This window comes from Pseudomonas coleopterorum, assembly GCF_900105555.1.
Classification (GTDB): domain Bacteria; phylum Pseudomonadota; class Gammaproteobacteria; order Pseudomonadales; family Pseudomonadaceae; genus Aquipseudomonas; species Aquipseudomonas coleopterorum.
In genome coordinates, this window is the sequence record NZ_FNTZ01000001.1 from 3434045 (window position 1) to 3491333 (window position 57289).

Genomic DNA, 57289 nt, shown 5'->3' on the forward strand with positions numbered 1-57289 from the left:
GCGCGACATCGGCGGCCTGATCGTCATCGACTTCATCGACATGACTCCGGCCAAGAACCAGCGCGCCGTGGAAGACAAGGTCCGTGAATCGCTGGAAGCCGACCGCGCTCGTGTCCAGGTGGGTCGTATCTCCCGTTTCGGCCTGCTGGAAATGTCCCGTCAGCGCCTGCGCCCTTCGCTGGGCGAAAGCAGCGGCATCGTCTGCCCTCGTTGCAGCGGCACCGGGATCATCCGTGACGTCGAATCGCTGTCGCTGGCCATCCTGCGCCTGATCGAAGAAGAAGCCCTGAAGGACCGCACTGCCGAAGTCCGCGCCCAGGTGCCGATTCCAGTCGCTGCCTTCCTGCTCAACGAAAAACGCAACTCGATCACCAAGATTGAACTGCGTACCCGCGCCCGTATCGTGATCCTGCCGAACGATCACCTGGAAACGCCGCACTTCGAAGTGCAGCGCCTGCGCGACGACAGCCCGGAAGCGCAGAACAGCCAATCCAGCTACGAAATCGCCGCCGCCGAAGTGGAAGAAGTACAACCAGTGGCCGCCACCCGCACCCTGGTTCGCCAGGAAGCGGCGGTGAAAACCGCGCCGACCCGCACTGCCGCTCCGGTTGCCGCCGAAGAAGCAGCGCCCGTGGCCGCAGCTGCGCCCGCACCGGCTCCACAGATCGCCGAGCCAAGCCTGTTCAAGGGTCTGGTCAAGTCCCTGGTCAGCCTGTTCGCCACCAAGGAAACGCCTGCCGCTCCGGTGGTCGTCGAGAAGCCTGCCACCACCACCCCCGAGCGCCCAGCACGCGAAGAGCGTCGCAACGGTCGTCAGCAGAGCCGCAACCGCAGCAGCAATCGCCGCGACGAAGAACGCAAGCCGCGCGAAGACCGCGCACCGCGTGAAGACCGCGCCGCCCGCGAAGATGCACCCGCCGCACGCGAAGAACGCCCTGCCCGCGCGCCGCGCGAGGAACGCCAGCCGCGCGCTCCGCGTGAAGACCGCCGCCCACGCAACGGTGGCGACGACGCACCACGGGTACGTGAACTGCGTGAGCCTCTGGACGCACCGACCGCTCGCGAAGAACGCCCCGCCCGCGAGGAGCGTGCTCCACGTGAAGAGCGCGTGACCCGCGAAGAGCGCGCTCCTCGTGAGGAACGTGCACCGCGTGAAGAGCGCCCAGCCCGTGAAGAACGCGCACCACGCGAGGAACGTCCGGCCCGTGAAGAACGTCAGCCTCGCGTTGCCCGCGAAGAACGCGCAGCGCATCCGGAACAGGCATCCGAAACCGACGCCGACACTGCCGAAGACGTGCTGAACAACGGAGAGCTGCTGCAGGACGACAACCAGGAAGGCAACGACGGCGATCGTCCGCGTCGCCGCTCCCGTGGTCAGCGTCGCCGCAGCAACCGTCGCGAACGTCAACGCGATGCCAACGGTGACGTGATCGAAGGCTCGGAAGAGCCCAACGAGTCGACTACCCAAGGCGAGTCCAACGGTGCAGCCTTGGCCGCCAGCGTTGCCGTCACAGCCGCAGTCGCGGAAAACGCCATCAGCGCTTCTGCCGAAGCCCAGGCCCACGAACAGGCCGAACAGGCCAATCGCAGCGTGCAACCTGCCGCTGCCCAGGAAGTCGACGCTGAAGGCGAAAGCCTGGCTGCGCCGGAAATCGTCGCCACTGCGCCGACTGCCGAAGCCGCCGTCGAGACGCCGGTTGCTACCCCTGTCCAGGCGGACAGCCCTGCCGAAGTCGAACGCCCTGCAACGGTCTCGGCACCGGACACCTGGGCGGCGCCTGCCAACGAAAGCGCTGCACCTGTGGTCGAGCAACAGCCCGTCGTCGAAGCAGCCAAGCCTGCCAAGACTCACGAGCCAGTGCAGCAGGACGTCGCCGAGCCGGTGGAAGTAACGCCTCCGTTCGACACCACCCCTGCGCCGATCAGCCAGCCCGGCGCCGACGTCGAAGTGGACGCACCGGTGGTCGTCGATCCAGCACAGGTCAACGAGCCTGCGTTCCAGCCGCGCGCCGTGCCAGCCGTCGAAGAAGTGCCTTCGTTGCCTGCCGAGCCTGCCGAGCCTGCCCTGCACCAGATCAGCGAACCTGCTGCTGTGGAGCCGTCGCCTGTCGAGCCAGTCGCGGTCGAACCTGCCGCCGTCGAGCCTGTGACGGTAGAACCGGTCATCGCGCCGGTTGCCGAACCTGCTCCTGCGAGCGAGCCTGTGGTGGTTGCACAACCCGAGCCGCCCAAGGAAGCCGAACCGGCACCGGGGCGGCCGAGCAACGGCCGTGCGCCCAACGATCCTCGCGAAGTGCGTCGTCGCAAGCGCGAAGCCGAGGAAGCAGCGAAGCTCGCCGCGCTCAAGCCTGAAACCGAAGTATCGAGCGCTGCTGACAGCGCGCAAGGTACTCAGGACGAGCCCAAGCCGCTGGTGTAATCACTGCGTGTGAATCAGCCCCCGCCGCCCACGCGCCGGGGGCTTTTTCTTGCCTGCCGCTCAGATATTCGGGCTGATTTGAAGCTTAATGCATCTAATGCGTTGACAGCCTCACAGGTATCTGTAGAATGCGCCTCCACAGACGCGGGATGGAGCAGTCTGGTAGCTCGTCGGGCTCATAACCCGAAGGTCGTCGGTTCAAATCCGGCTCCCGCAACCAAACATCGGAAGGGCCACTCTATAAACGGGTGGCCTTTTTCGTATGCGCTCGAAAAAGCCAATAGCCACCTAACGAAGGCTGCACGCGAGCAATGTGAAAATTGCTTTACAGTTGGCCAGGCGCCGGTCACCCATGGCGCACAGGCGTTAGAATGGCGCGAATTATTTTTTCCACAGGGATTGGTACTTTGACGGGATCCCGGCATCCTGTTGCGCACAATCCAAGAGGTGATTGATGCGCTCTGACTTGCCCGACTCAACCGCTATGGAACTCCCACCTGCCGCTGCCGCCGGCCCGATCAAGCCCGAGCGCGCGCGCTGGCTGGATCTGCTGAGCCGCTACCGGCAGCCGGTGGGGCTGGCCGTTACCCTGTTGCTGTTTGCCATCGCCCTGCTCGCCTGTCGGCACCTGCTCAGCGAACTGGACATCTACGCGCTGCACGACTCGGTACTGGCCACGCCGCCTGCCGCACTGGGCGGAGCCTTGCTGGCCATGGTCTGCGGCTTCATCATTCTGCTGGGCTATGAATGGTCCGCCAGCCGCTATGCGAATGTGACCCTCCCGGCACGTACCTTGGCCCTGGGGGGCTTTACCTCGTTCGCCATCGGCAACGCCATCGGCTTGTCGATGCTGTCCGGCGGTTCGGTTCGTTACCGGTTGTACTCGCGACTGGGCGTAGGCGCGGGCGAAGTCGCGCGCATGACCTTGTTCGCCAGCCTTTCGCTGGGCTGTGCATTGCCGCCGCTTGCCGCCGTGGCCACCCTGAGCAGCCTGCCTGCCGCCTCGCTGGCCCTGGGGCTTTCGCAAGGGCTGCTGGGAACCATCGCCGCGATCGTGCTGCTACTGACTGCCCTGCTGGTGCTGGGCGTCTATCGACGTCGTCTTGCCGAGCAGCCGCTGGCCGATAACCTGCTGGTCCGCGCCGGACATCGCACCCTGCGCTTACCGAGTGCGCGCCTGACCCTGCTGCAACTGGTCATCACCGCACTGGACGTGGTGGCAGCCGCCACCGTGCTCTATCTGTTGCTGCCCGAGGCTCCGCCGTTCGGTGCCTTCGTGCTGATCTACCTGCTGGCCCTCGCTGCCGGGGTGCTCAGCCACGTACCTGGGGGCGTCGGGGTCTTCGAGGCGATTCTGCTCGCAGCGTTCGCCGACACCCTGGGCGCCGCGCCCCTGGCAGCGGCGCTGCTGCTGTATCGCCTGATCTATGTCGTGCTGCCGATGCTGGTGGCGTGCGTGCTGCTGCTGGCCAACGAAGCGCGCCGTTTGTTCTTCGCCCAGCAGGCCATTCGCGTGGCCTCCGGGCTCGCCGCTCCGATCCTGGCGGTGCTGGTGTTCCTGTCCGGGGTCGTGCTGCTGTTCTCCGGTGCGACCCCAGAGATCGATACGCGCCTGCAGGACCTGGGCTTTCTGATCCCCCACCGCCTGATCGATGCTTCGCACCTGGGTGCCAGTCTGGTGGGCGTGCTGTGCCTGCTGCTGGCACAGGGGTTGCGCCGTCGCCTGTCGGCCGCGTGGGTATTGACCATGGTGCTGCTGCTGGTGGGTGCCGTGCTGTCGCTGCTCAAGGGCTTCGACTGGGAAGAGGCCTCGCTGCTGTGCATGACTGCACTGCTGCTCGCCGTCTTCAAGCGCTCCTTCTACCGGCCCAGCCGCCTGCTGGAGCTGCCGCTCTCCCCGCTGTACCTGATCGCCAGCGTGTGCGTGGTGGGTGCGTCGATCTGGTTGCTGTTCTTCGCCTACCAGGACGTGCCCTACAGCACCAAGCTGTGGTGGCAGTTTGCGTTGGATGCCGATGCACCTCGCGGCCTGCGTTCGGCCCTGGGCAGCGCAGTGTTGTTGATCGTGGTTGCGCTGACCTGGCTGCTGCGCACCGCGCGCCCGGTGATCCATCTGCCCACACCCGAGGAAATGCAGCGCGCCGCGACCATTCTCAAGGCGTCGCACCAGCCCGATGGTGGCCTGGCCCTGACCGGCGACAAGGCACTGCTGTTCCACCCCAAGGATGAAGCCTTTCTGATGTATGCCCGCCGCGGGCGCAGCCTGGTGGCGCTGTACGACCCCATAGGCCCGACCCAGCCGCGCGCCGAAATGATCTGGCAGTTCCGCGACCTGTGCGACTTTCACCACGCGCGCCCGGTGTTCTATCAGGTCCGGGCCGAGAACCTGCCGTTCTACATGGACATCGGCCTGACCGCGATCAAGCTGGGCGAAGAGGCCCGGGTCGACTTGTACGCTTTCGATCTGGAAGCCAAGGGCAAGGAGATGAAGGACCTGCGCTACACCTGGAACCGCGGCACCCGCGACGGTCTGTCACTGGAGATCTACGAACCCGGACAGGCGCCGCTGGAAGAGCTCAAGGTCATTTCCGATGCGTGGCTCACGGGCAAGAACGTACGGGAAAAGGGTTTTTCCCTGGGCCGCTTCAGTCCTGAATACCTGAACCATTTCCGCATCGCGATCGTCCATTTCGAAGGTAAGCCCGTGGCGTTCGCCAACCTGCTGGAAACCGACAGCAGGGAACTGGCCAGCCTGGACCTGATGCGTGCGCATCCCCAGGCGCCCAAGCTGACCATGGAGTTCATGATGGTAGGCTTGATCCAGCACTACAAGAAACACGGCTACGGGCGCTTCAGTCTGGGCATGGTGCCGCTGTCCGGTCTGCAACCGCGACGCGGTGCCCCCCTGACCCAGCGCCTGGGCTCGATGGTGTTCAATCGTGGCGAGCAGTTGTACAACTTCCAAGGCCTGCGCCGGTTCAAGGACAAGTTCCAGCCTACCTGGGAGCCTCGCTACATGGCCGTGCCGGCGGGCCTTGATCCGCTGGTGGCACTGGCCGATACCGCCGCCCTCATTGCAGGTGGCCTGACAGGATTGGTGAAACGCTGATGATTCGACGTTACTGGCGCAAGTTGTTCGCCTTGATCGTGGTACTGCTGCTGGCAGCTGCCGGCTACTACTGGTGGGCCACTCGCCCTGTCCCAGCTGCCCAGCTCAGCGTACAACGCCTGAGCAACGGCAGCGAAGCTCGCGATGTCGTCCCCGGCACGCGGACCAAGTCCCGGGTGGCCATCGCACTGCCCGCCGCCGAAGCCCTGACTGACAAGCAGTTGCTGGACTTGAGCCGGGACGCCTCCGCGCACATCGTCCAGGTGATCCTGCCGGAAACCGACTGCAGCGCGCAGCAAGCCGCCTTGAATGCCGCCATCGAGCGACTCGACGCCAAACCGGATCTGGTGGCGGGGATCGGTCCGGGCGCCTCGCTGGCCTGGCGCTGGCTGGCCACGCAGGACAACGATAAGGCCCAGGCCGTGTCGGTGGATCTGAGCGTGGAGAAACCCGACGGCTGTCTGCCGGAGTTGCCGAAGAAGGCCGAGCATGGTCAATGGATGGTCGCCTGGAACGACAACCCCGACGACGCCAGCGCCGCGTTCGTGCGCGACCAACCCAATGCCCAGACCGTCATCAGCGATTACGACGTGAAGCTGCCGCAGGTGTTGAAGAATCAGGTCACCGATATTCTGGTCGGCGATGAAGGCACCCACCTGGCCATTCCGGTGGTCGAGGTGCCCGCAACGCAGAGCAACGACACCGTCAGCCTGTTCCTTTCCGGCGATGGCGGCTGGCGCGACCTCGACAAGGCGGTGGCCGGAGACATGGCGACCATGGGTTACCCGACGGTGGGCATCGACACCCTGCGCTATTACTGGGAGCACAAGACACCCGAGCAAAGCGCCGACGACCTGGTCGAACTGATGCATTACTACCGACAGAAATGGGGTGCGAAGCGCTTCGTGCTGACCGGCTATTCGTTCGGTGCCGACGTGCTGCCAGCGATTTACAATCGCTTGCCCGCCGAAGAGCAGAACAGCGTCAGCGCGATCATCCTGCTGGCCTTCGCGCGCAGTGGCAGCTTCGAGATCGAAGTCGAGGGATGGCTGGGCAATGCGGGCAAGGAGGCACCTACCGGCCCGGAAATGGCCAAGCTGCCGGCCGCCAAGGTGGTCTGCGTTTACGGCGAGGAAGAGGCCGATGAAAGCGGCTGCACCGAAGCCACCGCAGTGGGTGAGAAAATGAAGCTGCCAGGCGGGCATCACTTCGACGAGAACTACCCTGCGCTGGCCAAGCGCCTAGTGCAGCAGATCGACAAGCGTACCGGCTCGAACTGATCCGGCTCTAAAAACAAAGCCCCGGACCTGAACAGGTACCGGGGCTTTTTTGTGGGTGTCAGGTGGGGCTTCTTCGCGGGCACTGCCCGCTCCTGCAGGGGAGTCGAGTCAGCAATGGGCATGCCCTGCTGCTGCCTCCCCTACATCTCCACCTGCGTACCCAGCTCGATCACCCGATTCACTGGCAGCTTGAAGAAGCGCAGGTTGCCGTTGGCGTTCTTCAACATGAAGGCGAACAACTGCTCGCGCCAACGCGCCATGCCGGCCAGCTTGGAGGGGATCACTGTTTCGCGACTGAGGAAATAGGTGGTACGCATCGGGCTGAAGTCCAGGTCCGGCAGATCACACAGGGCCAGGGCGCCCGGTACGTCCGGTTCATCCATGAAGCCGTAGTGCAGAATCACCCTGAAGAACCCCTCACCATAGCTTTGCACTTCGAATCGACGGCCCACTGGCACCCGCGGCGTGTCCTCGTTGACTACCGTCAACAGCACCACTTGTTCATGCAGCACCTGGTTGTGCAGCAGGTTATGCAACAGCGCATGGGGTACGGCATCGGAGCGCGCGGTCAGGAACACCGCCGTGCCCTGGACGCGATGCGGTGGCTGCACGCTGATGCTGCCGATGAAGATAGGCAGCGGCAGTCCGCCCTCGTCGATCCGCTCGACCAGCAGTTGCTTGCCGCGCTTCCAGGTGGTCATGAGGATGAACAGCACGGTCCCCGCCAGCACCGGAAAGGCACCGCCCTGGATGATCTTCGGCACGTTGGCGGCGAAGAACAGGCCATCCACCAGCAGGCAGCCGATCAACACTGGCACGGCCAGCACTGGCGGCCATTTCCACAGCAGCAGCATCACCGCCGAGACCAGAATGGTCGTCATCAGCATGGTGCCCGTGACCGCCACACCGTAGGCCGAAGCCAGGGCGCCGGAGGATTCGAAGCCGATCACCAACAGCACCACGCCGACCATCAACGCCCAGTTCACGGCGCCGATGTAGATCTGCCCCTGCTCGCTGCTCGACGTGTGCTGAATGTGCATGCGCGGAATATAGCCCAGCTGAATGGCCTGCTGGGTCAGGGAAAAGGCGCCGGAAATCACTGCCTGCGAAGCGATCACGGTGGCCAGGGTGGACAATGCCACCAAGGGCACCAGGGCCCAGCCCGGCGCCAGCAGGAAGAACGGGTTGCGCGCCGCTTCGGGATTCTCCAGTAGCAGGCCACCCTGACCGAAGTAGTTCAGCACCAGAGCGGGCAATACCAGGATGAACCAGGCGCGAGCGATCGGCTTGCGGCCGAAATGGCCCATGTCGGCGTACAGCGCTTCGGCACCGGTCAATGCCAGCACCACGGCGCCCAAAATCGCCACGCCCATGCCGGGATGAACGATGAAGAAGCGCACTGCCCACACCGGATTCAACGCCTTGAGCACCTCGGGGTGCTGGTACACGCCGTAGGCGCCGAGCAGCCCCAGCACCAGAAACCACATCACCATCACCGGACCGAACAGCTTGCCGATGCGCTGGGTGCCGTGTTTCTGGATCAGGAACAAGGCCACCAGCACCACCAGCGCCATGGGCACAACCCAGCGCTCCAGGCCATCGAAGGCCAACTCCATGCCCTCGATCGCCGAAAGCACCGAGACGGCCGGAGTGATCATGCTGTCGCCGTAGAACAGCGCCGCACCGGCCAATCCGCACACCACCATCAACGCGCGCAGCCTGGGCAGTGCTGAAGTGGCACGGGTCGCCAGTGCTGTCAGGGCCATGATGCCGCCCTCGCCCTGGTTGTCGGCGCGCAGCACGAACAGCATGTATTTGATCGAGACCACCCAGATCAGCGACCAGAAGATCAACGAGAGGATGCCCAGCACGCCATCGTGGGAAATGGGTACGCCGTAGCCCCCGGAAAAGACCTCCTTGAGGGTGTACAGCGGACTGGTGCCGATGTCGCCATATACGACGCCGACCGCTGCCACCAGCATGCCGATCGGGCGGGCTGTCGAATGCCCACCATTGCCGTCACTACTTGCCTGAACCATCGACTACTCCTGCGACCTTGATTTGTAACGCCATGTGGCGCGACGCGGCGAAGCATAGCGCAGCACTCGTCGTAATTCCTCGCATAATGCTGGTCAAGAGACCTCGCCATCGCTAGAATTGCGCACTTTTTGATCAGAGGCGTACCCAGCGCCCGCCTGTGCGGCCCACGAGGCCCTATCGATACCGAGGTTAGCCATGTCCACCACTCCTTCGTCGGCCGCTCCAAAGGTCGGCTTCGTCTCGCTGGGTTGCCCCAAGGCCCTGGTCGACTCCGAGCGCATCCTGACTCAGTTGCGCATGGAAGGTTACCAAGTGGTACCGACCTATGAAGACGCCGACGTCGTGGTGGTCAACACCTGTGGCTTCATCGACACCGCCAAGGCCGAGTCGCTGGAAGTGATCGGCGAGGCGCTCAAGGAAAACGGCAAGGTCATCGTCACCGGCTGCATGGGCGTCGAAGAGAATGCCATTCGCAAGGTGCATCCCAGCGTGCTATCGGTCACCGGCCCTCAGCAATACGAGCAGGTGGTCAACGCCGTGCACGAAGTGGTGCCACCGCGTCAGGACCACAACCCGCTGATCGACCTGGTACCCCCGCAGGGCATCAAGCTCACGCCGCGTCACTATGCCTACCTGAAGATTTCCGAAGGCTGCAACCACAGCTGCAGCTTCTGCATCATTCCCTCGATGCGCGGCAAGCTGGTCAGCCGCCCGGTGGGCGATGTCCTGAGCGAGGCCGAGCGCCTGGTCAAGGCCGGGGTCAAGGAAGTGCTGGTCATCTCCCAAGACACCAGCGCCTACGGCGTGGACGTCAAGTACAAGACCGATTTCTGGAACGGTCGCCCGGTCAAGACGCGCATGCTCGAACTGTGCGAAGCCCTGAGCAGCCTGGGCGTCTGGGTCCGCCTGCATTACGTGTACCCCTACCCCAACGTCGACGACATCATTCCGCTGATGGCCGCCGGCAAGATCCTGCCGTACCTGGACATCCCGTTCCAGCACGCCAGCCCGAAAGTGCTCAAGGCGATGAAGCGCCCGGCCTTCGAAGACAAGACCCTGGCGCGCATCAAGAAGTGGCGCGAGCAGTGCCCGGATCTGATCATCCGTTCGACCTTCATCGTCGGCTTCCCCGGCGAAACCGAAGAGGATTTCCAGTACCTGCTGGACTGGCTGAGCGAGGCCCAGCTGGACCGCGTCGGCTGCTTCCAGTACTCGCCGGTCGAAGGCGCGCCGGCCAACCTGCTGGACGCCGACATCGTTGCGGACGACGTGAAGCAGGACCGCTGGGATCGTTTCATGGCGCACCAGCAGGCGATCAGTGCGGCACGCCTGCAGATGCGCATCGGCAAGCGCGTGGAAGTGCTGATCGATGAGGTCGAGGAACAGGGCGCCGTGGGTCGCTGCTTCTTCGATGCGCCGGAAATCGACGGTAACGTGTTCATCGACGATGCCACTCACCTCAAGCCGGGCGACAAGGTCTGGTGCACCATCGTCGACGCCGACGAATACGATTTGTGGGCCGAACTGGCCTGATTCGCGTCCCCGTAAAGCAGCAGACGAGGCAGCGGCGAACCACCCGGTTCGCCATCGCGCCCACTCCCGTTGCCGGTCGCTGGGTAATCTGCGCGGGCTTAACCGCCGCCAGACAGTTACACTAGCGCCCTTTCCCAGCTACGGCCGCAGTCATGTCTGAACCCATTCGTCTCTCCAAACGCCTCATCGAACTGGTCGGGTGTTCCCGCCGCGAGGCTGAACTCTTCATCGAAGGCGGCTGGGTGTCCGTTGACGGCGTGGTGGTCGACGAACCGCAGTTCAAGGTGGACGCGCAGAAGGTCGAGCTCGACCCGCAGGCCAAGGCCGAAGCGCCGGAACCGGTCACCCTGTTGCTGCACCAGGCGCCGGGACAGAGCGCCGAAGAGGCGCTGGCCACCCTTGACGCCCAGACCTTGTCCAGCGAGCACGCCTTCGGCAAACGCCCGCTCAAGGGCCACTTCCTGCGCCTGAGCTGCGCGGCCGAGTTGCCGGCCAACGCCAGTGGCCTGCAGATTTTCACCCAGGACTGGAAGACCCTGCGCAAGCTGACCGCCGACGCGGCCAAGATCGAACAGGAATACGTCGTGGAAGTGACGGGCGAAATGAGCCCCCACGGCCTCAATCGCCTCAACCACGGCGCACTGTACAAAGGCAAGGCACTGCCGGCGGTCAAGGCCAGCTGGCAGAACGAGACACGCCTGCGCTTCGCCCTGAAGAACCCTGCACCGGGCGTATTGCAGCAACTGTGCGCCAGTGTCGGCCTGACCATCGTCTCGATCCGTCGCATCCGTGTCGGTGGGGTGTCGATGGGCAAGCTGCCGCTGGGCCAGTGGCGCTACTTGACGAGCAAGGAAAAGTTCTGAACCCTCTCTTTTTCCGGCGCTGCCTGGGCAGTGTCGTTCAACCAGGACCTACACCATGATTCACAACGATGTACTGCGCAGCGTGCGCTACATGCTCGACATCAGCGATGGCAAGGTGGCTGACATCACTGCCCTGGGCGGACTGGAGATCAGCAAGGCCGACGTCATCGCCTACACCAAAAAAGACGAGGAAGAAGGCTTCGTGCATTGCCCGGACGCGGTCCTGGCGCACTTTCTCGACGGCCTGGTGATCTATCGCCGTGGTCGTGACGAGAGCCGCCCGGCCCAGCCGGTCGAGCTGCCAGTGACCAACAACATCGTGTTGAAGAAACTGCGCGTGGCCTTCGAGCTCAAGGAAGACGACATGCACGCCGTGCTCAAGTCGGTGGACTTTCCGGTGTCCAAGCCCGAGCTGAGCGCCCTGTTTCGCAAGTTCGGCCATAACAACTACCGTCCCTGTGGCGACCAGTTGCTGCGCAACTTCCTCAAGGGCCTGACCCTGCGGGTCCGCGGTTAAGCCCTATGGCCTATAGCGTCGAACCCATCGGTTTTGTCCGCTCCTGTTTCAAGGAAAAATTCGCCATCCCGCGCCAGCCCCAACTGGCGCCGGCCGCGCGCGGCGTGCTTGAGCTATTGCCACCGTTCGATCAGGGCGAGGCTGTGCAGGGTCTGGAACAGGTCAGCCATGTGTGGCTGCTGTTCATGTTCCATGAGGCCTTGGAAGACAAGCCGCGCTTGAAGGTTCGTCCACCACGGCTGGGGGGCAACCAGTCGATCGGCGTCTTCGCCACCCGCGCTACCCATCGACCCAACGGCATTGGCCAGTCAGTGGTGCGCTTGGACAAGATCGAAGGCTCGCGCTTGCACCTGTCCGGTATCGATTTGCTGGACGGCACGCCCGTGCTGGACGTCAAACCCTACGTGCCTTATGCGGACAACGTGCCTGGCGCCGTCAACGCGATTGCCAGCGCCGCGCCCGAGCCTATTGCCGTGCAGTGGCAGGAGGCCGGTCTGGTGCAAGCCCGAACGCACGGCGCTCGCTTGCAGCAGCCCTTGGTCGAACTGATCGAGCAGTGCCTGGCCCAGGACCCGCGTCCGGCCTACCAGAAACCCGCGCCGGAGCGCGAATACGGTGCGCGATTCTGGGATGTGGACGTGCGCTGGCACTACCCGCAACCCGACCTGATTCGCGTGCTGGAAGTGGTGTTGCCCTAGACCTTTTCACAGGCCACAAAAAAACCGCCCGAGGGCGGTTTTTTTCAGGATGCTGCTCAGCCGCTTACTTCTCGACGAAGGCGCGCTCGATCAGGTAGTCACCCGGCTCACGCATGCGTGGCGAAACGGTCAGGCCGAAGCTGTTGAGCACTTCGCTGGTCTCGTCGAGCATGCTCGGGCTGCCGCACAGCATGGCACGGTCGTCCTGCGGGTTGATCGGCGGCAGGCCGATGTCACTGAACAGCTTGCCGCTGCGCATCAGGTCGGTCAGGCGGCCTTCGTTCTCGAACGGCTCACGCGTCACGGTGGGGTAGTAAATCAGCTTGTCGCGCAGGGCTTCACCGAAGAACTCGTTCTGCGGCAGGTGCTCGGTGATGAACTCGCGGTAGGCGACCTCGTTCACGTAACGCACGCCGTGGCAGAGAATGACCTTCTCGAAGCGCTCGTAGGTTTCCGGGTCCTGGATGACGCTCATGAATGGCGCCAGGCCAGTGCCCGTGCTCAGCAGATAGAGGTGCTTGCCTGGCTTCAGGTCGTCGAGGACCAGCGTGCCGGTGGGCTTCTTGCTGATGATGATCTCGTCGCCTTCCTTGAGGTGCTGCAGCTGCGAGGTCAGCGGGCCGTCAGGCACCTTGATGCTGAAGAACTCCAGATGCTCTTCCCAGTTCGGGCTGGCGATCGAGTAGGCGCGCATAAGCGGGCGGCCGTTGGGCTGCTGCAGGCCGATCATCACGAACTGCCCGTTCTCGAAGCGCAGGCCCGGATCGCGGGTGCACTTGAAGCTAAACAGGGTGTCATTCCAGTGATGAACACTGAGTACACGTTCGTGGTTCATGTTGCTCATGTACGGGGCTCCTAGAAAAAGCGTACGCCTGACAGGGGCGCGAGTGCGCAGTAGTTTACGGGGATCAACAATATCTGTTAAATGGATTATTGAGATATGGGTAATCGGTTATATAGATATGCGATTCACACTCCGCCAGTTGCAAGTCTTCGTCACCGTGGCCCAGCAAGAAAGCGTGTCGCGCGCTGCCAACCTGCTGTCGCTGTCGCAGTCGGCGACCAGCACCTCCATCACCGAGCTTGAGCGGCAATCGAGCTGTCAGCTGTTCGACCGCGCCGGCAAGCGCCTGAGTCTCAACGCCCTGGGCCATCAATTGCTGCCCCAGGCCGTGGCCCTGCTCGACCAGGCCAAGGAAATCGAAGACCTGCTCAACGGCAAGTCCGGATTCGGCTCGCTGGCGGTGGGCGCGACCTTGACCATCGGCAACTACCTGGCCACTTTGCTGATCGGCCGCTTCATGCAGGTGCACCCGGAAAGCCAGGTCAAGCTGCACGTACAGAACACCGCCAACATCGTCCAGCAGGTCGCCCATTACGAAATCGACCTGGGCTTGATCGAAGGCGACTGCAGTCATCCCGACATCGAGGTGCAGCCGTGGGTCGAAGACGAGCTGGTGGTGTTCTGCGCACCGCGTCACCCATTGGCTCGCGTATCCAGCGCCAGCCTGGCGCTGCTGACCCAGGAGGCGTGGATTCTGCGCGAACAAGGCTCGGGCACGCGCCTGACCTTTGACCAAGCCATGCGCCACCATCGCCTGGCACTCAACATCCGCCTCGAACTGGAACACACCGAAGCGATCAAGCGTGCCGTGGAGTCCGGGCTGGGCATCGGCTGCATCTCGCGACTGGCCTTGCGCGACGCCTTTCGGCGCGGCAGCCTGGTGCCGGTGCACACGCCCGAACTGGATCTGGCGCGACAGTTCTACTTCATCTGGCACAAACGCAAATACCAGACGTCGGCGATGCGCGAGTTTCTCGAACTGTGCCGCGCCTTCACCGCCGGCGCCCAGCGCAGCGACGAAATCGTGCTGCCCGACATCGCCTGACCTCAGGCGCCGGTCACAGCAGAATCACTGCCCACACCAGCACGATCATGGTCAGCGCGACGAACTGGGCGGCGCTACCCATGTCCTTGGCATTCTTCGACAACGGATGACGCTCCAGCGAGATGCGGTCGATGGCCGCCTCGATCGCCGAATTGAGCAGCTCCACGATCAACGCCAGCAAGCACACGGCAATGAGCACCGCCCGCTCCACACGGCTGACCTGCAGCAAAAAGCTTACCGGCACCAGCACGACGTTGAGCAGCACCAGTTGGCGGAACGCGGCTTCGCCGGTGAAGGCGGCGCGCAGGCCGTCAAAGGAGTAGCCGGTGGCGTTGAGAATACGTTTGAGGCCGGTCTGGCCCTTGAAAGGTGACATGCGCGACGATCCGGAAAGGGAAAACGGCCGACACTGAAACGTTCGGCATTGAAAGAGGTGACGGTACAGCTCAGTTCGCGGAGGTGGACTCCAGTTGTTGCAACAGCAAGGCGGCCTGGGTGCGAGTCCGCACGCCCAGCTTGCGGAAGATCGCCGTCACATGGGCCTTGATCGTGGCTTCCGACACGCCCAGCTCGTAGGCGATCTGCTTGTTCAGCAACCCTTCGCAGACCATGGTGAGCACCCGGAACTGTTGCGGCGTCAAGCTGGCCAGTCCTTCGCTGGCAGCCTTGGCTTCAGCCGAGACGCTGACCGCCTCGAACGCCTGCGGCGGCCACCACACCTCCCCATCCAGCACATCACGCACGGCGGTCTGGATGGTTTCCAGCGGACTCGACTTGGGGATGAAGCCACTGGCACCAAATTCACGCGAGCGCACCATGACCCAGGCATCTTCCTGGGCCGAGACCATCACCACCGGGATCTGCGGGTATTGGCCACGCAGCAAGACCAGTCCCGAGAAGCCATAGGCACCTGGCATGTTGAGATCCAACAGCACCAGGTCCCAGTCGGCCTTTTCATCGAGACGCCCCTCGAGCTCGGCAATGCTCGCCACCTCGACCAGACGCACGTCCGCGCCCAGTCCCATGGTCAAGGCCTGGTGCAGCGCACTGCGGAACAGAGGATGGTCGTCGGCGATCAGGATTTCGTAAGTGGCCATTGATCACAGGATTCCAGGAAATGAAGCCGCTCGGACAGTACCGCCCGATTCGGCGCCAAGAATGCCGACCCCGCTCATGGTGGTCAAGCGACTCCACGGCCAGAGTCGACTCGGATTCGACACAGTGTCCGGAATTATAGGTAGTCGGCCAGGAACCGATGCCCCGCATCCGTCTCGTCGACGGGCTCCTGAAATTTCGCCGCCAGGTAGTGTGCACTGAACACATCCAGATAGGCATCCAGCACTCGCGCTGCCGCCTCGTCCCCGGCCAGCTCCAGACACAGCGCGGCCACCTCGGCCGTGCAGAAGTGATCATCACGCTTGGAACGGCGCAAGGTGTAGCGCGACAGTTGCTCAGGCGCCAGACTCAGCACTGGCAGCGAGGCCAGATAGGGGCTCTTGCGGAACATCTTTCGCGCTTCGGTCCAGGTGGCGTCCAGCAGGATGAACAGCGGACGCCGGCCGGGCTGGGGAGTCACGCTGTTCGTCACCCGCTGCGGCTCAACGAATTCTCCGGGAAAGACCAGGTAGGGTTGCCACTGTGGATCGGCCAGCAGCGCCAGCAACTGTGGGTCGACACCCACCCGTGACCACATGAAGGCATGGGTGTCGGCGATCACGTCCGCGATCAGCCAACCGGTATTGCTGGGTTTCATGGGTTCGACGTCATGCATCAGCAGACACATGGCCGACTGCGCAGCGACGCCGGGGCGCCAGGCGCACAGACAGTACTGGGGAATGACCCGGCAACGCGGGCAGCGTGGCGCACGCGAACCCCTTGCGGTAAATGGCTGGGTACTGCGCGCCAGACGCTCGCTGCGCAGACGGAAAACGGCATGGCTCATTGCAGATCACGCTGGGAACTGGGGCGCGGATTCTAGCAGAGCTGACCCTGGCAGCGATGCCGATGGTGAGCAGACGTGTCGCACCGTATAATCCGCCTACCCTCAGAGGTGGGTGAACGCCTGTACCATCGACAGGTCTTACGCCCACTTGTCTTGCCCGGCTTTTTGCCCAGGAGTGTTTCATGCTGCGCTTTATCGCCCCATCCTTCGCCTTGCTGCTTGCCCTGCCGCTGGCCGCCCACGCTGCCTCGTTGAAGGAGATGGAGCTGTCGAAAAACCTGCAGAAAGTCGCTCAGCAAAGCAGTGTGGGTACGCCGCGCGCAATCAACGAGGACATCCTCGATCAAGGTTTCACCGTCGAAGGCAACCAGTTGATCAACCATCTGAGCGTTCGCGAAAGCCAGGCCGAAGAGATGCGCCGCGATCCCAAAACCGTGTACCTGCAGCTGGGTGCCAGCGTGTGTCGCAACAAGGGATTCCGCAACCTGATGGCACAGGGCGCCGTTATGCGCTACGACTTCACCGAATACAAGACCAATCGCACCATCGGCACTCAGTCCTACACCGCCAAGGATTGCGGCAAGTAATAGTCTGAGAAAAATGACTGTGCTCCTCGACGAGCACCGCTGACTCAACGGCGAAATGGATCAGTCCAGATCCTTGCCGTTGAGTAGACGGGAAATCAGCTCCATCGGGTAGCCCCGATATGCCAGAAAGCGTGTCTGCTGGGCCCGCTCCTTGGCTTCAATGGGAAGCCTTGCGGCGAACTTGCGCTCCCAGACATCACGCAGCTGTACCCCCCAATCGAATCCGCTTTGACGAAGTGCCTGTTCGACATCAGCCCGCTGCAGACCGCGCTGGGTCAGGTCTTCGCGTATCCGCGCAGGCCCGTAGCCCGAGTTGGCTCGGTAGCGAATGAAGCTTTCCAGATAACGCGCTTCGGACAACAAGCCTTCGTCAGTGAGACGATCAAGCTCGGTGTCGATCATTTCGGGGGAGGCGCCGCGCTGACGCAATTTGCGCGTCAGCTCGACTCGACCGTGCTCGCGACGTGCGAGCAGGTCCATGGCAGACCGTCGCACGGCGACGGGTGTATCCAGTACGACAGGTGGCATGGGCTAATCAGAAATCAGCTTCTGCTTCAGCGGTGTCGGCAGCGGGTGCAGTCGCCGCCGATGCCTTGTCTGCTGCCGCCTTGTCGGTACCGCCGGTCAGCAGCTTGTCGCGGATCTGCTTCTCGAGAGTGGCCTTGATTTCCGGGTTGTCTTGCAGGAACTTGGCCGAGTTGGCCTTGCCCTGACCGATCTTGCTGCCCTGGTAGCTGTACCAGGCACCCGACTTCTCCAGCAGCCCGTTGGCCACACCCAGATCGACGATTTCGCCGTTCAGGTAGATGCCCTTGCCGTACAGGATCTGGAACTCGGCCTGACGGAATGGCGGTGCCACCTTGTTCTTGACGACCTTGACGCGGGTTTCGCTGCCCACCACTTCGTCGCCTTCCTTGACTGCGCCGGTACGGCGGATGTCCAGGCGAACCGAGGCGTAGAACTTCAGCGCGTTACCACCGGTGGTGGTTTCCGGGCTGCCGAACATTACGCCGATCTTCATGCGGATCTGGTTGATGAAGATGACCAGGCAGTTGGCGTTCTTGATGTTACCGGTGATCTTGCGCAGCGCCTGGGACATCAGGCGTGCCTGCAGACCGACGTGCATGTCGCCCATCTCGCCTTCGATCTCGGCCTTGGGCACCAGTGCGGCCACGGAGTCGACGATGATCACGTCGACCGCGTTGGAGCGCACCAGCATGTCGGTGATTTCCAGCGCCTGCTCGCCGGTGTCCGGCTGGGAGACCAGCAGGTCGTCGACGTTGACGCCCAGCTTGCCGGCGTATTCGGGATCCAGCGCGTGCTCGGCGTCGACGAAGGCGCAGGTTGCACCGGCTTTCTGAGCCTGGGCGATGACCGAAAGCGTCAGCGTGGTCTTACCCGACGATTCCGGGCCGTAGATCTCGACGATCCGGCCTTTTGGCAGACCGCCGATACCCAGCGCGATATCCAGACCGAGCGAACCGGTAGAGATGGCCGGAATCGCTTGGCGATCGTGGTCACCCATGCGCATGACGGCGCCCTTACCGAATTGACGTTCGATCTGACCCAGGGCCGCAGCCAAGGCACGCTTCTTGTTGTCGTCCATTGAAGTCCTCACGTAATCAATAAGGCCTGACGGCCAGAACACCTGTATAAGTAGCCAGTATTATTCCACATACCACGTCCCTCGCCTACCCCGGAAACGGTTTTTCTCCAGCGGCAAGGTGTAACAAACCCTGAAGCGCAGCGACCACGGTTTGCCGGCGCACAGCGTCGCGGTCGCCGGCAAACTGCTCGCGCCGGCTGAACAGCCGAGTGCCGTCGGCCCAGGCCAACCACACCGTGCCCACCGGCTTGTCAGCGGAGCCACCGCCAGGGCCGGCGACGCCACTGACTGCCACGGCGAAGCGTGCTCTGCTGTGCTGCTGGGCACCGCGCACCATGGCTTCGACTACCTCGCGGCTGACGGCACCGACCTGTTCGAACAGCTCGGTCGGAACCTGTAACTGGGCGGTTTTCTGCGCATTGGAATAGGTGATGTAACCCGCTTCGAACCATGCCGAGCTGCCGGCGATTCGCGTGATGGCTTCGGCAATGCCACCGCCTGTGCAGGACTCCGCCGTAGTGACTTGGGCGCCGAGGCCAAGCAGGCGCTCGCCGAGGTCGGCAGAGAGTGAGGTCGAGGCGTCCATAGCAGCTCCTTGATAAGGCGGCCAACGAGGCTACGCCCTCGCGCCATGCAGGTCAAAAGTCGCCGTGGCCTGCCTGGATACGACCGATCCGACGGACATTCGTGCGACCGCGTCTGCGCTGCCAACGTCCTACATCGCAAAAAAAATCCCTGTACTATTGGCGACCTGCCTTACGTCCCCCAAGACACCCGCGAGCTAAGTCCTTGAATGTCCGATTTTTCTAACCACACCCCGATGATGCAACAGTACTGGAAGCTGAAGAACCAGCATCCTGAACAGCTGATGTTCTACCGCATGGGCGATTTCTACGAAATCTTCTACGAAGACGCGAAGAAAGCGGCCAAATTGCTCGACATCACCCTGACTGCCCGTGGGCAGTCGGCGGGTCAGTCGATCCCCATGTGCGGCATTCCCTACCATGCGGCCGAGGGTTACCTGGCCAAGCTGGTCAAGCTGGGCGAATCGGTGGTGATCTGCGAGCAGATCGGCGACCCGGCGACGAGCAAGGGGCCGGTCGAGCGGCAAGTGGTACGCATCATCACCCCGGGTACGGTCAGCGACGAAGCGCTGCTCGACGAGCGTCGCGACAACCTCATCGCGGCCGTACTGGGCGACGAACGTCTGTTCGGTCTGGCGGTATTGGACATCACCAGCGGCAGCTTCATGGTCATGGAGCTGGCGGGCTGGGAAAACCTGCTGGCGGAGCTTGAGCGGATCAATCCGGTCGAGTTGCTGATTCCCGATGACTGGCCCCAGGGGCTGCCGGCCGAGAAGCGCAAAGGCTCGCGCCGTCGCGCGCCTTGGGACTTCGAGCGCGATACCGCGCACAAGAGCCTGTGTCAGCAGTTCGCCACCCAAGACCTCAAGGGCTTTGGTTGCGAGAAGTTGACCCTGGCCATCGGCGCCGCCGGTTGCCTGCTCGGCTATGCCAAGGAAACCCAGCGCACCGCCCTGCCCCATCTGCGCAGCCTGCGTCACGAACGCCTGGATGACACGGTGGTGCTGGACGGTGCCAGCCGTCGCAACCTGGAGTTGGACACCAACCTGGCCGGCGGGCGCGACAATACCCTGCAATCGGTCATCGACCGCTGCCAGACCGCGATGGGCAGCCGCCTCCTGACGCGCTGGCTCAATCGCCCACTGCGTGACCTCAAGGTGCTGCAGGCACGCCAGGGCTCGATCAGCTGCCTGCTGGAAGGCTACCGCTTCGAAAGTCTGCAGCCCCAGCTCAAGGAAATCGGCGACATCGAGCGAATCCTCGCGCGGATCGGGTTGCGCAATGCCCGGCCGCGGGACCTGGCGCGGTTGCGTGACGCCCTGGCCGCGCTGCCCGAGTTGCAGGTGGCGATGGCCGAACTCGAGGCACCGCATCTGGCGCAGCTGGCGGCCATCGCCGGGACCTATCCAGAGCTGGCCGATCTGTTGGCCAAGGCCATCGTCGACAATCCACCTGCGGTGATCCGCGACGGCGGTGTGCTGAAGACCGGTTACGACAGCGAGCTGGACGAACTGCTGTCGCTGAGCGAGAACGCCGGGCAGTTCCTGATCGATCTCGAAGCGCGCGAAAAGGCGCGTACCGGCCTGTCCCACTTGAAGGTGGGCTACAACCGTGTGCACGGGTACTTCATCGAACTGCCCAGCAAGCAAGCCGAGCAGGCACCGGCGGACTACATCCGACGGCAGACGCTCAAGGGCGCAGAGCGCTTCATCACTCCCGAGCTCAAGGCCTTCGAAGACAAGGCGCTGTCGGCCAAGAGTCGCGCCCTGGCGCGCGAGAAGTCGTTGTACGAAGCGTTGCTGGAAAACCTCATCGGCCATTTGCCGCCTCTGCAGGACACCGCAGCAGCGCTGGCCGAGCTGGATGTGCTGAGCAACCTGGCCGAGCGAGCCCTGAACCTGGACCTTAACCGTCCGCGCTTCGTGGAAGAGCCGTGCCTGCGCATCGGCCAGGGTCGCCATCCGGTTGTCGAGCAGGTGCTGACCACGCCGTTCGTGGCCAACGACCTGAGCCTGGACGACAGCACTCGCATGTTGGTGATCACCGGTCCGAACATGGGCGGTAAGTCCACCTACATGCGGCAGACCGCCTTGATCGTGTTGCTGGCGCACATCGGCAGCTTCGTGCCGGCGGCCAGTTGCGAGCTGTCGCTGGTCGACCGCATCTTCACCCGAATCGGTTCGAGTGACGATCTGGCCGGTGGTCGGTCGACCTTCATGGTCGAGATGAGCGAGACCGCGAACATCCTGCACAACGCCACCGAGCGCAGCCTGGTGCTGATGGACGAAGTCGGTCGCGGCACCAGCACCTTCGACGGCCTGTCGCTGGCCTGGGCTGCCGCCGAATGCCTAGCCGGACTGCGCGCCTACACGCTGTTCGCCACTCATTACTTCGAGCTGACGGTGCTGCCGGAGAGCCAGCCACTGGTGGCGAACGTGCACCTGAGCGCTACCGAACACAACGAACGCATCGTTTTTCTGCACCATGTGCTCGCCGGTCCCGCCAGCCAGAGTTATGGTCTGGCAGTGGCACAGTTGGCCGGCGTGCCAGGCGCGGTGATCCAGCGGGCCAAGGAGCACCTGAGTCGTCTGGAAACCACCAGCCTGCCCCATGAGGCGCCGACGGCCGCGCCTGGCAAGACCGCTGCGCCGCATCAGGCCGACCTGTTCGCCAGCTTGCCACACCCGGTACTGGAGCAGCTTGCCAAGACCGATATCGATGGACTGACCCCGCGCCAAGCGCTGGAATTGCTCTATGCACTGAAGAACCGGGTCTAACGCTTATTCCTACAAGCTGCTAGAATCCCGCGCGGTTTGGGAATGCCAACGGCTATTAGCCTGGTCTGCGGCTGCCTGTCCCAAACCAAGCGGCCCTGTGAAGGGCTTCGCTGCCGCCGCCTGAGGAGAGAAATAGAAATGACCTTCGTCGTCACCGACAACTGCATCAAGTGCAAGTACACCGACTGCGTGGAAGTCTGTCCGGTGGACTGCTTCTACGAAGGCCCGAATTTCCTGGTGATTCACCCGGATGAGTGCATCGACTGCGCACTGTGCGAGCCAGAATGCCCGGCCCAAGCCATCTTCTCGGAAGATGAGGTGCCCGAAGACATGCAGGAGTTCATCCAGCTGAACGTGGAGTTGGCCGAAGTCTGGCCCAACATTACCGAGAAGAAGGATGCACTGCCTGAAGCCGAAGAATTCGACGGCGTCAAAGGCAAGATCAAGGATCTGGAGCGCTAAGTCGCCCCTGCTGCCCCGCGCCAGCCCCGTTCGGCCGCGATCACTGAGGTGACGCCCGTTCGAGCGGCTGGTGGTTTGCTTCCCACCCAAAAAAAAAAGACAAAAAAAAGGGGCGGTAATGAGCCGCCCACCTTTCCCTGTCCCTTTTATCCCTGTCATCGTCCTGATGAATCGCGTCACTGCGATATCCGTTCTGGGCACTCGATCCTGAGCACCTGTGTCGTCCCTGAACACGCCTTGATATTAACGTATCCAAGAGTTAAGACAACTGCGGTTAATTCTCGCGGGAAGCTGACTTTGTTGTCAGATTATTGAATAAGTTGCGGTGGAACAGACAGTTGCAACCTGCGGGATTTCAAATTACGGAACTTTGACTCGCTTTATAGCCAAAGGCTTACATAACGTCGCCGGAAATACTGACAACCACCTGCAACATTACAGCGGCCAATAAAAAACGCCCCTGCGAAAGGGGCGTATTCATTGGCTATTTCGGCGAGCCTATTGAAACAGCGACTCGCTGGACAGCCCGTTCTTCTCGAGTATCTCGCGCAATCGTTTGAGGCCTTCCACCTGGATCTGGCGTACGCGTTCGCGAGTCAGGCCGATCTCCAGGCCGACATCCTCCAGCGTGCTGCTCTCGTGCCCGCGCAGGCCGAAACGGCGCACCACCACTTCACGCTGCTTGTCGGTCAGCTCGGACAGCCACTGGTCAATGCTCTGCGACAGATCGTCGTCCTGCAGCAGCTCGCATGGGTCGGTGGGACGGTCGTCGGTCAGGGTGTCGAGCAGGGTCTTGTCCGAATCCGGCCCTAATGATACGTCCACCGAAGACACACGTTCGTTGAGTCCAAGCATGCGCTTGACCTCGCCCACGGGCTTTTCCAGCAGATTGGCGATTTCCTCGGGGGACGGTTCGTGGTCGAGCTTCTGCGTGAGCTCCCGCGCGGCGCGCAGGTACACGTTGAGTTCCTTGACCACGTGAATCGGCAGGCGGATGGTGCGGGTCTGATTCATGATCGCCCGTTCGATGGTCTGCCGGATCCACCAGGTGGCATAGGTCGAGAAGCGGAAGCCGCGCTCGGGGTCGAATTTCTCGACGGCGCGAATCAGTCCCAGATTGCCCTCCTCGATGAGGTCGAGCAACGACAGGCCGCGATTGACGTAGCGACGGGCTATCTTCACGACAAGGCGCAAGTTGCTTTCGATCATGCGCTTGCGACCGGCTGGGCAGCCGCTCTGGGAAAGCCGTGCGAAGTGCACCTCTTCTTCGGGTGAAAGCAGAGGCGAAAAACCGATTTCATTCAAATACAACTGGGTCGCGTCGAGCGCCCGTGTGTAATCGATGTACTTGTGCTGTTTGAGCGATGTGGAACTGCGGGCCTTGGTGCGAACCGCGGGTGCAGCAGGTTCTTCGTCCGACATCACATCCAATACGATGCCGGGTTCCATAAGGAGCACCTCATCGTCGATGTCAAACCCCGGCGCTTCTTTGCTGAGAGCCATTGTTATAGTCCTTTGCTGAGTTCGACCTCAAGCTCCAGCGGCGCCAATCTCCATGGCAGCGCTTGAGCCCGTCCCCACTACGTGAAGGAACAGGCTGGCAGTGCAAATCAACGACGTGGCAGGAACTGCAGCGGATCTACGGGCTTGCCCTGGCGGCGAATCTCAAAATGCAGCTTCACCCGGTCCGTCCCCGTTGAACCCATTTCGGCAATTGTCTGACCGACCTTGACCTGCTGACCCTCCCGAACCAACAACCTGCGGTTATGACCGTAGGCACTGACGTAGGTATCGTTGTGTTTGATGATGACCAACTCGCCGTAGCCCCTCAATCCACTCCCGGCGTAAACCACAGCACCATCAGACGCAGCAAAAACAGGCTGTCCCAAATCACCGGCGATATCAATTCCTTTATTCAAACTACCGTTTGAAGCGAATTTGCCGATCAGAACACCATTGGCCGGCCATGCCCAACCACCCTGTGTGCGCTCGCCAGCGGGTACCGGCGTGGGCGAAGGCACAGGGATAGCAGCGCTGCTGGCGGTCGTGGTCGGCGCCGTGGTCAACGGTCGGCGGGTGACGGTGGTACGACTGGAAGACGACGCCGAGGCGCCACTCTGCGTGGTGACCACGGTGGTTGCTGGCGCACCCGAGCTACCGTCGAAGCGAATCACCTGACCGGGGTGAATGGTATAGGGCACGGGAATGTTGTTGCGTGCGGCCAGGGCCTTGTAATCCCAACCATAGCGGAAGGCGATGGAAAACAGTGTGTCGCCGCGCTTGACCGCGTATTGGCCGGTGGTCACGGGCTGGCGCTGTGCCGCCTTGGCTGCATTGTTGCGATCGACCACGCTGACTTGGCTAGAGGTGCTGGAACAGCCGGACAGAAAGGCTGCGACCGCAACCCCGAGCATCAGGAGCTTGAAGCTCGAACTACCTGCACGCTGCCCAATGATTGTGAGGCTCACCCGCCGCTCCTTTGTTGTGGTGACAAAAAAATATCCAACTTCACTGCTCGCCTTCGACGCGCCTGGATGCAGGCTCTGGCCGTACCTGCGCCACGACCCGCTGTCAGACAGGCGGCGGGCAGCAGAATTCACTCCGCACGGCCACACCGATCACGCGAGCGGACCGTTGAGCAACGGGACGAAACGTACCGCCTCCAGGACATGCCGGGAGAAGCCGTGCTCTTCGCGTACGATCAGCATCAATTGCTGGACGTCGCCCGAGCCGACCGGAATCACCAGCCGACCACCGGGCGCGAGTTGATCGAGCAAGGCTTGCGGAACATCGGTCGCCACGGCGGTCACGATGATGCCGTTGTACGGCGCCAGCGCCGGCCAGCCTTCCCAGCCATCGCCCCAGCGGAACACCACATTGCGTTGATCGAGGGCCTGCAGGCGCTCCTTGGCGCGATCCTGCAGGACCTTGATCCGCTCCACGGAGAATACCCGCTCTACCAGCTGGGCCAATACGGCTGTCTGATAGCCAGAACCCGTGCCGATCTCCATGACCTTGTCCAAAGGACCCGCAGCGAGCAACAGCTCACTCATGCGCGCGACCATATAGGGCTGGGAAATGGTCTGGTTGTGGCCGATGGGCAGCGCCGTGTCTTCATAGGCGCGGTGGGCAAGGGCTTCGTCGACGAACAGGTGGCGAGGCGTGCGGCGCAGCACTTCGAGCACCTGGGTATTGGCCAGGCCTTCGTCGCACAACCGCTGGATCAGGCGCTCGCGGGTGCGTTGCGAGGTCATGCCGATGCCGTGGTGCTGATTGTCTCTATTGCGCATCAACCGAGCCCCTCGAGCCAGCCTTGAACCTGTTCGAAGGCCTGGTTGAAGGTACGGTCCAGTTGCAGCGGGGTGACCGACACGTAGCCCTGCATGACTGCGTGGAAATCGGTACCGGGACCGCCGTCCTCGGCATCACCGGCCACCGCAATCCAGTAGCCAGGCTTGCCGCGCGGGTCGACCATGCGGATCGGTGCGGCGGCTCGGGCCCGATGGCCCAGACGGGTCAGGACCATGCCACGAATACGCTCGATCGGCAGGTTGGGAATGTTCACGTTGAGCACGGTGCGCGGCGGCAGGTTCAACTGGTCACGGGCCTCGATGAGCTTGCGCGCATAGTACGCTGCGGTCGGCAGGTGCTCGGGCTGACGCGACAGCAACGAGAAGGCAAACGAGGTGTGCCCCAGGAATCGCCCTTCAAGGGCGGCGGCCACGGTGCCCGAATACAGCACGTCGTCGCCCAGGTTGGCGCCCAGATTGATCCCTGAAACCACCAGATCCGGCTCGAAGGGCAACAGGCCGTTGAGGCCCAGGTGCACGCAGTCGGTGGGCGTGCCGTTGACGCTGATGAAGCCGTTCGGCAAGGTCTGCGGGTGCAGCGGCCGATCCAGCGTGAGCGAACTGCTGGCGCCGCTGCGGTCCTGGTCGGGGGCGATCACCGTGCACTGGGCGTAGCCCTGCAACACGTCGTGAAGCGCGGCGAGGCCGGGGGCGGTGACCCCATCATCGTTGGAAATCAGAATACGCATGGACTTTCCGTCTGCCCTGTCGGCACCAGATCGACGAGTTCGCGCACCACGACAGTGGCGAAGCAACCGGCCGGCAGGACGAAGTGCAACTGCAGGATGTCAGGCTCGGGATAATGCCACGTCAGCTCGCCAATGGGCAGCCGCAGAATGCGTCGCTCCTGTTCCAGACCGGCCCGGGCGAGCCAGGCGCAGAGAGATGGATGCTGACCGGCCACGGTGTTTTCCAGGTCGGCGCAATGGCCGCTGGCGGCCGAAGCGCCCTCGCCCCACAGCGCTGCGGTGGGGTGCAGGTCGAGGATGTCCAGTCGCGGATCGCTGCATTCGGCTTCACCGGCCACAAAGAAACTGCGGCTGTCGGTGAAGGCCAGCAGATCACCGACCTGGGCACGGTTCCAGGTACCGTCGGCGACGCGCGCGGCGAGTATCTGGTTGAACAGAAAACTGCGCGCCGTGGAGAGCAGGCGCGAACGCACGTTGCGTTGCTCGGGCAGCGCCTGGCGCTCGGCATACTGCCGAGCGTCGTGCAGGTTGCCGCCCTGGAACCCGAAGCGCTGGGTGCCGAAATAATTCGGTACGCCGGCCTGCCGGATTTCTTCAAGGCGCGCGTCAAGCGCGGTCCGATCCGCCTTAAGCGCAGTCAGGCGCACGGTGAAGCCGTTGGCCGAGTGGGCGCCGCGCTGCAATTTGCGCGAGTGCCGGGCGTGCTTGAGGATGACCAGGGTGTCGTTCTGCGCAGCACTCAGGTCCGGATCGGCCTTGCCAGGCAGATGCAGGCTGAACCACTGCCGGGTCAGCGCCTGGCGGTCCTTCAGGCCTGCGTAGCTGACGGTGCGCAGCGGTACGCCAGCGGCCTTGGCCAGGCGGCGGGCCGCTTCTTCGGTATTGAGGTTGCGTTTTTCGACCCACAGCCAGAGGTGCTCGCCCTGACCGGACAAGGGGATGTCCAGCACTTCATCGACCTGGAAGTCTTCAGCGCTGGCCTTGAGTACGGCGCTGCCCAGGCTGTCGCCTGAAGCTCGCGGGCCGAGCAGTTCGAGTTCGGTCATGCGCGCAGCAACAAGGCGACCGCATGCACGGCGATACCTTCCTCGCGCCCGGCGAAGCCCAGCTTCTCGGTAGTGGTCGCCTTGACGTTGACCTGGTCCAGCTCCACGCCCAGATCGGCGGCGATCCGTTCGCGCATGGTTTCGATGTGCGGCGCCATCTTGGGTGCCTGGGCCACGATGGTTGCGTCGACGTTCCCGACTTTCCAGCCTTTCTGGGCCACTACCGACACCACATGACGCAGCAGCACACGGCTGTCCGCGCCCTTGAACTGCGGATCGGTGTCCGGAAAGTGCTTGCCGATGTCGCCCAGCGCAGCGGCGCCGAGCAAAGCATCGCTCAAGGCGTGCAGCACGACATCGCCGTCGGAATGAGCCAGCAGGCCGAACTTGTGAGGGATTCGCACGCCGCCCAGGGTAATGAAGTCACCCTCGGCGAATCGGTGCACGTCGTAGCCGTGGCCAATACGCATAGAAAAAAACGCCCTGATTGAGTCAGGGCGTGATTCTACCTGCTTTGGCACAGGTTGGGCGGATCAAAACATCTGTCGATGAGGGTGATGGCCCTTTCGCGGGCAGAGGGCTCGCCGCCCGCCCCGCTCCCACAAGAGATGCCCTGGTCCTCAGGGCGGCGCGACCTTTGTGGGAGCGGGGCGGGCGGCGAGCCCTCTGCCCGCGAAAGGGCCCGTCCAGTCACCCCAAGGCCCTGGCGTGATGCCGCAAATGGTCATCGATGAAGCTGGCGATAAAGTAATAGCTGTGGTCATAGCCCGGCTGCATGCGCAGCGTCAGTGCATAGCCTGCAGCCTTGGCCGCCTGGCTCAAGGCCTGCGGCTTGAGCTGGTTCTCTAGGAAGTCGTCGCGATCGCCCTGATCCACCAGCAGCGGCAGATGTTCCGCCGCATCGGCGATCAGCACGCTGGCGTCCCATTCGCGCCAGCGCGAGCGCTCTTCCCCCAGATAATGGGAAAACGCTTTCTGCCCCCACGGACAATCCATCGGATTGCTGATCGGCGAGAACGCCGAGATCGACCGGTAGCGCCCAGGGTTGCGCAGCGCGCAGACCAGGGCACCGTGGCCGCCCATCGAGTGGCCACTGATGGAGCGTTTGTCCGAGGCCGGGAAGTGAGCTTCCACAAGGTCAGGCAACTCATGCACCACATAGTCGTGCATGCGGTAGTGCTGCGCCCACGGCTGCTCGGTGGCGTTCAGATAGAACCCGGCACCCAGACCGAAATCCCAGGCCTTCTCCGGATCATCCGGCACCTCGGCACCGCGAGGGCTGGTGTCGGGCGCCACGATGATCAGGCCCAGCTCCGCGGCCAGCTTGAGGCCACCGGCCTTCTGCATGAAGTTCTCGTCGGTGCAGGTCAGCCCCGACAGCCAGTACAGCACGGGCAACTTGCCGCCCTCCTCGGCCTGCGGCGGCAGGTACACGGCGAAGGTCATGTCGCAATTCAACGTTTTGGAACGATGCTTGTAACGCTTGTGCCAGCCGCCGAAGCTCTTCTGGCACGACAGGTTTTCCAGGCTCATGGCAGACCTCAGAAGTGGATGACCGAGCGGATGCTCTTGCCTTCGTGCATCAGGTCGAACGCCTTGTTGATGTCTTCCAGACCCATGGTGTGGGTGATGAAGGTGTCCAACGGGATTTCGCCGGTCTCGGCCATTTCGACATAGCTGGGCAACTCGGTCCGGCCGCGCACGCCGCCGAACGCCGAACCGCGCCAGACCCGACCGGTGACCAGCTGGAATGGCCGCGTGGCGATTTCCTGGCCGGCGCCTGCCACACCGATGATCACCGATTCGCCCCAGCCCTTGTGGCAGCATTCCAGGGCTGCACGCATCAGTTGCACGTTGCCGATGCACTCGAAGGAGAAATCCACGCCGCCGTCGGTGAGGTCGACGATGACTTCCTGGATCGGACGGTCATATTCCTTGGGATTGATGCAGTCGGTGGCACCCAACTGACGGGCGATCTCGAATTTGCTCGGGTTGATGTCGATGGCGATGATCCGACCGGCCTTGGCCTTGACCGCACCGATGATGGCCGACAGGCCGATGCCACCCAGACCAAACACGGCCACAGTGTCGCCTGGCTTGACCTTGGCCGTGTTCAGCACCGCGCCGATACCGGTGGTGACGCCGCAGCCCAGCAGGCAAACTTTTTCCAGGGGCGCCTGCTTGTCGATCTTGGCCACCGAGATCTCCGGCAGCACGGTGTACTCGGAGAACGTCGAGGTGCCCATGTAGTGGAACAGTTCCTTGCCGTTGTACGAGAAGCGCGTGGTGCCATCAGGCATCAGGCCCTTGCCCTGGGTGGCACGGATGGCCTGGCAGAGGTTGGTCTTGCCCGACTTGCAGAACTTGCACTGACGGCACTCGGGTGTGTACAGCGGAATGACGTGATCGCCTACCGCAACCGAGGTGACGCCCTCGCCCACGGCTTCGACGATGGCGCCACCTTCATGGCCCAGTACCGACGGGAAGATACCTTCCGGATCCGCGCCCGACAGGGTGTACGCGTCGGTGTGGCAGACGCCGGACGCGACCACGCGCAGCAGGACTTCACCGGCCTTGGGCATGGCCACGTCGATCTCGACGATTTCCAACGGCTTGTTGGCTTCGAATGCAACGGCGGCGCGGGACTTGATCATCAATGCTGCTCCTGAAATGAACGGGACTGACCACAGTGTAATTCATCGACCAATACGGAATAATCACCCCTTCGGCAAAACATTGATGCTGTACAGGGATAATCGGATGAGTGACAACCGTTGGGAGGGGATCGACGAATTCGTCGCAGTGGCCGAGTGCGCTCATTTCAGCGCCGCGGCCCAGCGCCTGGGCGTGTCCTCGTCCCATGTCAGCCGCCAGATCGCGCGGTTGGAAGAACGCCTGCAGACGCGCCTGCTCTACCGCAGCACGCGGCGCGTAGCGCTGACCGAGGCGGGCCAGACGTTCCTGCAACATTGCCAACGCCTGCAGGATGGCCGCGACGAAGCCTGGCGTGCCATGAGCGATCTGACCGGGGAACCCAAGGGGCTGCTGCGCCTGACCTGTGCCGTGGCCTACGGCGAGCGCTTCATCGTGCCGTTGGTCACGCGCTTCATGGGGCTGTACCCGCAACTGCGCGTGGACATCGAACTGAGCAACCGCACCCTGGACCTGCTGCACGAGGGCCTGGATCTGGCCATCCGGCTGGGACGCCTGCAAGACTCACGGCTGGTGGCGACACGACTGGCCCCACGGCGGATGTTCCTCTGCGCCTCACCCTTGTACCTGGCGCGATACGGCCGTCCGCACAGCGTGTCGGAACTGGCGCGGCACAATTGCCTGGTGGGCAGCTCGGACATCTGGCCGTTGCAGGTCGATGGCAAGGAGCAGGCGCAGCGGGTACAAGGCAATTGGCGCTGCAACAGCGGTCAGGCGGTACTCGAGGCAGCGTTGCAGGGTGTAGGGCTGTGCCAGTTGCCCGACTACTATGTGCTCGAACATCTGCGCAGCGGTGCGCTGGTGTCGCTGCTGGACGCCCACCAGCCGCCCAATACGGCGGTATGGGGGCTTTATCCGCAACAGCGTCACCTGTCGCCGAAGGTCAGAAAGCTGGTGGACTATCTGCGGACGGGGTTGAGTGAGAGGCCGGAATATCTGTAGGAGCGATCATCGGCCGCGAACCAGGCCAGCGCGCGCCTTCAGCCGCGCAGGGCCCAACGCTGACGCAACCATTCGAGATCTTCCGGTCGGGTGACCTTGAGGTTGTCCGCCCGCCCCTCGACCAGTTTCGGCGCAAACCCGGCCCATTCGATGGCCGAGGCTTCGTCGGTAACGGCCACGCCGGCCACCAGGCTGTCGGCCAAGGCTCGATGCAGCGCGCCCAGGCGGAACATCTGCGGCGTGAACGCCTGCCAGATCGTGCTGCGATCCACGGTGTGCTGAACGCGCCCGGTCGCATCGGCACGCTTGAGCGTGTCTCGCGCCGGTACGGCCAGCAACCCGCCCACGCTGTCGTCGGCGAGTTCGGCGAGCAGCTTGTCCAGATCGGCGCGGGACAGGTTGGGACGCGCCGCATCGTGCACCAGCACCCAATCGCCTTCGTCCGCGCCCTGGGCATGCAAATGCAGCAAGGCGTTGAGCACCGAATCGGCCCGCTCCCGGCCGCCGGCCACGCGCTGGATCAGTTCGTTGCGGGCGCTGGGCAGTTCGGGCCAGAACGGATCATCTGCAGCAAGGCTGACGATCACGCCCTTGAGCTGCGGATGCCCGAGAAAACAATCGATGCTGTGTTCCAGAATGGTACGACCGCCCAGGCTCAGGTATTGCTTGGGACGATCCGCCGCCATGCGCGCACCCACGCCTGCAGCGGGAATCACTGCCCAGAAGGCTGGCAGCGAGGTCTTCATTGGGCCAACTGGTAGAGGGTTTCACCCTCCTTGACCATGCCCAGTTCATGGCGAGCGCGTTCTTCCACGGTCTCCATGCCCTTTTTCAATTCGAGTACTTCAGCGTCCATCACGCGATTGCGCTCCAGCAGCCGCTCGTTCTCGGCGTGCTGTTCGGCGATCTGCTGTTTCAGCTCGGCTACCTGCTTGAGACTTCCGTTTCCGACCCACAGGCGATACTGCAAACCACCCAGGAGCAGAAGCAAGACGAGAAACAACCAATAAGGACTGCGCATCACATTACCCAGTGGTAAAAAACTTCAACTCTGCGACCAGATAGCACGAAGCCTGGCATCCGCCAGGCTCCGCATGTCGTCTTTCTACCATCTATTGCTTAGCCGCGAAACTCGTCGCGACCACGGTAGATCGCCTTGGCGCCCAATTGCTCTTCGATACGCAGCAATTGGTTGTACTTGGAAACGCGGTCGGAGCGGCACAGCGAGCCGGTCTTGATCTGACCGGCAGCGGTACCCACGGCCAGGTCGGCGATGGTCGAATCCTCGGTTTCGCCGGAGCGGTGCGAGATCACCGCGGTGTAACCTGCGGCCTTGGCCATCTGGATGGCTTCCAGGGTTTCGGTCAGGGTGCCGATCTGGTTGAACTTGATCAGAATCGAGTTGGCGATCTTCTTGTCGATGCCTTCCTTGAGAATCTTGGTGTTGGTCACGAACAGGTCGTCACCTACCAGCTGAACCTTCTCGCCGATCTTGTCGGTGAGGATCTTCCAGCCTGCCCAGTCCGACTCGTCCAGGCCGTCTTCGATGGAGATGATCGGGTAGCGCTCGGTCAGGCCCTTGAGGTATTCGGCGAAACCTTCGGCGTCGAACTTGTGGCCTTCACCGGCCAGATCGTAGGTGCCGTTTTCGAAGAATTCGCTGGCAGCGCAGTCCAGAGCCAGGGTCACGTCGGTGCCCAGTTTGTAGCCGGCCTTCTCGACGGCTTCGGCAATGGCGCTCAGGGCGTCTTCGTTGGAGGCCAGGTCAGGGGCGAAGCCACCTTCGTCACCTACCGCAGTGCTCAGGCCGCGAGCCTTCAGTACCGCCTTGAGGTGGTGGAAGATTTCGGTGCCCATGCGCAGGGCGTCGGAAAAGGTCTTGGCGCCAACCGGCTGGACCATGAATTCCTGGATGTCGACGTTGTTGTCGGCGTGCTCGCCACCGTTGATGATGTTCATCATCGGCACGGGCATGGAGTAGACGCCCGGCGTACCGTTGAGGTTGGCGATGTGCGCGTAGAGGGGCAGGTCCTGGTCCTGTGCAGCGGCCTTGGCGGCAGCCAGGGACACGGCGAGGATGGCGTTGGCGCCCAGCGATGCCTTGTTCTCAGTTCCGTCCAGGGCAATCATGGCGTGGTCCAGCGCCTTCTGGTCGACCGGATCCTTGCCCAGCAGCGCATCGCGAATCGGGCCATTGATGTTGGCCACGGCTTTCAGAACACCCTTGCCCAGGTAGCGGCTCTTGTCGCCATCGCGCAGCTCCAGCGCTTCACGCGAGCCGGTGGACGCGCCCGACGGTGCACAGGCAGTGCCGATGATGCCGTTTTCCAGAAGCACGTCGGCTTCCACGGTAGGGTTGCCACGGGAGTCGAGAACTTCACGACCTTTGATGTCGACGATTTTTGCCATTGTTATGAACACTCCAAAGTAGACGAGAACGACGCAGCGGGGGTCTTGGTGGCCCATTCGCGGGCAGAGACCTGCTCCCACAGGGAGCCCTGTGGGAGCAGGTCTCTGCCCGCGAAGGGTTCACCACAACAAATCGGGCACTACTTTACCGCAATCAGGCCGTTTCGATCGCCGGGAAACCTTTGACCAGTTCGTCGAGCGCCTTGAGCTGGGCGAGGAACGGTTCCAGCTTGTCCAGACGCAGTGCGCACGGACCGTCGCACTTGGCGTTGTCCGGGTCCGGATGGGCTTCCAGGAACAGACCTGCCAGGCCCTGGCTCAGGCCTGCCTTGGCCAGGTCGGTGACCTGGGCACGGCGACCACCGGCCGAGTCGCTGCGACCGCCCGGCATCTGCAGGGCATGGGTGACGTCGAAGAACACCGGGTATTGGAACGACTTCATGATGCCGAAGCCGAGCATGTCCACCACCAGGTTGTTGTAGCCGAAGCTCGAACCACGCTCGCAGAGGATCAACTGGTCGTTACCGGCTTCCTCGCACTTGGTCAGGATGTGCTTCATTTCCTGCGGGGCCAGGAACTGGGCCTTCTTGATGTTGATGACCGCACCGGTCTTGGCCATGGCGACCACCAGGTCGGTCTGGCGCGACAGGAAGGCCGGCAGCTGAATGATGTCGCAGACTTCGGCGACCACGGCAGCCTGCGCAGGCTCGTGGACGTCGGTGATCAGTGGCACATTGAAGGTCTGCTTGATCTCTTCGAAGATGCGCATGCCCTCTTCCAGGCCGGGGCCGCGGTAGGAGGTCACGGAAGAGCGGTTGGCCTTGTCGAAGCTGGCCTTGAACACGTAGGGGATGCCGAGCTTATCAGTCACCCGCACGTATTCTTCGCAGACCTTGAGGGCCATGTCCCGCGATTCCAGCACGTTCATGCCACCGAACAGCACGAATGGCTTATCGTTGGCGATCTCGATGTCGCCAACGCGGATGATCTTCTGCGCCATGAGGGTCAGGCCTTCTTCTGATGTTGAGCCAATGCAGCCTTGACGAAGCCGCTGAACAGCGGATGACCGTCACGCGGCGTCGAGGTGAACTCGGGATGGAACTGGCAGGCCACGAACCATGGGTGATCCTTGGACTCGACCACTTCGACCAGCGCACCATCACCCGAACGACCGGAAACCACCAGGCCGGCGTCGACCAGTTGCGGCAGCAGGTTGTTGTTCACTTCGTAGCGATGACGATGACGCTCGACGATCACATCGCGGGCGTAGCAATCGTGCACCTTGGAACCACTGATCAGTTGGCAGTCCTGCGCACCCAGGCGCATGGTGCCGCCCAGATCGGAAGCTTCGGTACGGGTTTCCACGGCACCGGTGGCGTCTTCCCACTCGGTGATCAGACCGACCACCGGGTGGCCGCTGGCACGATCGAATTCGGTGGAGTTGGCGTCTTTCCAGCCCATCACGTTACGGGCGAATTCGATGACTGCTACCTGCATGCCCAGGCAGATGCCCAGGTACGGCACCTTGTTCTCGCGGGCGTACTGCACGGCGGTGATCTTGCCTTCCACACCGCGCAGACCGAAGCCGCCGGGAACCAGGATGGCGTCCACGCCTTCGAGCAGGGCAGTGCCCTGGTTCTCGATGTCTTCGGAGTCGATGTAGCGCAGGTTGACCTTGGTGCGATTGCTGATACCAGCATGGCTCATCGCTTCGATCAGCGATTTGTAGGCATCGAGCAGTTCCATGTACTTGCCGACCATGGCGATGGTCACTTCGTGTTCCGGGTTCAGCTTGGCATCGACCACCGCGTCCCACTCGGACAGGTCAGCGCTGCCGCACTGCAGACCGAAGCGCTCGACGACGAAATCGTCCAGGCCCTGGGAGTGCAGTATGCCCGGGATCTTGTAGATGGTGTCGGCGTCTTCCAGGGCGATGACCGCGCGCTCTTCGACGTTGGTGAACTGCGCGATCTTGCGACGCGACGAGGTGTCGATCGGGTGATCGGAGCGGCACACCAGCACATCAGGCTGCAGGCCGATGGAGCGCAGTTCCTTGACCGAATGCTGGGTCGGCTTGGTCTTGGTCTCGCCAGCGGTGGCAATGTACGGGACCAGCGTCAGGTGCATCAGCATCGCGCGCTTGGCGCCGACTTCGAAGCGCAGCTGGCGGATCGCCTCCAGGAACGGTTGCGATTCGATGTCGCCCACGGTGCCGCCGATCTCGACCATGGCCACGTCGGCATCGCCGGCGCCTTTGATGATGCGGCGCTTGATCTCGTCGGTGATGTGCGGGATGACCTGGATGGTCGCGCCCAGGTAGTCACCACGACGCTCCTTGCGCAACACGTGCTCGTAGACGCGGCCGGTGGTGAAGTTGTTGTTCTGGGTCATGGTCGTGCGGATGAACCGCTCGTAGTGCCCCAGGTCCAGGTCGGTCTCGGCGCCGTCATGGGTGACGAACACTTCACCGTGCTGGAACGGGCTCATGGTGCCCGGGTCGACGTTGATGTACGGGTCAAGCTTGAGCATGGTGACTTTGAGCCCCCGCGCCTCCAGGATGGCCGCCAATGAAGCCGAGGCAATGCCTTTCCCCAATGAAGAAACAACACCGCCCGTGACGAAGATGTAGCGCGTCATGAAAAACCCTAGAAGTCTGCGTTAAAGCGGCAGAAGCCGCCGGGGAAAGCGAAGGAAGGCCGAAGCCCCCGACGACCAAAAACGGTTTGGCAATCGGCAACGTCCGTGAATCCGGTGGGCTCACAGAAGCTGTATCAAGAAGGGAGCGTAGTCTACCGGATTCCCCCTTTCATCTCAAACTCTGCTCGCCGGTCGGCGGCGACCACACCAGTAGGCCATCGACGCTGGACAATGGCAGGTTGGCCACGGCCACCAGTTGGTCGTCGACGAACAGCAGAGGCAGACGATCGCGCACGAACCCCGGCAGGCGGCTTTCGTTGAGCAGGCGTTTGAGGTCTCGCTGCCCGCGAGCGGGCAAGCGCAGGCCTTCGCCGCCCTGGCGGTAGCGAATCTGCGCCTGACCGGGCGGCGGACTGCCCTGCCATCGCACCTCACCGTTACCCGGCAGTTGCAAGGCCTGCTCAAGACGCGGCCATGTTTGAACCGCAGGCTGAGCCTGCGACCATTGGCCACTGACCCACCAGATCCGTCCGTGGGCCCTGTGCAGCTCGCCGTCGGTCAGTCGCCAGACGGGCGTGGCTGCGGCATCGGCGTCGCGCAAGGATGTCCACCCGACCCAGTGCTGGGTGTCGGGCAGGCGCGTCAGGCGTGCCAGCCAGAACTGCAGGGCATTGCGCTGACGGCTGTCGGACAGCGCTTGCAGCGGCGCCAGGGCCAGGCTCGGTACGGCCAGCCAGGAATGCTCGACCGATGCGCGCGCAGGCTCCAGGTCCGCTTCGGCCAGCTCCTCCAGCAACTGCGCCGCTTCGCCCAGATGGGCCGCCGCCCTGGCAATGCTGCCGGCCGCCTGGGGCCAGCGCGCCGTGATCACGGGCAGCACGTCGCGGCGCAGGTAATTGCGCGAAAAACGGGTATCGGTGTTGGAGGGGTCGTCGATCCAGTCCAGGCCCTCGGCACGAGCGTACGCGACCAGTTCGCTGCGAGGCTCATCGAGCAGCGGCCTGGCCAAGATCCCCTGCCCTTGCGGTCGCTGCTGTGGCATCGCCGCAAGTCCCCGCACGCCCGCGCCGCGCAGCAGACGAAACAGCAGGGTTTCGGCCTGATCATCCTGGTGCTGGGCGGCGAACAGGACATCGCCACTCCCGAGTATCCCATCGAAGGCTCGATAGCGTGCCTGACGCGCGGCTTGTTCCAGGCTGGGGCCGTTCTCGACCTGCACCCGGATAATGCGCAACGGCACACCGAGCTGGTCGCACAGGGATTGGCAGTGTGCAGGCCAGGTATCGGCGACCGATTGCAGACCGTGATGGATATGAAGAGCAGTCAGCGGCGGACGCTTTGGCAGACCGGCCAACAGGTGCAGCAGGACGGTGGAGTCGAGGCCACCGGAGAAGGCGACGTACCAGGCAGGGGCTGAGAGGTAGGGTTGCAACCGGGCCTGTAATCGTTGCATCAAGACTGAGGATTCACGCATAAGGTGCGGCCCTCACTGGGCAAGGCGAGGTATGAGCGGTGCTCCCTTCGCGGGCAGAGGGCTCAGCCGCCCGCCCCGCTCCCACACGGATCGGGGCTGGGCCTTGAATCGGCTGTGCGCCCTTCGCGGGCAGAGCCCGCTCCCACAGTGGACGGAGTGAACCCATACCTGTGGGAGCGGGGCGGGCGGCTGAGCCCTCGGCCCGCGAAGGGCGCGCCGCGGTCTCGAACCTTACAATCCGTAGCTCATCAATCGGTCATACCGACGGCTGAGCAGCGTCTCGGTGTCGAAACCCTTGAGCATGTCCAGCTGGCTGGTCAGCTCGGCGCGGATCAGGGCCGAGGCGGCGACCGGATCGCGATGGGCGCCACCCAGTGGCTCATCGATCACCTTGTCGACAATGCCCAAGTGGTTCAAGCGCTCGGCCGTGATGCCCATGGCTTCGGCGGCATCCGGCGCCTTTTCGGCGGTTTTCCACAGAATCGACGCGCAACCTTCCGGCGAAATCACCGCATAGGTCGAATACTGCAACATGTTCAGTTGATCGCAGACACCGATGGCCAATGCACCACCCGAACCGCCTTCACCGATGACCGTGGCGATGATCGGCGTTTTCAGGCGTGCCATCACGCGCAGGTTCCAGGCGATCGCTTCGCTCTGGTTGCGCTCTTCGGCATCGATGCCCGGGTACGCGCCCGGCGTGTCGATGAAGGTGAGGATCGGCATCTTGAAGCGCTCGGCCATTTCCATCAGGCGGCACGCCTTGCGGTAGCCTTCCGGACGCGGCATGCCGAAGTTGCGACGGACCTTCTCGCGCACTTCGCGGCCTTTCTGGTGGCCGATGATCATCACCGGCTGCTCGTCGAGACGAGCGACACCGCCGACGATGGCGGCGTCGTCGGAGAAGTGACGGTCGCCGTGCAGCTCATCGAATTCGGTAAAGATGTGCTGAATGTAGTCCAGGGTGTACGGGCGGCGCGGGTGACGCGCCAGCCGGGCAATCTGCCAGCTGGTCAGGTTGCCGAAGATGCTTTCGGTCAGCGTGCTGCTCTTGTCTTGCAGGCGAGAGATCTCGTCGCCGATGTTCAACGAATTGTCGTTGCCTACCAGGCGCAGCTCTTCGATCTTGGCTTGCAGGTCAGCGATCGGCTGTTCGAAATCAAGAAAATTCGGGTTCATAGGCATCCGTCTTGGGTCGACGGCCAAGCGGCCGGCCGGTTGATCCGTTTGGCGCCATACCTTAAAGGAAACGGCGCGTTCAGGTCGAGTTTATTAATTGTGGTCGAGCCCGGCCCGCAGGGGCCAACTCAACGGTCAAGTTCAACGATATTGCAGAAAGACGTTCTCGCGACCGAACTGGTCACGCAACGCTTGAATCAAGCTGTCGGCCGGGTCGATCCGCCAGCCTTCGCCGAACTGCAGCGTCGCCTTGGCGTCGTTGCTCGTGTATTCCATGGTGATCGGGCAGGCGCCGCGGTGCTGACGGCACAATTCGCCCAGCCAGCCGAGCCGATCGCCACCCAGCCCGTCGGCGTGCACCTTCAGGCGCAAGCTTTCGGCCAGGTTGGTGCGCGCATCTTCCATGCTCATCACGCGCTTGACGCGCAGCCGCAGGCCACCGGAGAAATCATCGTTGCTGACCTCCCCTTCCACCACCACCATGGCGTCGGTCTGCAGCAGCGATTGCGCGGACATGAAGGCATCGGCGAACAGTGAGGCCTCGATGCGCGCCGAGCGGTCGTCGAGGGTGATGAAGCCCATCTTGTCGCCCTTCTTGTTCTTCATTACCCGCAACGCGATGACCATGCCAGCCACGGTCTGGGTTTCGCGCGAAGGCTTGAGGTCGATGATGCGCTGCCGAGCGAAGCGGCGGATCTCGCCTTCGTATTCGTCGATCGGGTGCCCGGTGAGGTATAGCCCCAGAGTTTCCTTCTCGCCGCGCAGCCGCTCCTTGAGGGTCAGCTCCTTGGCCTTGCGATGGTCGGCATAGACATCGGCGTCCGCTTCGACGAACACACCGCCAAACAGATCGTCGTGGCCGCTGTCGTGGGTGCGAGCGGTCTGCTCCGCCGCCTTGATCGCGCCCTCCATGGCCGCCAGCAGTACCGCGCGATTGCGGTCGATGTTGGCTTGATAGGCTTTGGGCTCATCGTGGAAATACGGACCCAGGCGGTCGATCGCACCGCTGCGGATCAGACCGTCGAGTGTGCGTTTGTTGATGCGCTTGAGATCGACGCGCTCGCAGAAGTCGAACAGGTCCTTGAACGGGCCGGCCTGACGGGCTTCGATGATTGCCTCAACCGGCCCTTCGCCCACGCCTTTGATCGCGCCCAGCCCATAGACGATGCGGCCATCGTCGTTGACCGTGAACTTGAACTCGGAATTGTTCACGTCCGGCGCGTCCAGGCGCAGCTTCATGGTGCGCACTTCCTCGATCAAGGTCACAACCTTGTCGGTGTTGTGCATGTCCGCCGAGAGCACCGCAGCCATGAACGGCGCCGGGTAGTGAGCCTTGAGCCAGGCGGTCTGGTAGGACACCAGGCCATAGGCGGCGGAGTGGGACTTGTTGAAACCGTAACCGGCGAATTTTTCTACCAGGTCGAAGATGTTGCCCGCCAGGTCCGGGTCGATGTTGTTGGTGGCGCACCCTTCGATGAAGCCGCCACGCTGCTTGGCCATCTCTTCGGGTTTTTTCTTGCCCATGGCGCGACGCAACATGTCGGCGCCGCCGAGGGTGTAGCCTGCCATCACCTGGGCGATCTGCATCACCTGTTCCTGATACAGGATGATACCGTAGGTGGGCGCCAGCACCGGTTTCAGACCTTCGTACTGGTAGTCCGAATGCGGGTAGGCCAGCTCGGCGCGACCGTGCTTGCGGTTGATGAAGTCGTCCACCATGCCCGATTGCAGCGGGCCTGGCCGGAACAACGCCACCAGTGCAATGAGGTCTTCCAGGCAGTCGGGCTTGAGCTTCTTGATCAGCTCCTTCATGCCGCGAGATTCGAGCTGGAAGACGGCAGTGGTCTCGGCCTTCTGCAGCAACTGGTAGGTCGGCTTGTCGTCGAGCGGAATGAAGGCGATGTCCAGCGGCGCCTCGTTGACCTTGGCCCGGTCGCGGTTGATGGTCTTCAGCGCCCAGTCGATGATGGTCAGGGTACGCAGGCCGAGAAAGTCGAACTTGACCAGGCCTGCCGCTTCCACGTCATCCTTGTCGAACTGGGTCACCAGGCCGTCACCGGCCTCGTCGCAGTAGATCGGCGCGAAGTCGGTCAGCTTGGTCGGCGCGATCACCACACCCCCGGCGTGCTTGCCGACGTTACGCACCACGCCTTCGAGCTTGCGCGCCATTTCCCAGATTTCTGCCGCCTCTTCATCGACCTTGATGAAGTCGCGCAGGATTTCTTCCTGCTCGTAGGCCTTTTCCAGGGTCATGCCGACTTCGAAGGGAATCATCTTGGACAGGCGATCAGCCAGGCCGTAGGACTTGCCCTGTACCCGCGCCACGTCGCGCACCACCGCCTTGGCCGCCATGGAGCCGAAAGTGATGATCTGGCTGACCGCGTTGCGGCCGTACTTGTCGGCCACGTAGTCGATGACCCGGTCGCGACCGTCCATGCAGAAGTCGACGTCGAAGTCGGGCATGGACACCCGCTCGGGGTTGAGGAAGCGTTCGAACAGCAGGTCGTATTCCAGTGGATCGAGGTCGGTGATCTTCTGTACGTAAGCCACCAGGGACCCTGCGCCCGACCCCCGGCCTGGGCCCACCGGCACGCCGTTGTTCTTGGCCCACTGGATGAAGTCCATCACGATCAGGAAGTAACCGGGAAAGCCCATCTGGATGATGATGTCGAGCTCGAAATTCAGCCGGTCGACATACACCTGCCGACGCGCTTCGTAGTTCTCGGTGGTGTCCTTGGGCAGCAGCACAGCCAGGCGCTCTTCCAGGCCGTCGAACGAGACCTTGCGGAAATATTCATCGATGGTCATGCCATCGGGAATCGGGTAATCGGGCAGGAAGTGCTTGCCCAGCTTGACGTCGATGTTGCACCGCTTGGCGATCTCGACGGTGTTTTCCAGCGCCTCGGGCAGGTCGCTGAACAGCTCGGCCATCTCCTCGGCGCTTTTGAGGTACTGCTGGTCGCTGTAGTTCTTGTTGCGGCGCGGGTCATCCAGCGCCCGGCCTTCACCAATGCACACGCGCGTCTCGTGGGCCTCGAAGTCTTCCTGCTTGATGAAGCGCACATCGTTAGTGGCGACCAGGGGCGCGCCCAGGCGGTCGGCCAGAGCGACGGCGGCGTGCAGGTACTCTTCGTCGTTGGTGCGGTTGGTCCGCTGCACCTCGACATAGAAGCGCTCGGGGAACACCGCCATCCACTCGCGCAGCAGGTTGTCGGCATCGCCCGGGTAGCCGCCCAACAGGGCCATGCCGATCTCGCCCTCCTTGGCCGCCGACAGGCAGATCACGCCTTCGCTGGCTTCGGCCACCCATTGCCGCTCGACGATCACCTGGCCATTGCGCTGGCCGTCGATGAAGCCGCGGGAAATCAGCTCGGTGATGTTGCGATAGCCGACCGCGTTCATCGCCAGCAGGCTGATGCGGCTCAGGGGCCCGTCGGGGTCGCGATTGGCCAGCCACAGGTCGGCGCCGCAGATCGGCTTGATGCCGGCGCCCATGGCCGCCTTGTAGAACTTCACCAGCGAACACATGTTGTTCTGGTCGGTCACCGCCACCGCAGGCATGTTCATGCCGGCCAGCGCCTTGACCAGCGGCTTGATCCGCACCAGGCCGTCGACCAGCGAGTATTCGGTGTGCAGGCGAAGATGAACGAAGGAAACCGACATGTTGATCCTATGGTGACGGGTAGAACGACAAGGCCCGGATTGTACCGGGCCCTGATCAAAACATCAGCCTGCTAGACCCAGGCGGGGGTTTGATCGATGCTTTCGCGAGCCTGCCACGCCGCGCGGACCGGTGCGAACGATCGCCGATGAATGGGCGTCGGCCCCAGCCGCGCCAAGGCTTCCAGATGCACCGGCGTGGGGTAGCCCTTGTGACCACCCATGCCGTAACCCGGGTAGATCAATTCGAAAGCGGACATTTCCCGGTCGCGACTGACCTTGGCCAGGATCGAAGCAGCGGCGATGGCGGGGACCTTCGCGTCGCCCTGGATCACCGGGGCGCTTGGTACATCCAGCTGCGGGCAGCGATTGCCATCGATCAGCGCCAGTCTTGGCGTGATGCTCAGGCCTTGGACCGCCCGCTGCATGGCGAGCATGGTCGCGTGCAGAATGTTCAGGCGGTCGATCTCTTCGACCTCGGCACGGGCGATACACCAGGCCAGCGCTTTCTCGCAGATTTCGTCGTAGAGCAATTCGCGACGTGCTTCGGTGAGTTTCTTCGAATCGTTGAGGCCCAAGATTGGCCGACGCGGATCGAGGATCACCGCCGCCGTCACCACCGCGCCACACAACGGGCCACGGCCGACTTCGTCGACGCCGGCGACCAGCTCTTCGACCAGATCGAAATCCAGGCCCATTTGCAGTTGCCTGCTTGTCTGTAGGGGCTTAGCCATCGTTCCTGCCTATCAGTTGCAGCACGGCGTCGGCCGCCTGGTTGGACGCGTCGCGGCGCAGCGTGCGGTGAATCGCGTCGAAACCGCTGGTCTGCTCCTCGCCACCGGCCAGCAGCGGCAGCAAGCGCTCGACCAGCGCTTGGGGCGTAGCGTCATCCTGCAGCAGCTCGGGCACCAGCATGCGCTGGGCCAGGAGGTTGGGCAACGACACGTAGGGGCTCTTGACCATGCGTTTAAGAATCCAGTACGTCAGGGGCGCCAGTCGATACGCAACCACCATCGGGCGCTTGTACAGCAGGGCTTCCAAAGTGGCCGTACCGGAAGCGATCAACACCGCGTCACAGGCAGCCAGCGCCGTGTGCGAGTCGCCGTCGAGCAAGGTCACCGGCAGCGTGCGCCCCGCAAGCATCTGCTCCAGTTGCGCCCGCCGCTGGGGGTTGGCACAGGGAATCACGAAGCGTGCATCCGGTTTCGACTGCAGCAGTAACTGGGCACTGTCGAGGAACAGCTCGCCCAGACGGCCGACCTCCCCACCGCGACTGCCGGGCATCAAGGCCACCAGCGGGAACTCGCCGACCAGGCCCAGCTGGGTGCGGGCCTCACTGCGGTCCGCCTGCAGCGCAATGGTATCGGCCAACGGGTGCCCGACGAAACGCACCGGCACGCCCTGCTCCTCGTAGAAGCGAGCCTCGAAGGGCAGCAACGTGAGCATCAGGTCGCAGCCCTGGCGAATCTTCAATACGCGCTTCTGCCGCCAGGCCCAGACCGAGGGGCTCACGTAATGCACGGTCTTGATCCCGGCCTGGCGCAGCTTGAGTTCGATGTTCAGGGTGAAGTCGGGTGCGTCGATGCCGATGAACACGTCCGGCTTGCAGGCAATCAGCTCGGCAATCAGCTGCTTGCGCCGTGCCAGCAGTTCGCGCAGACGACCCAGCACTTCGACCAGGCCCATCACTGCCAGGCGCTCCATGGGGAAGCGACTGACCAGCCCTTCGGCTTCCATCAGCGGGCCGCCGACGCCGATGAACTGGACATGCGGATGGCGCGCCTTGAGCGCACGCATCAGCCCGGAACCCAGGATATCGCCACTGGCTTCGCCTGCCACCAGTGCCACGGTCAGCGGTGCGGGGTGAGACATCAGCGGGTGATGCCGCGAGTCGAGGACTGGATCGACTTGAGGAACACGTCGACTTCAGGGTGCAGCCGCGCAGGTTCTTCCAGATCGAGTAAGGCCTGCTCGACGGTCAGACCACGGCGGTAGACCGTCTTGTAGGCTCGGCGCAGCGCGTGGATCGCTTCGTCGCTGAAACCGCGGCGGCGCATGCCTTCGAAATTCATGCTGCGGGCTTCGGCCGGGTTGCCAAACACCGTGACATAGGCCGGCACATCCTTGCCGATGGCGGTACCCATGCCCGAAAAGCTGTGGGCGCCAATGTGGCAGTACTGGTGAACCAAGGTGAAGCCGGAGAGGATCGCCCAGTCGTGAACATGCACATGGCCGGCCAAAGCGGTGTTGTTGACCAGAATGCAGTGGTTGCCGATCACGCTGTCGTGCCCGATATGGGCGTAGGCCATGATCAGGTTATGGTCGCCCAAGGTGGTTTCGGCGCGGTCCTGCACGGTGCCACGGTGGATGGTCACACCTTCGCGGATCACGTTGTGGTCACCGATGACCAGGCGGGTTTCCTCGCCTTTGTACTTGAGGTCCGGCGTGTCTTCCCCGATCGAGGAAAACTGGTAGATGCGATTGTGCCTGCCGATGCGGGTCGGCCCCTTGAGAATGACGTGAGGACCGATCACGGTACCTTCACCAATTTCCACGCCCGCACCAACGATCGACCAAGGGCCGACTTCGACACCATCTGCCAATATGGCGGACGGATCGATGATGGCGCGAGGGTCAATCAAACTCATAGCTTGCGTTCCGCACAGATGATCTCGGCCGAGCAGACCGGCTTGCCATCGACCGAAGCCTTGCAGTCGAACTTCCAGATCTGGCGCTTGCAGCTGATGAACTTGGCTTCCAGGATCAGCTGATCACCCGGCAGCACCGGCTGGCGGAAACGCAGCTTGTCCGAACCCACGAAGTAGTAGAGCGTACCGTCGGCCGGTTTCACGTCGAGCATCTTGAAACCAAGGATGCCGGCAGCCTGGGCCATGGCCTCGATGATCAGCACGCCCGGCATGATCGGGTGCGCGGGAAAGTGACCATTGAAGAACGGCTCGTTGATGCTGACATTCTTGTAGGCGCGAATGCTCTGGCTTTCGACGTCCAGCTCCACGACCCGATCCACCAACAGGAAGGGATAGCGGTGCGGCAGGTATTCGCGAATCTCGTTGATGTCCATCATTTCGGGGGGAAGCCTGTAGTAAAGATAGGGAGCGCGCGGCTGACGCGCGACACTCCTATTGCAAATCAAGGGGCAGTCTAGCGGCTGGGCACACTTGATATGGAAAAGGTATCAGCCATCAGATGACGCTTTACCGCCTTGGGTCACTGCCTCGACATGCTTTTCCACCTGCTTGAGGCGCCGAGCCATGTCATCCAGATGCCGCAATCGCGCAGCGCTCTTGCGCCACTCGGCTGCCGGCTGCATCGCCGTACCCGAGGAATAGGCACCCGGCTCGGTGATCGAATGGGTCACCATGGTCATGCCAGTGATGAACACGCCATCGCAGATCTCGATGTGCCCGACCAGGCCTACACCGCCTGCGAGCATGCAATTCTTGCCGATCTTGCTGCTTCCCGAAATGCCGACGCAGGCCGCCATGGCGGTGTTGTCGCCAATCTGCACGTTGTGGGCAATCTGGATCTGGTTATCGAGCTTCACGCCATTGCCGATCACGGTATCGGCCAGTGCACCACGGTCGATGGCGGTGTTTACACCGATCTCGCAGTCGTCGCCGATGCTGACGCCGCCGATCTGGGCGATCTTCTGCCAGACGCCTTTCTCGTTGGCAAAGCCGAAGCCCTCGCCACCCAGCACGGCACCGGATTGGATGACTACTCGCTTACCGATGCGCACGTCGTGATAGAGCGTGACCCGGGGCGCCAACCAGCCGCCCTCGCCGATCTCGCAGCGTGCACCGATGAAACAATGCGCACCGATGGTGACACCGGCTGCGATCCGAGCGCCGCTTTCGACCACGGCAAAGGCTCCGACACTGGCGGCCGCATCGACCTGGGCATCGGGAGCGATGACCGCAGTAGGATGCACACCAGTGCTGGCGCGGGGCTTGGGATCGAACAGGTGGGAGATGCGCGCATAGGCCAGATATGGGTCGGGAACGATCAGCGCGTCGCCCTTGAACCCTTCTGCATCAGCGGCCTTGAGCAGTACGGCCCCGGCATGGCTGTCGGGCAGAAACTTGCGGTACTGCGGATTGGCCAGAAAGCTCAGCTGAGCTGGGCCGGCCTCCTGCAAGGTGGCCAGCCCAGTGATGATCTTCTCCGGGTCGCCACTGACCGTGGCGCCCAGGAACTCGGCCAGCTGACCGAGCTTCATGGTCGCTGTCATATCAGCGCGACTGATTCATGCGCTCGATGACCTGGCGAGTGATGTCGAACTGAGGTTTGACATCAATCACCGCACCGCGCTCCAGCACCAGGTCGAAGGCACCTTTCTTGATGACTTCTTCGACGGCGCCGTCAAGCTTGGGCTTGAGCTGCTTGAGCATTTCGCGGTCGGCAACGGCCTTGGCTTCGTTCAGTTCCTTGGACTGGAACTGGAAGTCGCGGGCCTTCTGCTTGAATTCGAGTTCCAGGCGTTCACGCTCGGGCTGAGCCATCTTGTCGCCACCGGCGACCAGTCGGTCCTGAATGCTCTTGGCGCTGCTTTCCAGAGTCTTGAGCTTGCTCAACTGCGGACCGAATTTCTTCTCGGCATCGACGGCATACTTCTTGGCCGCGTCAGACTCGAGCAGTGCCATCTGATAGTTCAGAACGGCAATTTTCATGTCGGCGAAAGCCGGAGTAGCACCCAGCGAGGCGGCGAGGGTCGCGGCCAGAACAACCATTTGAGTCAACTTGCGCACAATAAACTCCTACAAAATCCGTTGTTGTTGCCAAGGAGCAGACCTTAGAAGGTCTGACCCAGAGAGAATTGGAAGACTTGGGTTTCGGCGTTGTCAGGTTTCTTGACCGGCATTGCCAGGCTGAAGCTCAACGGTCCCAGGGCGGTGATCCAGGTCACACCCAGACCGGCGGAGACGGCCATGTTGGCGATGTCGATGTCGTTGCAGCGGACTTTTTCACCGGCTTCCGTCGTTGTGTCAGTGCAATTGGTATCGAACACGTTACCCACGTCAACGAATAGAGAGGTGCGCAACGAACGTTGATCTTTGACGAATGGCAGTGGGAACAGGACCTCCGCACCGCCTGTAATCTGTACGTTACCACCGAACGCCAGCGGATCCTGATCTGGATCCCTCAAGGTGCCATTACGAATTCCTTTGCTTGGCGTACTGCGCGGGCCAAGCGTACTGTCCTTGAAGCCACGTACCGAGTTGAAACCACCTGCGTAGTAGTTCTCGTAGAACGGCAGACCGTCGGTGGAACCGTAACCATCGCCATAGCCCAGCTCGGTGTGGAAGCGCATGGTGTAGTTTTCGGTGACCGGCACGAACGCCTGGTTGCGATAGTCGATCTTGAAGAACGACAGGTCGCTACCCGGAATGGTGATTTCACCAGTCAGGCTTTGCGAAGCACCGCGGGTCGGCAGTACACCCTTGTTCAGCGTTGACGAAGACCAGCCGGCCGAAGCCTTGAAGTTGGTGAAGTTCTCACCTTCCTTCTCGATGAAGTCGAAAATCTCTTCAACGGTGTATTTACCGGTCTTGATCTTGTCGTTCTGCACGCTCAGGCCGAAGGTCAGGCGCGAGGTTTCACTGATCGGGTAGCCGAAGTTCATGCCGGCGCCCAGGCTGTCCACCGCGTAGCTGGCTACGTCGACGTCGAGGTCATCGTAGTCGGTTGAGCGATAGAAGGCGTTGTAGCCCAGACTGACGCCGTCCGGCGTGTAGTAGGGGTCAGTGTAGCTGAAGTTGTAGCGGCTCTGGTACTCGCTGCGGGTCAAGCCGATCGACACGCGATTACCCGTACCCAGGAAGTTGTTCTGGCTGATCGAACCACCCAGGATCAGACCGGCGCTCTGGGCGAAACCGACGCTGGCGGTGATGGAACCCGAGGCCTGCTCTTCCACGGCATAGTTGACGTCGACCTGGTCATCGGTACCCGGCACGGCCGGGGTCTCGACGTTCACTTCCTTGAAGAAGCCAAGGCGCTCGAGGCGGGTCTTGGATTGGTCGATCAGGTAGGTTGACGCCCAGCCGCCTTCCATCTGGCGCATTTCACGGCGCAGCACTTCGTCTTCCGACTTGGTGTTGCCACGGAAGTTGATGCGGTTGACGTAGGCACGCTTGCCCGGATCGACCACGAAAGTGATGTCCACGGTGTGGTCTTCGTCGTGCGGCTGAGGCACGCCGTTGACGTTGGCGAAGGTGTAGCCGTCGTTACCCAGGCGGCGGGTGATCAACTCGGAAGTCGAGGTCATGACCTTGCGCGAGAACACCTGGCCCTTCTTCACCAGCATCAGTTGCTGGACCTGATCTTCAGGCACTTTCAGGTCACCGCTGAGCTTGACGTCGCGAACGGTGTACTTTTCACCTTCGTTGACGTTGACGGTGATGTAGACGTGCTTCTTGTCCGGGGTGATCGACACCTGGGTAGAGGCGATGTCCATGTTGATGTAGCCGCGGTCCAGGTAGTAGGAGCGCAGACGCTCCAGGTCACCGGACAGCTTTTCGCGTGCGTACTTGTCGTCGTTGCGGAAGAACGACAGCCAGTTGGACGTCTTGAGTTCGAACAGGTCGGTCAGGTCTTCCTCGGGGAACACCGAGTTGCCCACCACGTTGATGTGCTGGATGGCCGCGACCGTGCCTTCGTTGATGTTGATCTTCAGGGCCACGCGGTTGCGCGGCTGGGTGATCACTTCGGTGTCGACCGACGCCGAGTAGCGACCCTGGGCGACGTACTGGCGCTGCAACTCGTTACGCACGCCTTCGAGGGTCGCACGCTGGAAGATCTCGCCTTCGGCCAGGCCGGACTGCTTGAGGCCCTTCATCAGGTCTTCGGTGGAGATGGCCTTGTTGCCTTCGATGTCGATACTGGCCACCGAAGGTCGTTCGACCACGGTGATCACCAGGACATTACCGTCCCGGCCCAGTTGGATATCCTGGAAGAACCCGGTTTTAAAGAGTGCACGGGTCGATTCCACCAGGCGACCGTCGTCGGCCTGGTCACCTACGTTCAACGGCAACGCGCCAAACACGCTGCCGGCGGAAACCCGCTGCAGACCGTTGACACGAATATCGGAGATGGTGAAGGACGCGGCGTGAACTTCAGCGATCATCAGTACGGCAAGAACCGCAGTTAGCAGCAGACGTTTCATGAAGTCCTTTCTTATTCCAACTGGCAATAAACAAACTGCCGCAAAAGCGGCAGGTTCGCGAACGAGCGAAGCGTTACAGTCGACCCAGATCGTTTATCAGGGCAAGCAGCATGACCCCGACCACCAGACTGATGCCGATCTGGATTCCCCAACCCTGTACCCGATCGGACACTGGGCGACCACGCACCCATTCGATCAGGTAGAACAGCAGATGCCCCCCATCCAGTACTGGAATAGGCAGCAAATTGAGAACTCCGAGGCTTATGCTCAGGTAGGCGAGGAAATTCAGGAAATCCCCAAAACCCGACTGGGCCGAAGCGCCCGCCACTTTAGCAATGGTTATCGGTCCACTCAAGTTTTTTACCGACAGCTCGCCGAACAGCATTTTCTTCAGCGAATCAAGGGTAAGCACGCTCATGGTCCAGGTACGCCTGGCGCCTTCGACCACGGCATCGAGCGGCCCGTAGCTGACTTCGCGCAGCATCTGTGGTGGCCATTCGACCGGTTTCACCCCGGCGCCCAGGTACCCCGCCGCTTTGCCCTCGCCCTTGGAAACCAGATTGACCGGCACGTCGAGCTGGGCATTGTCACGCTCCACACGCAGTACGATTCGACTGTCCGGGCGCTGGCGCACCAGATCCACGACCTGCTGCCAATCGCCCAGCGGCTGCCCGTCCAGTGCCAACAGACGGTCCCCGGTGCGCAGCCCGGCGGACTGGGCCGGACCGTTCGGATCGAGTTCGGCCAGGATCGGTTCCAGCGCTGGGCGCCACGGACGAATGCCCAGCGAGCGAATCGGATCAGGCTCTTCGGAACCCTGCAGCCACTGGCTCAGGGCCAGCGAACGGGTGGTTTCGGCATCGGAACCCGGCTCGCGCACGGTCAGTTGCAAGGATCCGGTTTCACCCAGTCGACGGACCATCTGCAGGTTCACCGCTGCCCAACCTGCAGTGCTCTCGCCATCTACCGCAACAATTTCTTCGCCCGCCATCAGACCGGCGGTTGCTGCAATGCTGCCCGGCTCCACTGATCCGACCACCGGCTTGAGTTGCTGGGTACCCAGCATCGCCAGCAGCCAGAAGAACACCAGAGCCAGAAGAAAGTTGGCCACCGGTCCCGCAGCGACGATGGCGATGCGCTGACGCACGCTCTTGCGGTTGAAGGACTGGTCCGCCTGATCGACCGGCACCTCGCCCTCACGCTCGTCGAGCATCTTGACGTAGCCGCCCAAGGGAATGGCCGCAACGACGAACTCGGTGCCTTGACGGTCGTGCCAGCGCAGCAGCGGCGTGCCGAAGCCTACCGAAAAACGCAGCACCTTGACGCCGCAGCGCCGTGCGACCCAGAAGTGGCCGAACTCGTGAAAGGTAACCAGCACCCCCAAGGCCACCAGGGTGCCGATAATCATGTAGAGCGCACTCATAACTCTCTCCGAACGACGGCCATACGGGTGTCAGTTCCCGTGCTGGTTCAACCATTGTTGGGCCAGATCTCGCGCGCGGGCGTCCGCGGCGAAGACCGTGTCGAGCGTATCCAGCGCAACGACCGGCTCCTGGTTCAAGACGTCTTCGATCATACGCGGGATCTGCGGGTAGCGTATGCGACGCTCGAGGAACGCCGCCACTGCAATTTCGTTCGCCGCGTTGAGCATCGCAGGGGCGCTGTCGCCCGCCTCGGCCGCCTGCCGCGCAAGACGCAGGCAGGGAAACCGCTGCTCGTCCGGCGCCTCGAAATCCAGCCGGGCGATGGCGAACAGATCCAGAGGTGCCACGCCGGAGTCCACACGTTGAGGCCAGGCCATGGCATGGGCGATTGGCGTGCGCATGTCGGGGTTGCCCAACTGCGCCAGCACCGAGCCGTCGACATAATCGACCAGGGAGTGGATCACGCTCTGCGGATGGACCACGACCTCGATCTCGGCCGGACGCGCATCGAACAGCCAGCAGGCCTCGATCAGCTCCAGCCCCTTGTTCATCATGCTCGCCGAATCGACGGAGATCTTGCGCCCCATCGACCAGTTCGGATGGGCGCAGGCCTGCTCTGGGGTGACCTGTTCCAACTGCTCAAGGGGGGTCCGCCGAAACGGACCACCCGATGCGGTCAGCAGAATCCGGCGCACGCCGACTTTGCTCAGGCCGCGCTCGAAGTCACCGGGCATGCACTGGAAAATCGCGTTGTGTTCACTGTCGATCGGCAGCACGACAGCGCCACTGTCGCGTACGGCCTGCATGAACAAGGCGCCTGACATGACCAGCGCTTCCTTGTTGGCCAGCAGCACTTTCTTGCCCGCACGGACGGCGGCCAGCGTGGGGCGCAGGCCAGCGGCTCCGACGATGGCAGCCATGACCGCGTCCACTTCCGGCGCCGCCGCCACCTGGCACAAGCCCTCCTCGCCCACTAGCACTTCAGTGCGAGACCCGGCCTGGAGGAGCGCCTGCTGCAAGTCGCTGGCACGCGCCGCAGTAGGCACCACGGCGAACACCGGACGGTGCGCCAGGCACAACGCCAACAGTTCGTCCATGCGCGAGAAGCCGGTCAGGGCGAAGGCTGCATAGCGGTCCGGATGCCGGGCGATGACGTCGAGCGTACTCAGACCAATGGAGCCGGTCGCGCCCAGTACGGTAATACGCTGCACGCCGCTCACATCACGCCCCAGCCAGCGGCCCACAGCAGTACGGCGAACACCGGTACCGCTGCGGTCAAGCTGTCGATGCGATCGAGCACGCCGCCATGGCCGGGCAGCAGGTTGCTGCTGTCCTTGATGCCGGAACGACGCTTGAACATGCTTTCGGTGAGGTCACCCACGACCGAAATGGCCACCACGATCGCGGCACCGAGCAGGCCCGCGAGCATCTGGCCCACGCCCCAGTCACGCACCAGGCCAATGGCCAAGGTGATCAACAGGCTGGTCACCAGGCCACCGTAGAAACCTTCCCAGCTTTTGCCAGGACTGACCTGAGGTGCCAGCTTGCGCTTGCCCAGAGCCTTGCCGGTGAAGTAGGCGCCGATGTCGGCACCCCAGACCAGCACCATGACAGTCATGATCAGCCAGTTGCCCAGTGGCCAACCCTTGAGCAATACCAGGCCTTGCCAGGCAGGCAGCAGAATCAGCAGACCGATGAGCAGTTTGCAGGCAAGGCTGGCCCAATGCTCGCTGGTGCGCGGATACGTCAGCACCAGAAAAGTGGCCAGACACCACCACAGCAACGCAGCGCCGAGCACGAACGGCGCCAGACCGGGCGTCAGGTAAAGGAAGAACAACAGGCCGGCGACCACCGCCGCGAAGGCGATGCGCGCGGACTGCTTTTCGAAGCCGGCCAGGCGCGCCCACTCCCAGGCACCCAGGGTAACCACTACGCCGATGAACAGGGCGAAGCCTGCTCCTTCGAGCAGGAAAAAACCGCACAGGGCAATCGGCAGCAGGATCAGCGCAGTGATGATGCGTTGTTTAAGCATTAAGCACGGGCTCCGGCTTCGACCTGCTCGCTCGTTTTACCGAACCGGCGCTGGCGCGAAGCGAAATCGGCCAGCGCCGTGCGCATGGCTTCGTGTTTGAAATCCGGCCAGAACAGGTCGGAAAAATACAGCTCGGCATACGCCAGCTGCCATAGCAGGAAGTTGCTGATGCGATGCTCGCCGCCGGTGCGGATGCACAGGTCCGGCAAAGGCAGGTCGCCTGTGGCCAGGCAGGTCTGCAGCAGATCGGGGGTGATGTCTTCCGGTTTCAGGTGACCGGCCTGGACTTCCCGCGCGAGACGCTGGGCCGCCTGAGCGATGTCCCACTGACCGCCGTAGTTGGCGGCGATCTGCAGGACAAAGCGGTCGTTGCCGGCAGTGGCCGCTTCGGCTTCACGCATGGCCGCCTGCAGTTCGGGGTGGAACCGCGAGCGGTCACCGATGATCCGCAGGCTGATGCGGTTGTCGTTCAGCCGACGCGCTTCGCGACGCAACGCGCTGAAGAACAACTCCATCAACGCCCCGACCTCGTCGGCCGGGCGCTGCCAGTTCTCGCTGGAAAAGGCGAACAAGGTCAGTACCTCGACCTTGGCCTCGGCACACACCTCGATGACCGCGCGCACGGCATCCACACCGGCCTTGTGCCCAGCGACACCGGGCAACAAACGTTTCTTGGCCCAGCGATTGTTGCCATCCATGATGATCGCAACATGCCGCGGTACCGTGGAAGGTACAGCCAACTTGGTCTTTTCCATGAGACGGACTAATTCCTTAAACGGCCATCAGGTCCGCTTCTTTCTGCTTCACGGCCGTTTCGATGTCCGCGACGAACTTGTCGGTCAGCTTCTGGATATCATCGGCGGCACGACGTTCTTCGTCTTCGCTGATTTCCTTTTCCTTGACCAGATCCTTGTACTGGCTCAAGGCATCACGACGGATGTTGCGCACGGCCACACGGGCGTCTTCGGCAGCGTCGCGGGCCTGCTTGGTGAAGCCCTTGCGGGTCTCTTCGGTCAGCGCCGGCATCGAGATCAGCAGCAGCTCGCCCAGGTTGGTCGGGTTGAGGTTGAGGCCGGCAGCACCGATGGCCTTGTCGACCGCAGCGAGCATGTTGCGCTCGAACGCGACGACCTGCAGGGTGCGCGAGTCCTTCACGGTGATGCTGGCGACCTGGTTGATCGGGGTATCGGCACCGTAGTAGGGAACCTGGACGCCTTCCAGGATGCTTGGGTGCGCTTTACCGGTACGGATACGACCGAACGCGTGCTGCAGCGACTCCAGGGATTTCTGCATGCGCGCCTGCGCATCCTTCTTGATTTCGTTGATCATACTTCGCCTTCCTCGATCAGAGTTCCTTCGGCGCCGCCCACTACGATGTTCAGCAGAGCGCCAGGCTTGTTCATGTTGAATACCCGCAACGGCATCTTGTGGTCACGGCACAGGCAGATGGCGGTCAGGTCCATCACACCCAGTTTGCGATCCAGTACTTCATCGTACGTCAGGCGGTCGAATTTCTCAGCATGCGGATCCTTGAACGGATCGGCCGTGTAGACACCGTCCACCTTGGTCGCCTTGAGGACCACGTCGGCATCGATCTCGATGGCGCGCAGGCACGCTGCGGAGTCGGTGGTGAAGAACGGGTTGCCGGTACCGGCGGCGAAAATTACCACATCGCCGGAATTGAGGTGACGAATACCCTTGCGACGATCGTAATGGTCGGTCACGCCGACCATCGAGATGGCCGACATGACGATGGCGGCAATGTTGGAGCGCTCCAGCGCGTCGCGCATCGCCAGGGCGTTCATGACCGTGGCCAGCATGCCCATGTGGTCGCCGGTGACACGGTCCATGCCGGCCGCGCTGAGGGCGGCACCGCGGAACAGGTTACCGCCGCCGATGACCAGACCTACCTGCACGCCGATGCCAACCAGCTGCCCCACTTCGAGGGCCATGCGGTCCAGCACTTTCGGGTCGATCCCGAAGTCTTCGGAGCCCATCAGGGCCTCGCCGCTAAGTTTGAGCAAAATGCGTTTATAGCGAGGTTGACGACCACTCACCTGCTGAGCCATTGCGTGTCTCTCCTGCGGCGTTTAATAAATTCTGGACGGGCCGGTTTACGGCGCGCCTAACTCTAGCTTGCGGCACTGCGACAGTACCACCGGACCTGCGCCTTGTAAGCGGGTAAATCCGGGTACCAACTTTGAAAAAGAGGCTGCGCGCGTGAGCGGGCAGCCTCTTTGGGGCAACAGGACGAATCCGTCTTATTGCTTGCTGGCAGCGGCCACTTGTGCGGCAACTTCGTCAGCGAAGTTGTCGACAGGCTTCTCGATGCCTTCGCCTACCTTGAAGTAGGTGAAAGAAACGATTTCAGCACCGGCTTTCTTGGCCAGGTCGCCGACCTTGACTTCAGGGTTCTTGACGAACGCCTGCTCGACCAGGCTGGCTTCGGCGAGGAACTTGCTGATACGACCAGCAACCATCTTCTCGACGATTTCAGCTGGCTTGCCCTTGATCTTGTCTTCGTTCAGGCTCATGAAGACGCCCTTCTCACGCTCGATCGCTTCGGCCGAAACCTGCGATGGCAGCAGGAATTCCGGGTTGCTGGCAGCCACGTGCATGGCGATGTCGCGAGCCAGTTCGGCGTTGCCGCCGTTCAGGGCGACGATGACGCCGATCTTGTTGCCGTGCAGGTAGGCATCGACCACGTCGTCTTCCACACGCACCAGGCGGCGGATGTTGACGTTTTCGCCAACCTTGGCAACCAGGGCTTCACGAGCCGGCTCTTGAGCGGCGATCAGTGGAGCGGCGTCGGTCAGCTTGTCGGCGAAAGCCTTTTCAACGCTGGCGGCGACGAAGTTCTTGAAGTCGTCCTGCAGAGCCAGGAAGTCGGTCTGCGAGTTGACTTCCAGGATGACTGCGGACTTGTTGTCGGCAGCAACCTTGACGGCGATGGCGCCTTCGGCAGCAATGTTGCCGGCTTTCTTGGCGGCCTTGATGGCACCGGAAGCACGCATGTCGTCGATGGCTTTTTCGATGTCGCCGCCGGCCTTGGTCAAGGCCTTTTTGCAATCCATCATGCCTTCGCCGGTACGCTCGCGCAGTTCTTTGACCAACGCTGCAGTAATCTCTGCCATTTCAAATTCCTCTTGGATAGGTGTCTAACCATTCCACCCGTTAACGGGCGCTCAATTCTTGACCTTGCCAGCGGCTCTTTACAGTTCGAGCGATGACGATGCCGGCAATGGTTCTCGAGGTGGCAAAAAGGGGGCCTAGCCCCCTTTTTGCGTACCGAGTAAACGCTGGGCGTCTAGACTCAGCCTTCTACCGCTGCGGCAGGTGCGTCCTGAACGTATTCTTCAGTACCGCCAGCCACATGGTTGCGACCACGGATGACCGCGTCGGCCATCGAACCCATGTACAGCTGGATGGCGCGGATGGCGTCATCGTTGCCTGGGATGATGTAGTCAACGCCTTCAGGGCTGCTGTTGGTGTCGACGACGCCGATGACCGGGATACCCAGCTTGTTAGCTTCGGTGATCGCGATGCGCTCGTGGTCGACGTCGATGACGAACAGTGCGTCAGGCAGGCCGCCCATATCCTTGATACCACCCAGGCTGCGATCCAGTTTTTCCAGATCACGGGTACGCATCAAAGCTTCTTTCTTGGTCAGCTTGGTGAAGGTGCCATCTTCGGCCTGGGTTTCCAGGTCGCGCAGACGCTTGATCGAAGCACGGATGGTCTTGAAGTTGGTCAGCATGCCGCCCAACCAGCGATGGTCGACGTACGGCGAGCCGCAACGTGCTGCTTCCTCGGCCACGATCTTGCCGGCGGAACGCTTGGTACCGACGAACAGGATCTTGTTCTTGCCCTGGGCCAGGCGCTCTACGAAGGTCAGCGCTTCGTTGAACATCGGCAGGGTTTTTTCGAGGTTGATGATGTGGATCTTGTTACGCGCGCCGAAAATGTACTTACCCATTTTCGGATTCCAGTAACGGGTTTGGTGACCGAAGTGCACACCGGCCTTCAGCATATCGCGCATGTTGACTTGGGACATGATAGTTCCTTGATAAGTCGGGTTAAGCCTCCACGTATCCCAATGACCAACCCGTGGCAGAACCACCGGCACCCAGGTCATCGTGTCGACACGTGTGTGGGTTTGGTTGCTCCCGGGGCATCCCCGGAAAGCGGCGCATTTTATACCATAGCCGCCTCGATATAGAAACCTGAAATAGCGTCGATGCACAAC

Annotated in this window: 51 protein-coding genes and 1 tRNA gene (1 of these 52 only partly in view); 13 read left to right on the forward strand and 39 right to left on the reverse strand. The window is 62.4% G+C overall.

Features of this window, described 5'->3' with window-relative positions:
- The 4 genes from rne to BLV18_RS15360 form a co-directional block, all read left to right on the forward strand.
- Positions 1 to 2419, forward strand: partial view of a ribonuclease E gene (gene rne / locus BLV18_RS15345; protein WP_090359711.1) — the 3' portion only. It extends 998 nt beyond the left edge of the window; the window shows 2419 of its 3417 coding nt (coding positions 999–3417); its start codon lies off the left edge, out of view; the stop codon is at positions 2417 to 2419.
- A 143-nt stretch (positions 2420 to 2562) separates the two neighbouring features.
- Positions 2563 to 2639 (forward strand) — tRNA-Met (locus BLV18_RS15350).
- A 234-nt stretch (positions 2640 to 2873) separates the two neighbouring features.
- Complete coding sequence (gene mprF, locus BLV18_RS15355; RefSeq protein ID WP_167375951.1) at positions 2874 to 5528, forward strand: bifunctional lysylphosphatidylglycerol flippase/synthetase MprF; 2655 nt, start codon at positions 2874 to 2876, stop codon at positions 5526 to 5528.
- Positions 5528 to 6808 (forward strand): virulence factor family protein, encoded by a 1281-nt coding sequence (locus tag BLV18_RS15360; RefSeq protein WP_090359715.1) that lies wholly within the window; start codon positions 5528 to 5530, stop codon positions 6806 to 6808. Before mprF ends, BLV18_RS15360 begins: the two co-directional genes overlap by 1 nt.
- A gap of 140 nt (positions 6809 to 6948) precedes the next feature.
- On the opposite strand, the gene BLV18_RS15365 is transcribed toward BLV18_RS15360, so the two are convergent.
- Complete coding sequence (locus tag BLV18_RS15365) at positions 6949 to 8847, reverse strand: potassium transporter Kup (protein ID WP_090359717.1); 1899 nt, start codon at positions 8845 to 8847, stop codon at positions 6949 to 6951.
- A 196-nt stretch (positions 8848 to 9043) separates the two neighbouring features.
- Here BLV18_RS15365 and rimO point away from each other — a divergent pair, with 196 nt between their 5' ends.
- The 4 genes from rimO (at position 9044) to tsaA (ending at position 12459) form a co-directional block, all read left to right on the forward strand.
- Positions 9044 to 10381, forward strand: coding sequence for a 30S ribosomal protein S12 methylthiotransferase RimO (gene rimO / locus BLV18_RS15370; RefSeq protein ID WP_049862251.1), 1338 nt, complete (start codon positions 9044 to 9046; stop codon positions 10379 to 10381).
- Between the two features lie 152 nt (positions 10382 to 10533).
- Positions 10534 to 11244 (forward strand): rRNA pseudouridine synthase, encoded by a 711-nt coding sequence (locus BLV18_RS15375; protein WP_090359719.1) that lies wholly within the window; start codon positions 10534 to 10536, stop codon positions 11242 to 11244.
- A 55-nt stretch (positions 11245 to 11299) separates the two neighbouring features.
- Positions 11300 to 11761, forward strand: coding sequence for a YehS family protein (locus tag BLV18_RS15380; protein ID WP_090359721.1), 462 nt, complete (start codon positions 11300 to 11302; stop codon positions 11759 to 11761).
- Positions 11762 to 11766: 5 nt separating this feature from the next.
- Positions 11767 to 12459 (forward strand): tRNA (N6-threonylcarbamoyladenosine(37)-N6)-methyltransferase TrmO, encoded by a 693-nt coding sequence (gene tsaA / locus BLV18_RS15385; protein ID WP_090359722.1) that lies wholly within the window; start codon positions 11767 to 11769, stop codon positions 12457 to 12459.
- 64 nt (positions 12460 to 12523) lie between these two features.
- Here the strand turns inward: tsaA and fpr are convergent, their stop codons facing one another.
- Positions 12524 to 13303 (reverse strand): ferredoxin-NADP reductase, encoded by a 780-nt coding sequence (fpr, locus tag BLV18_RS15390; protein ID WP_002554680.1) that lies wholly within the window; start codon positions 13301 to 13303, stop codon positions 12524 to 12526.
- A 118-nt stretch (positions 13304 to 13421) separates the two neighbouring features.
- On the opposite strand from fpr, the gene BLV18_RS15395 reads away from it, so the two are divergent.
- Positions 13422 to 14348, forward strand: coding sequence for a LysR family transcriptional regulator (locus BLV18_RS15395; protein ID WP_056843835.1), 927 nt, complete (start codon positions 13422 to 13424; stop codon positions 14346 to 14348).
- A gap of 13 nt (positions 14349 to 14361) precedes the next feature.
- On the opposite strand, the gene BLV18_RS15400 is transcribed toward BLV18_RS15395, so the two are convergent.
- The 3 genes from BLV18_RS15400 to BLV18_RS15410 form a co-directional block, all read right to left on the reverse strand.
- A complete protein-coding gene (locus BLV18_RS15400; RefSeq protein WP_056843836.1) occupies positions 14362 to 14724 on the reverse strand; it encodes a diacylglycerol kinase in 363 nt (120 codons plus the stop codon).
- Positions 14725 to 14794: 70 nt separating this feature from the next.
- Complete coding sequence (gene erdR, locus BLV18_RS15405; RefSeq protein ID WP_090359724.1) at positions 14795 to 15445, reverse strand: response regulator transcription factor ErdR; 651 nt, start codon at positions 15443 to 15445, stop codon at positions 14795 to 14797.
- Between the two features lie 134 nt (positions 15446 to 15579).
- Entirely contained in the window at positions 15580 to 16290 is a 711-nt protein-coding gene (locus BLV18_RS15410; protein ID WP_090359726.1) for a tRNA-uridine aminocarboxypropyltransferase, read from the reverse strand.
- A 182-nt stretch (positions 16291 to 16472) separates the two neighbouring features.
- On the opposite strand from BLV18_RS15410, the gene BLV18_RS15415 reads away from it, so the two are divergent.
- On the forward strand, positions 16473 to 16877 hold the full coding sequence (locus BLV18_RS15415; protein WP_049862260.1) for a PA3611 family quorum-sensing-regulated virulence factor: 405 nt from the start codon (positions 16473 to 16475) through the stop codon (positions 16875 to 16877).
- Positions 16878 to 16937: 60 nt separating this feature from the next.
- Here the strand turns inward: BLV18_RS15415 and recX are convergent, their stop codons facing one another.
- The 3 genes from recX to BLV18_RS15430 all read right to left on the reverse strand — a co-directional run bounded on the left by recX (position 16938) and on the right by BLV18_RS15430 (position 19069).
- Positions 16938 to 17405 carry a recombination regulator RecX gene (gene recX, locus BLV18_RS15420; protein WP_082484628.1) on the reverse strand — a complete coding sequence of 156 codons (468 nt, stop codon included), beginning with the start codon at positions 17403 to 17405 and terminating at the stop codon, positions 16938 to 16940.
- Between the two features lie 7 nt (positions 17406 to 17412).
- Positions 17413 to 18483, reverse strand: a complete 1071-nt coding sequence (recA, locus tag BLV18_RS15425) for a recombinase RecA (protein ID WP_043185156.1) — start codon at positions 18481 to 18483, stop codon at positions 17413 to 17415.
- An 85-nt stretch (positions 18484 to 18568) separates the two neighbouring features.
- Positions 18569 to 19069 carry a CinA family protein gene (locus tag BLV18_RS15430; protein ID WP_090359729.1) on the reverse strand — a complete coding sequence of 167 codons (501 nt, stop codon included), beginning with the start codon at positions 19067 to 19069 and terminating at the stop codon, positions 18569 to 18571.
- 207 nt (positions 19070 to 19276) lie between these two features.
- Here BLV18_RS15430 and mutS point away from each other — a divergent pair, with 207 nt between their 5' ends.
- Positions 19277 to 21844: a DNA mismatch repair protein MutS gene (mutS, locus tag BLV18_RS15435; protein WP_090359731.1), complete on the forward strand. Its 2568-nt coding sequence runs from the start codon at positions 19277 to 19279 to the stop codon at positions 21842 to 21844.
- 138 nt (positions 21845 to 21982) lie between these two features.
- Positions 21983 to 22306: a ferredoxin FdxA gene (gene fdxA / locus BLV18_RS15440; RefSeq protein ID WP_043185148.1), complete on the forward strand. Its 324-nt coding sequence runs from the start codon at positions 21983 to 21985 to the stop codon at positions 22304 to 22306.
- A 498-nt stretch (positions 22307 to 22804) separates the two neighbouring features.
- Here fdxA and rpoS read toward each other — a convergent pair whose 3' ends face one another.
- The 8 genes from rpoS to BLV18_RS15480 form a co-directional block, all read right to left on the reverse strand.
- On the reverse strand, positions 22805 to 23809 hold the full coding sequence (rpoS, locus tag BLV18_RS15445; protein ID WP_049862264.1) for an RNA polymerase sigma factor RpoS: 1005 nt from the start codon (positions 23807 to 23809) through the stop codon (positions 22805 to 22807).
- Positions 23810 to 23916: 107 nt separating this feature from the next.
- Entirely contained in the window at positions 23917 to 24774 is an 858-nt protein-coding gene (locus BLV18_RS15450; RefSeq protein ID WP_090359733.1) for a peptidoglycan DD-metalloendopeptidase family protein, read from the reverse strand.
- A 150-nt stretch (positions 24775 to 24924) separates the two neighbouring features.
- Positions 24925 to 25560, reverse strand: a complete 636-nt coding sequence (locus BLV18_RS15455; RefSeq protein ID WP_161804308.1) for a protein-L-isoaspartate(D-aspartate) O-methyltransferase — start codon at positions 25558 to 25560, stop codon at positions 24925 to 24927.
- 35 nt (positions 25561 to 25595) lie between these two features.
- Positions 25596 to 26345: a 5'/3'-nucleotidase SurE gene (surE, locus tag BLV18_RS15460; RefSeq protein ID WP_090359736.1), complete on the reverse strand. Its 750-nt coding sequence runs from the start codon at positions 26343 to 26345 to the stop codon at positions 25596 to 25598.
- Positions 26333 to 27391 (reverse strand): tRNA pseudouridine(13) synthase TruD, encoded by a 1059-nt coding sequence (gene truD / locus BLV18_RS15465; RefSeq protein WP_090359738.1) that lies wholly within the window; start codon positions 27389 to 27391, stop codon positions 26333 to 26335. Before truD ends, surE begins: the two co-directional genes overlap by 13 nt.
- Positions 27388 to 27861: a 2-C-methyl-D-erythritol 2,4-cyclodiphosphate synthase gene (gene ispF, locus BLV18_RS15470; RefSeq protein ID WP_049862269.1), complete on the reverse strand. Its 474-nt coding sequence runs from the start codon at positions 27859 to 27861 to the stop codon at positions 27388 to 27390. Before ispF ends, truD begins: the two co-directional genes overlap by 4 nt.
- 220 nt (positions 27862 to 28081) lie before the next feature.
- Positions 28082 to 28924, reverse strand: coding sequence for an S-formylglutathione hydrolase (gene fghA / locus BLV18_RS15475; RefSeq protein ID WP_090359740.1), 843 nt, complete (start codon positions 28922 to 28924; stop codon positions 28082 to 28084).
- 8 nt (positions 28925 to 28932) lie between these two features.
- Positions 28933 to 30045, reverse strand: coding sequence for an S-(hydroxymethyl)glutathione dehydrogenase/class III alcohol dehydrogenase (locus BLV18_RS15480; protein ID WP_043185129.1), 1113 nt, complete (start codon positions 30043 to 30045; stop codon positions 28933 to 28935).
- A 106-nt stretch (positions 30046 to 30151) separates the two neighbouring features.
- Between BLV18_RS15480 and BLV18_RS15485 the strand changes: the two genes are divergently transcribed.
- The gene (locus tag BLV18_RS15485; protein ID WP_049862271.1) at positions 30152 to 31045 is read left to right on the forward strand and encodes a LysR family transcriptional regulator; all 894 of its coding nucleotides are present in this window, start codon (positions 30152 to 30154) and stop codon (positions 31043 to 31045) included.
- Positions 31046 to 31083: 38 nt separating this feature from the next.
- Here the strand turns inward: BLV18_RS15485 and ispD are convergent, their stop codons facing one another.
- From ispD to rpsB, 23 genes are all read right to left on the reverse strand, one after another.
- Complete coding sequence (gene ispD, locus BLV18_RS15490; RefSeq protein ID WP_090359742.1) at positions 31084 to 31791, reverse strand: 2-C-methyl-D-erythritol 4-phosphate cytidylyltransferase; 708 nt, start codon at positions 31789 to 31791, stop codon at positions 31084 to 31086.
- Positions 31788 to 32066 (reverse strand): cell division protein FtsB, encoded by a 279-nt coding sequence (gene ftsB / locus BLV18_RS15495; RefSeq protein ID WP_043185120.1) that lies wholly within the window; start codon positions 32064 to 32066, stop codon positions 31788 to 31790. The genes ispD and ftsB overlap by 4 nt, the downstream gene beginning before the upstream one ends.
- Positions 32067 to 32164: 98 nt before the next feature.
- Positions 32165 to 33454 (reverse strand): phosphopyruvate hydratase, encoded by a 1290-nt coding sequence (eno, locus tag BLV18_RS15500; RefSeq protein WP_049862273.1) that lies wholly within the window; start codon positions 33452 to 33454, stop codon positions 32165 to 32167.
- A 154-nt stretch (positions 33455 to 33608) separates the two neighbouring features.
- Positions 33609 to 34454, reverse strand: coding sequence for a 3-deoxy-8-phosphooctulonate synthase (kdsA, locus tag BLV18_RS15505; RefSeq protein WP_049862274.1), 846 nt, complete (start codon positions 34452 to 34454; stop codon positions 33609 to 33611).
- Positions 34455 to 34459: 5 nt separating this feature from the next.
- Positions 34460 to 36091, reverse strand: coding sequence for a CTP synthase (locus tag BLV18_RS15510; protein WP_049862275.1), 1632 nt, complete (start codon positions 36089 to 36091; stop codon positions 34460 to 34462).
- Positions 36092 to 36260: 169 nt separating this feature from the next.
- Complete coding sequence (gene tilS / locus BLV18_RS15515) at positions 36261 to 37565, reverse strand: tRNA lysidine(34) synthetase TilS (RefSeq protein WP_090359745.1); 1305 nt, start codon at positions 37563 to 37565, stop codon at positions 36261 to 36263.
- 231 nt (positions 37566 to 37796) lie between these two features.
- Entirely contained in the window at positions 37797 to 38744 is a 948-nt protein-coding gene (locus tag BLV18_RS15520) for an acetyl-CoA carboxylase carboxyltransferase subunit alpha (RefSeq protein WP_043185110.1), read from the reverse strand.
- A gap of 141 nt (positions 38745 to 38885) precedes the next feature.
- A complete protein-coding gene (dnaE, locus tag BLV18_RS15525) occupies positions 38886 to 42407 on the reverse strand; it encodes a DNA polymerase III subunit alpha (protein ID WP_090359747.1) in 3522 nt (1173 codons plus the stop codon).
- Positions 42408 to 42478: 71 nt separating this feature from the next.
- Positions 42479 to 43108: a ribonuclease HII gene (gene rnhB / locus BLV18_RS15530; protein ID WP_167375986.1), complete on the reverse strand. Its 630-nt coding sequence runs from the start codon at positions 43106 to 43108 to the stop codon at positions 42479 to 42481.
- Positions 43109 to 43130: 22 nt separating this feature from the next.
- Entirely contained in the window at positions 43131 to 44276 is a 1146-nt protein-coding gene (lpxB, locus tag BLV18_RS15535) for a lipid-A-disaccharide synthase (protein WP_090359753.1), read from the reverse strand.
- A complete protein-coding gene (lpxA, locus tag BLV18_RS15540; protein ID WP_049862280.1) occupies positions 44276 to 45052 on the reverse strand; it encodes an acyl-ACP--UDP-N-acetylglucosamine O-acyltransferase in 777 nt (258 codons plus the stop codon). Before lpxA ends, lpxB begins: the two co-directional genes overlap by 1 nt.
- Positions 45049 to 45489, reverse strand: coding sequence for a 3-hydroxyacyl-ACP dehydratase FabZ (gene fabZ, locus BLV18_RS15545; protein ID WP_043185101.1), 441 nt, complete (start codon positions 45487 to 45489; stop codon positions 45049 to 45051). The genes lpxA and fabZ overlap by 4 nt, the downstream gene beginning before the upstream one ends.
- A gap of 111 nt (positions 45490 to 45600) precedes the next feature.
- Entirely contained in the window at positions 45601 to 46656 is a 1056-nt protein-coding gene (gene lpxD / locus BLV18_RS15550; RefSeq protein WP_090359755.1) for a UDP-3-O-(3-hydroxymyristoyl)glucosamine N-acyltransferase, read from the reverse strand.
- A gap of 1 nt (position 46657) precedes the next feature.
- A complete protein-coding gene (locus BLV18_RS15555; RefSeq protein WP_049862282.1) occupies positions 46658 to 47173 on the reverse strand; it encodes an OmpH/Skp family outer membrane protein in 516 nt (171 codons plus the stop codon).
- 44 nt (positions 47174 to 47217) lie between these two features.
- Complete coding sequence (gene bamA / locus BLV18_RS15560) at positions 47218 to 49587, reverse strand: outer membrane protein assembly factor BamA (RefSeq protein ID WP_090359759.1); 2370 nt, start codon at positions 49585 to 49587, stop codon at positions 47218 to 47220.
- Positions 49588 to 49660: 73 nt separating this feature from the next.
- Positions 49661 to 51010, reverse strand: a complete 1350-nt coding sequence (gene rseP / locus BLV18_RS15565) for a sigma E protease regulator RseP (RefSeq protein WP_090359762.1) — start codon at positions 51008 to 51010, stop codon at positions 49661 to 49663.
- A 30-nt stretch (positions 51011 to 51040) separates the two neighbouring features.
- A complete protein-coding gene (gene ispC / locus BLV18_RS15570; protein ID WP_090362332.1) occupies positions 51041 to 52231 on the reverse strand; it encodes a 1-deoxy-D-xylulose-5-phosphate reductoisomerase in 1191 nt (396 codons plus the stop codon).
- Positions 52228 to 53043, reverse strand: a complete 816-nt coding sequence (locus tag BLV18_RS15575; protein ID WP_090359764.1) for a phosphatidate cytidylyltransferase — start codon at positions 53041 to 53043, stop codon at positions 52228 to 52230. Before BLV18_RS15575 ends, ispC begins: the two co-directional genes overlap by 4 nt.
- The gene (gene uppS / locus BLV18_RS15580; RefSeq protein WP_043185089.1) at positions 53043 to 53798 is read right to left on the reverse strand and encodes a polyprenyl diphosphate synthase; all 756 of its coding nucleotides are present in this window, start codon (positions 53796 to 53798) and stop codon (positions 53043 to 53045) included. Before uppS ends, BLV18_RS15575 begins: the two co-directional genes overlap by 1 nt.
- 16 nt (positions 53799 to 53814) lie before the next feature.
- Entirely contained in the window at positions 53815 to 54372 is a 558-nt protein-coding gene (frr, locus tag BLV18_RS15585) for a ribosome recycling factor (protein WP_049862286.1), read from the reverse strand.
- Complete coding sequence (gene pyrH, locus BLV18_RS15590) at positions 54369 to 55112, reverse strand: UMP kinase (protein WP_049862287.1); 744 nt, start codon at positions 55110 to 55112, stop codon at positions 54369 to 54371. The genes frr and pyrH overlap by 4 nt, the downstream gene beginning before the upstream one ends.
- A gap of 192 nt (positions 55113 to 55304) precedes the next feature.
- Positions 55305 to 56177: a translation elongation factor Ts gene (gene tsf, locus BLV18_RS15595; RefSeq protein WP_090359767.1), complete on the reverse strand. Its 873-nt coding sequence runs from the start codon at positions 56175 to 56177 to the stop codon at positions 55305 to 55307.
- A gap of 179 nt (positions 56178 to 56356) precedes the next feature.
- Positions 56357 to 57097, reverse strand: a complete 741-nt coding sequence (gene rpsB / locus BLV18_RS15600; RefSeq protein ID WP_049862289.1) for a 30S ribosomal protein S2 — start codon at positions 57095 to 57097, stop codon at positions 56357 to 56359.
- Between the last annotated feature and the right edge of the window lie 192 nt (positions 57098 to 57289).

Bases quoted from the DNA above. Each gene is read 5' to 3' on its own strand.
- tsf (WP_090359767.1), bottom strand. From the start codon at position 56,177: ATGGCAGAGATTACTGCAGCGTTGGTCAAAGAACTGCGCGAGCGTACC.
- ispD (WP_090359742.1), bottom strand. From the start codon at position 31,791: ATGAAGACCTCGCTGCCAGCCTTCTGGGCAGTGATTCCCGCTGCAGGC.
- lpxD (WP_090359755.1), bottom strand. From the start codon at position 46,656: ATGACAGCGACCATGAAGCTCGGTCAGCTGGCCGAGTTCCTGGGCGCC.
- BLV18_RS15575 (WP_090359764.1), bottom strand. From the start codon at position 53,043: ATGCTTAAACAACGCATCATCACTGCGCTGATCCTGCTGCCGATTGCC.
- BLV18_RS15410 (WP_090359726.1), bottom strand. From the start codon at position 16,290: ATGAGCCATGCCGTTTTCCGTCTGCGCAGCGAGCGTCTGGCGCGCAGT.
- kdsA (WP_049862274.1), bottom strand. From the start codon at position 34,454: ATGGCGCAGAAGATCATCCGCGTTGGCGACATCGAGATCGCCAACGAT.
- BLV18_RS15400 (WP_056843836.1), bottom strand. From the start codon at position 14,724: ATGTCACCTTTCAAGGGCCAGACCGGCCTCAAACGTATTCTCAACGCC.
- BLV18_RS15480 (WP_043185129.1), bottom strand. From the start codon at position 30,045: ATGATCAAGTCCCGCGCCGCCGTTGCATTCGAAGCCAACAAGCCGTTG.
- BLV18_RS15365 (WP_090359717.1), bottom strand. From the start codon at position 8,847: ATGGTTCAGGCAAGTAGTGACGGCAATGGTGGGCATTCGACAGCCCGC.
- truD (WP_090359738.1), bottom strand. From the start codon at position 27,391: ATGACCGAACTCGAACTGCTCGGCCCGCGAGCTTCAGGCGACAGCCTG.
- eno (WP_049862273.1), bottom strand. From the start codon at position 33,454: ATGGCAAAAATCGTCGACATCAAAGGTCGTGAAGTTCTCGACTCCCGT.
- uppS (WP_043185089.1), bottom strand. From the start codon at position 53,798: ATGGAAAAGACCAAGTTGGCTGTACCTTCCACGGTACCGCGGCATGTT.
- recA (WP_043185156.1), bottom strand. From the start codon at position 18,483: ATGGACGACAACAAGAAGCGTGCCTTGGCTGCGGCCCTGGGTCAGATC.
- BLV18_RS15520 (WP_043185110.1), bottom strand. From the start codon at position 38,744: ATGAACCCGAATTTTCTTGATTTCGAACAGCCGATCGCTGACCTGCAA.
- ispF (WP_049862269.1), bottom strand. From the start codon at position 27,861: ATGCGTATTGGCCACGGCTACGACGTGCACCGATTCGCCGAGGGTGAC.
- surE (WP_090359736.1), bottom strand. From the start codon at position 26,345: ATGCGTATTCTGATTTCCAACGATGATGGGGTCACCGCCCCCGGCCTC.
- tsaA (WP_090359722.1), top strand. From the start codon at position 11,767: ATGGCCTATAGCGTCGAACCCATCGGTTTTGTCCGCTCCTGTTTCAAG.
- ftsB (WP_043185120.1), bottom strand. From the start codon at position 32,066: ATGCGCAGTCCTTATTGGTTGTTTCTCGTCTTGCTTCTGCTCCTGGGT.
- recX (WP_082484628.1), bottom strand. From the start codon at position 17,405: ATGCCACCTGTCGTACTGGATACACCCGTCGCCGTGCGACGGTCTGCC.
- pyrH (WP_049862287.1), bottom strand. From the start codon at position 55,112: ATGGCTCAGCAGGTGAGTGGTCGTCAACCTCGCTATAAACGCATTTTG.
- BLV18_RS15415 (WP_049862260.1), top strand. From the start codon at position 16,473: ATGCTGCGCTTTATCGCCCCATCCTTCGCCTTGCTGCTTGCCCTGCCG.
- rseP (WP_090359762.1), bottom strand. From the start codon at position 51,010: ATGAGTGCGCTCTACATGATTATCGGCACCCTGGTGGCCTTGGGGGTG.
- fdxA (WP_043185148.1), top strand. From the start codon at position 21,983: ATGACCTTCGTCGTCACCGACAACTGCATCAAGTGCAAGTACACCGAC.
- BLV18_RS15395 (WP_056843835.1), top strand. From the start codon at position 13,422: ATGCGATTCACACTCCGCCAGTTGCAAGTCTTCGTCACCGTGGCCCAG.
- BLV18_RS15430 (WP_090359729.1), bottom strand. From the start codon at position 19,069: ATGGACGCCTCGACCTCACTCTCTGCCGACCTCGGCGAGCGCCTGCTT.
- rpsB (WP_049862289.1), bottom strand. From the start codon at position 57,097: ATGTCCCAAGTCAACATGCGCGATATGCTGAAGGCCGGTGTGCACTTC.
- BLV18_RS15510 (WP_049862275.1), bottom strand. From the start codon at position 36,091: ATGACGCGCTACATCTTCGTCACGGGCGGTGTTGTTTCTTCATTGGGG.
- erdR (WP_090359724.1), bottom strand. From the start codon at position 15,445: ATGGCCACTTACGAAATCCTGATCGCCGACGACCATCCTCTGTTCCGC.
- BLV18_RS15455 (WP_161804308.1), bottom strand. From the start codon at position 25,560: ATGACCTCGCAACGCACCCGCGAGCGCCTGATCCAGCGGTTGTGCGAC.
- BLV18_RS15360 (WP_090359715.1), top strand. From the start codon at position 5,528: ATGATTCGACGTTACTGGCGCAAGTTGTTCGCCTTGATCGTGGTACTG.
- BLV18_RS15375 (WP_090359719.1), top strand. From the start codon at position 10,534: ATGTCTGAACCCATTCGTCTCTCCAAACGCCTCATCGAACTGGTCGGG.
- rimO (WP_049862251.1), top strand. From the start codon at position 9,044: ATGTCCACCACTCCTTCGTCGGCCGCTCCAAAGGTCGGCTTCGTCTCG.
- fabZ (WP_043185101.1), bottom strand. From the start codon at position 45,489: ATGATGGACATCAACGAGATTCGCGAATACCTGCCGCACCGCTATCCC.
- lpxA (WP_049862280.1), bottom strand. From the start codon at position 45,052: ATGAGTTTGATTGACCCTCGCGCCATCATCGATCCGTCCGCCATATTG.
- lpxB (WP_090359753.1), bottom strand. From the start codon at position 44,276: ATGTCTCACCCCGCACCGCTGACCGTGGCACTGGTGGCAGGCGAAGCC.
- tilS (WP_090359745.1), bottom strand. From the start codon at position 37,565: ATGCGTGAATCCTCAGTCTTGATGCAACGATTACAGGCCCGGTTGCAA.
- fpr (WP_002554680.1), bottom strand. From the start codon at position 13,303: ATGAGCAACATGAACCACGAACGTGTACTCAGTGTTCATCACTGGAAT.
- BLV18_RS15380 (WP_090359721.1), top strand. From the start codon at position 11,300: ATGATTCACAACGATGTACTGCGCAGCGTGCGCTACATGCTCGACATC.
- fghA (WP_090359740.1), bottom strand. From the start codon at position 28,924: ATGAGCCTGGAAAACCTGTCGTGCCAGAAGAGCTTCGGCGGCTGGCAC.
- rpoS (WP_049862264.1), bottom strand. From the start codon at position 23,809: ATGGCTCTCAGCAAAGAAGCGCCGGGGTTTGACATCGACGATGAGGTG.
- BLV18_RS15485 (WP_049862271.1), top strand. From the start codon at position 30,152: ATGAGTGACAACCGTTGGGAGGGGATCGACGAATTCGTCGCAGTGGCC.
- mprF (WP_167375951.1), top strand. From the start codon at position 2,874: ATGCGCTCTGACTTGCCCGACTCAACCGCTATGGAACTCCCACCTGCC.
- frr (WP_049862286.1), bottom strand. From the start codon at position 54,372: ATGATCAACGAAATCAAGAAGGATGCGCAGGCGCGCATGCAGAAATCC.
- bamA (WP_090359759.1), bottom strand. From the start codon at position 49,587: ATGAAACGTCTGCTGCTAACTGCGGTTCTTGCCGTACTGATGATCGCT.
- dnaE (WP_090359747.1), bottom strand. From the start codon at position 42,407: ATGTCGGTTTCCTTCGTTCATCTTCGCCTGCACACCGAATACTCGCTG.
- mutS (WP_090359731.1), top strand. From the start codon at position 19,277: ATGTCCGATTTTTCTAACCACACCCCGATGATGCAACAGTACTGGAAG.